Genomic DNA, 56,189 nt, shown 5'->3' with positions numbered 1-56,189 from the left:
CCGCGAGCGTGCCGCGAAGTACCTGCCGCTCGGTCCCGGATCGGTGTTCGCATTCGGCGTCGCCGCCGACGATGCGCGCACGGCGGGGGAGACGCTCATCGAGAACCTGCAGCTCGCCTCGCACCTGGCGAACATCGGCGACGCGCGCACCCTCGTCATCCACCCCGCATCCACCACTCACCGGCAGCTGAGCCAGGACCAGCTCGTCGACGCAGGAGTGCCGGACGACCTGATCCGCATCTCGGTCGGCCTGGAGGATGCTGAGGACATCATCTGGGACCTCGACCAGGCTCTCACCGCAGCGACAGGAGCCACCCGATGAGCACGCACGCCGGTGATCTTACTTCGCCCTCGCCCGAGGCCGCCGCGGCGTGCGTGCTGCCGGGTGCTGCACCCGACGTGCATCCCGAGCGCACCTGGTCGGGCCCCGGCCAGCAGGAGCGGTACGGGCTGCTCCGCCGTTCGCGCTCCGTCGCGATCGTCGGCGCCTCCAGCAACCCGGCCCGCGCGTCCTACTTCGTGGGGACCTATCTGCAGTCGAGCTCGCCCTACGACCTGTACTTCGTCAATCCGATGGCGGACGAGATCCTCGGCCGGCCCGCGTACGCCTCGCTCGCCGACCTTCCCGTGGCCCCCGACATCGTGGACGTGTTCCGCAGGCACGACGACCTCCCCGGTGTGGCGCAGGAGGCCGTGGACGTCGGAGCCGCGGCGCTCTGGCTCCAGCTCGGGTCGTGGAACGAGCAGGCCGCAGCGATCGCCGAGGAAGCCGGGCTGTCGGTCGTCATGGACCGCTGCATCAAGATCGAACATGCGCGCTTCCACGGCGGACTGCATCTGGCCGGCTTCGACACCGGCGTGATCAGCTCCCGCCGTCAGCAGCTCTCGCGCTGATCGACCTCACGGGGCGGGCGGACGCGTGCCAGGATGGACCCATGCCCCTCATCGCTCTGACCGGCGGCATCGCCTCCGGGAAGTCCACGATCGCGCGCAGACTCCAGGAGCACGGTGCGATCATCGTCGACGCGGATCGGATCGTGCGCGATGTCCAGGCACCGGGATCTCGCGTGCTCGCCGAGATCGCCGCGGCGTTCGGTGACGATGTGATCGATGAGCAGGGTGCCCTGGACCGTCCGCGGCTCGGCGCGCTGGTCTTCGGCGACGAGGCGAGGCTCGCGGCGTTGAACGCGATCGTGCATCCGGCGGTGCGCGAGGAATCCGCGCGGCGGTTCGCCGCGGCGTTCGCTGATGACGCGGATGCGGTCGTCGTGTACGACGTGCCGCTGCTGGTCGAGGCGCGCGCCGACGACCCCTGGGATCTCATCGTGGTCGCCGATGCGCCCGCCGAGGTTCGTGCGGCGCGCCTGGTCGAGCTGAGGGGGATGAGCCGTGAGGAGGCGGCGGCACGGCTCGCCTCGCAGGTGTCGGATGCCGAGCGGCGGGCGATCGCGGATGTCGTGATCGACACCTCCGCGTCGCTCGAGCGCACCAGAGCGCAGACGGACGCGCTGTGGCAGCGCGTCCGCGGCCGGTGAGCTTCACAGGACACGCGCCGGGCAGCGCGGAGTACCGGCGGCTCATCGCCGGTCTCTTCTTCGCCGGGGTGGCGACCTTCGCGCAGCTGTACTCGCCGCAGGCCGTGCTGCCGCAGATAGCGGCCGGTCTGCAGGTCGAGCCGGCGACGGCCGCGCTCACGGTCTCCGCAGCGACTCTGGGGATCGCCGCGGCCGTCATCCCCTGGTCGCTCGCGGCGGATCGCATCGGGCGCGTTCCGGTGATGACGATCGGCGTCTTCGCCGCGACGGCGCTGGGCGTCGCGGCGCCCCTGAGCGAGGGCATCGCGGCGATGCTCGTCGTGCGTCTTCTCGAGGGCGCGGCGCTCGGGGCGGTGCCCGCGGTCGCGCTCGCGTATCTCAGCGAGGAGGTGGATGCCCGGTTCACCGCGACCGCCGCCGGCAGCTACATCGCCGGAACGACCGTGGGCGGACTGTCGGGCCGCATCGTCTCCGGCCTCGTCGGCGAGGCGACGGACTGGCGCTGGGGCGTCTGGGCCGTGGCCGCGATGTGCGCCGCATCGGCCGCACTGTTCGTCTCGCTGATCCCGCGAGCGCGAGGATTCACCACGATGCGTGTCGGGGGTGATCAGGCGTCGCGGATCGCCGAGCGGCTGCGGGAGCCGCTCCGATCCGCGCGCCTGTGGGCGCTGTACGCGCAGGGGTTCCTGCTGATGGGCGCCTTCGTCGCCGCGTACAACTACCTGGGCTTCCACCTGGCGGCCGAGCCGTTCTCCCTGCCGGGCTGGCTCGTCACGCTGCTGTTCCTGGCGTATCTGGCGGGCACGGTCTCCTCGCCCTGGGCGGGCATCCTGGCCTCCCGCATCGGGAGGTTTCCCGTGCTGCTCGCCTCCATCGGGACGATGATGCTCGGCGCCGTGCTGATGATCGCTCCGGGCCCGGTGGTCGTCCTGGCCGGACTGCTGCTGTTCACGGCGGGCTTCTTCGGGGCGCACGCCATCGCATCCGGTTGGACCCCGGTCGCCGCGGGATCGCTCGGACGCGCACAGGCGTCATCGCTGTACTACCTGGCGTACTACGCCGGATCCAGTCTGTTCGGCTGGGCGCTCGGTCTCGTCTTCGGCGACGCCGGCTGGCCGGCGTTCGTCGTCATGATCCTCGTGATGTGCGTGCTGGCGGCTGGCGCGGCTGTGCTGGCGCTGCGTCCGCGTGGTCCGCACGCGGGGACGGAGGACTGAGCTCAGCCGGCGGAGCGCCGGCGGGATCGACGCCGGCGCAGCAGGACCGCGCCCCCGACCACCAGGCCCACCAGGAGCAGGAGCGCGAGGACCGGGACGACGATCGCTGCCACCGCCAGCAGGAGGGAGGCGCCGTCCTCGGCGGTGCTCAGCAGCGGGGCGGCGAGCCCTCCCGTCATCGTGTTCGCGGCCACGCGGCCGAGCGCTTTGACGATGTGCACCCCGAGCGCGATGGCGATGCCGCTCACGATGGGAACCCAGGTGTTCTCGCTGAAGAAGGCGGACGGGTCATCGACGGCCACCGTCTGCGCTCCCGCGCCCGCTCCGAACACGATTCCGCCGGATGCCGGGCGCAGCACGCTCTGCACGATGTCGTTGAGGGAGTCGAGGGCGGGGACCTTGTCGGCGATGATCTCGAGCACGAGCAGCGCGCCGAAGATCCACAGCGACGGGTCGCTGGAGAGCCATGCCCAGCCGGAGGGAAGCTCCACGGCGGGGACGAAGCGGTCGGCGAGGCCCAGCAGGAAGAGCGGCATCCAGGCGTTGAGACCGGCGGATGCCGCGAGGCTGGACCCGATGAGGAACTCGATCACGGCTCCACCTTAGGGGCGATCGCGCGCAGGGACCCGCCGGCCCGGTCGTGCGCGGTCGGCGCCGATGTCGGTGGCCCCTCGTAGGCTGGAGAGCATGCAACCCACGCGCAGCGTCCGCCCCTTCGAGGTCGTCAGCGAATACATGCCGGCGGGCGATCAGCCCCAGGCGATCGCCGAGCTGGCCGCGCGCATCAACGCGGGCGAGACCGACGTCGTCCTGCTGGGAGCCACGGGCACCGGCAAGTCGGCGACGACGGCCTGGCTCGTCGAGCAGGTGCAGCGTCCCACGCTGGTGCTCGCGCACAACAAGACGCTGGCCGCGCAGCTGGCGAACGAGTTCCGAGAGCTCATGCCGCACAACGCGGTCGAGTACTTCGTCTCGTACTACGACTACTACCAGCCCGAGGCCTACGTGCCGCAGACCGACACCTTCATCGAGAAGGACTCCTCGATCAACGCCGAAGTCGAGCGGCTGAGGCATTCCACGACGAACTCGCTGCTCAGCCGGCGAGACGTGGTCGTGGTCTCGACGGTGTCGTGCATCTACGGACTCGGCGCGCCCGAGGAGTACCTGCGCGCGATGGTCGCCCTGCAGGTGGGGGAGCGGTACGACCGAGACGCGCTGATCCGTCAGTTCATCGCCATGCAGTACAACCGCAACGATGTCGACTTCTCCCGGGGCAACTTCCGGGTGCGCGGCGACACCATCGAGATCATCCCCGTGTACGAGGAGCACGCGATCCGCATCGAGCTCTTCGGAGACGAGATCGAGGCGCTGTACTCCCTGCATCCGCTCACCGGGGAGGTCATCGAGAAGCTCGACGCGGTGCCGATCTTCCCCGCTTCGCACTACGTGGCGGGCACGGATGTCATCCAGCGCTCGATCAAGACCATCGAGGCGGAGCTCGAGGAGCGGCTCGCGGAGTTCGAGCGGCAGGGCAAGCTGCTCGAAGCGCAGCGGCTGCGCATGCGCACGACCTTCGACATCGAGATGCTGCAGCAGCTCGGGTTCTGCTCGGGCATCGAGAACTACTCGCGGCACATGGACGGGCGCCAGGCCGGAGAGCCTCCGCACACGCTGCTCGACTTCTTTCCCGACGACTTCCTGCTGGTGATCGACGAGTCCCACGTCACCGTCCCGCAGATCGGGGCGATGTACGAGGGCGATGCGTCGCGCAAGCGCACGCTCGTCGAACACGGCTTCCGACTGCCGAGTGCGATGGACAACAGGCCGTTGCGGTGGGACGAGTTCAAGAACCGGATCGGGCAGACCGTGTACCTCTCCGCGACGCCGGGGAAGTACGAGATGGGCATCGCGGACGGTGTCGTGGAGCAGATCATCCGCCCCACCGGCCTCATCGACCCCGAGATCATCGTCAAGCCCTCGAAGGGGCAGATCGACGACCTGCTCGAGGAGATCCGGCTGCGGGTGGAGCGCGACGAGCGCGTGCTCGTGACGACGCTGACGAAGAAGATGGCCGAGGAGCTCACCGACTTCCTCGGCGAGCACGGCGTGCGGGTGCGCTACCTGCACTCCGACGTGGACACGCTCCGCCGCGTCGAGCTGCTCACCGAGCTGCGTGCGGGCGTCTACGACGTGCTGGTGGGCATCAACCTGCTGCGCGAGGGCCTGGACCTCCCCGAGGTGTCGCTCGTGGCCATCCTCGACGCCGACAAGGAGGGCTTCCTGCGATCGGGCACGTCTCTCATCCAGACGATCGGTCGCGCGGCGCGGAACGTGTCGGGCGAGGTGCACATGTACGCCGACAACATGACCGATTCGATGACCAAAGCCATCGAGGAGACCGAGCGCAGACGCGAGAAGCAGATCGCCTACAACACGGCCAACGGGATCGATCCTCAGCCGTTGCGCAAGCGGATCGCCGACATCACCGAGGTCCTGGCGCGCGAGGCCGCGGACACCGCCGACATGCGGACCAGCAGGAACAAGTCCGGCAAGGGCAAGTCCCCGACGCCGAACCTGCGTCGCACCGGCATCGCCGCCGAGGGTGCGAACCAGCTGGAGGAGACGATCGCCGATCTCTCCGACCAGATGCTCGCAGCCGCGGCGGAGCTGAAGTTCGAGCTGGCTGCGCGCCTGCGTGACGAGGTGCAGGATCTGAAGAAGGAGCTGCGCGCCATGGAGCGCGCAGGTCACGCCTGAGACCCGCACGGAGGATCATCGTGGACACCGCCGGAATCGAACTCGCCGATCGGCTGCGCGCGCTGCTGAGCTCGCAGCCCACCCTCGAGGAGAAGCGGATGTTCGGTTCGCGGGTCTTCATGGTCGGCGGGCGCATCCTCGTGGGGGCGAGGGGAGACGGCACGCTCCTCGTGAGGCTGAGCGACGAGCACGGTGCTGCGCTGCAGGGGCGTCCGGGCGCTCGCATCGCCGTGATGGGGGCGCGCACGATGGGGCCGAGCTGGCTGGACGTCGACGGAGCCGTGCTCGACGACGATGCCCTGGCGTTCTGGATCGACGCCGCGCTCGAGGACAACCTCGCTTCCTGATCGAGCGGCGGCCTACGGGCAGTGCATGAGCGGTTTCGGCCCGGCGCGGTCGATCGTGTGCAGGTTCATGGGCTCTCCGCAGAGCGGGCACGCACGCTGGGCGCGCTCCTCGGCGCTCGGAGGGAGCGTGCTCTCGTACGGGCCCACGGACGCGGGTCCGGCGAGACGGATGAGTCGCGAGTTGAACCAGGCGTAGAGTCCGCCGGCTTCGCGGATGCGGGTGCGCAGCGGGACGCGTTCCGAACGGTTCGACATGTTCCTTAGTGTACTAACTATTCGCACGGTTATACTCCGATCATGGCGACGGACGACGATCTCCTGCTGCTCGAGAACCAGCTCTGTTTCGCGATGGTCACCGCCGCGCGGAACGTCGTGTCGGTCTATCGACCGATCCTGGCGCCGCTCGGGCTCACGCATCCGCAGTACCTCGTGATGCTGGCGCTGTGGGAGCGGACGCCGCGCGCGCTGAACGACCTGGCGCACGAGCTCGCCCTCGAGCCCGCCAGTGCGTCACCTCTCGTGAAGCGGCTCGAGAGCGACGGGCTCGTCGAGCGCACGCGCAGCGTCCAGGATGAACGCCGCCTCGAGATCGGGCTCACCGAGAAGGGGCGCGCCCTGCGGGCGCGGGCGGTCGACGTGCCCCGCGCTGTGATGGCGAGCGTCGGCCTCGACATCGGAGACGTCACCGCGCTGCGCGAGGCGCTGAAGCCGTTCGCGGGGAGTGCATCCGTGAGGGGCTGAGCGCCGCTCGGCCGTTTCGCGGTCGGCGCGTGCGGATGCCCGAGGCTGAACCCGCTCCCAGAGCCAGTGTCGGTGGCCCCTCCTAGACTTGTCTGGTGCCCATTGTTCCTGTCGCCTCCTCCGGAAAACTCAGTGTCCGCGGTGCCCGCGTGCACAATCTCAAGAACGTCGACCTCGACATCCCCCGTGACTCCCTCGTCGTCTTCACCGGGCTGTCCGGGTCGGGGAAGTCCAGTCTCGCGTTCGACACGATCTTCGCCGAGGGACAGCGTCGCTACGTCGAGTCGCTGAGCGCGTACGCGCGTCAGTTCCTCGGGCAGGTGGATCGTCCCGACGTCGATTTCATCGAGGGCCTGAGCCCCGCGGTGTCGATCGATCAGAAGTCGACCAACCGCAACCCCCGTTCCACGGTCGGCACGATCACCGAGATCCACGACTACATGCGCCTGCTGTGGGCGCGCATCGGCGTTCCGCACTGCCCCGAGTGCGGTGAGCGCATCCAGCGGCAGACGGTGCAGCAGATCGCCGATCAGCTCATGGAGCTGCCCGACCGCACGCGCTACCAGATCGTGGCACCGGTCGTCTCGCAGAAGAAGGGCGAGTTCGTCGACCTCTTCAAGGAGCTGGGCGCGAAAGGGTACTCGCGCGCGATCGTGGACGGCGAGCTCATCCAGCTCGCCGAGCCGCCCACACTGAAGAAGAGCTACAAGCACGACATCGCCGTCGTCGTGGACCGGCTCGTCGCCTCCGCCGATATCCTCGGCCGGGTCACCGACTCGGTCGAGACCGCACTGGGTCTGGCAGGCGGCATCATGCAGGTGAACTTCGTCGACGAGACCGGAGACGATGCCTGGCAGTCCTTCTCCGAGAAGCTCGCCTGTCCCAACGGTCATCCGATCACGCTCACCGAGATCGAGCCGCGGACCTTCTCCTTCAACGCACCGTTCGGGGCGTGCCCGGCGTGCTCGGGTCTGGGCACGCGGATGTCCGTCGACGTCGATCTGCTGCTGGGCGATGAGGACCTCTCGATCCGGGAGGGGGCGATCCTGCCGTGGACGACGCAGGGCAAGGGACTGTTCCAGTACTACGAGCGACTGCTGGAGGGCCTTGCGCGAGACCTCGACTTCTCCCTGGACACGCCGTGGAACCGGCTGCACTCCGACGTGCGCGAAGCCGTGCTGCGGGGCGACAACTACAAGGTCAGCGTCAAATGGAAGAACCGCTACGGACGTGAGATGCGCTACACGTCCGGCTTCGAGGGCGTGGTCCCCTACATCGAGCGCCAGTACATGCAGGCCGAGTCCGACACGCAGCGCGGCCGCTGGGGCGAGTACCTGCGCGAGGTGCCGTGCCCGGTGTGCGATGGTGCGCGCCTCAAGCCGGAGGTGCTGGCCGTCAAGGTGCACGGACACTCGATCGCCGAGGTGTCGAGTCTCAGCCTCGCGGACGCGAGCACGTTCATGCACACCCTCGAGCTGACCGATCGCGAGGCGAAGATCGCGGCGCAGGTCCTGCGCGAGATCCGTCTGCGCCTGGAGTTCCTGCTGCAGGTGGGACTGTCGTATCTGAATCTCGGCCGCTCGGCCGGGTCGCTCTCCGGTGGCGAGGCGCAGCGCATCCGCCTGGCCACGCAGATCGGCTCGGGACTGACCGGCGTGCTGTACGTGCTCGACGAGCCCTCCATCGGGCTGCACCAGCGCGACAACCGCCGCCTCATCGAGACCCTGGTGCGCCTGCGCGATCTGGGCAACACGCTCATCGTCGTCGAGCACGACGAGGAGACCATCGAAGCCGCCGACTGGGTCGTCGACATCGGACCGGGTGCGGGTGTCAACGGAGGGCGCGTCGTGCACTCCGGGCCGTACTCCGCGCTGCTGGGCGAGACGGACTCGATGACCGGCGACTACCTCGCGGGACGTCGGGAGATCGCCACACCGCGCAAGCGTCGCAAGATCGATCGCAAGCGGATGCTGAGCGTCGTCGGCGCCCGCGCGAACAATCTGAAGAACGTCACCGCCGACTTCCCGCTGGGCGTTCTCACCTCGGTCACGGGCGTGAGCGGATCCGGCAAGTCGTCGCTCGTCAACGACATCCTCTACCAGGTGCTCGCGGCGCGCCTCAACGGCGCCCGCACCGTGCCGGGCAAGCACACGCGCGTCACCGGGCTCGACAACCTCGACAAGGTGGTGCACGTCGACCAGGCGCCGATCGGCCGCACTCCGCGCTCGAATCCGGCGACGTACACGGGTGTGTTCGATCGGATCCGCACGCTCTTCAGCGAGACGCCGGAGGCGAAGGTGCGCGGCTACCAGCCGGGCCGGTTCAGCTTCAACGTCAAGGGCGGGCGCTGCGACGCGTGCTCGGGCGACGGCACGATCAAGATCGAGATGAACTTCCTGCCCGACGTGTACGTGGACTGCGAGGTCTGCCACGGCAAGCGGTACAACCGCGACACCCTGGCCGTGCACTACAAGGGCAAGAACATCGCCGAGGTGCTTGAGATGCCGATCGCCGAGGCCGCGGAGTTCTTCGAGCCGATCCAGGCGATCCACCGCTACATGAAGACGCTCGTCGACGTGGGTCTGGGATACGTGCGTCTCGGACAGGCGGCGACCACGCTGTCGGGCGGCGAGGCGCAGCGCGTCAAGCTCGCCACCGAGCTGCAGCGCCGAAGCAACGGCCGCAGCATCTACGTGCTCGACGAGCCGACGACCGGATTGCACTTCGAAGATGTCCGCAAGCTGCTCGAGGTGCTCAACGGCCTGGTCGACAAGGGCAACACGGTGATCGTCATCGAGCACAACCTCGACGTGATCAAATCGTCCGACTGGGTCATCGATCTCGGTCCCGAGGGCGGATCGGGCGGCGGTGAGATCCTCGCCACCGGCACGCCCGAGCAGATCGCGCGAGTGGAGGAGAGTCACACCGGCCGCTTCCTCGCTGAGATCCTGGGCGACGAACGCGCCGAGCGCAAGGCGGGCTGATGGCGGACGTCCTGCCGTACAAGCCGCGGGCGGGTGAGATCCCCACCGACCCCGGCGTGTACCGCTTCCGCGACGCCGAGGGACGCGTGCTCTACGTCGGCAAGGCGAAGAACCTGCGTCAGCGGCTGTCGAACTACTTTGCACCGCTGCGCACGCTGCACGAGCGCACCCGGCGGATGGTCACGACCGCCGCCTCGGTGGAATGGACCGTCGTGGCGACCGACGTCGATTCACTCCAGCTCGAGTACATGTGGATCAAGGAGTTCGATCCGCCGTTCAACGTGCGCTACAAGGACGACAAGTCCTATCCGTTCATGGCCATCACGCTTGCCGACGAGGCTCCGAGGGTGCTCGTCACGCGCAACCGGAACATCCGAGGGGCACGGTACTTCGGGCCGTATCCGAAGGTGTGGGCGGTGCACGAGACCATCGACCTGATGGTCAAGGCGTTCCCGATCCGCACCTGCAGCGACGCGAGCTACAAGCGCGCCATGCAGACCGGACGCCCGTGCTTCCCGGGGCAGATCGGCAAGTGCGGGGGGCCGTGCTCGATGACCTGCACGATCGAGGAGCACCGGGCCATGGTCGACGACTTCGTCGCGTTCATGGCCGGCGGCGACGAGAGATTCACCCGCGATCTTCGCAAGCGCATGCTCGCAGCATCCGCCGCGATGGACTACGAAGCCGCGGCGAGGCACCGCGACAAGCTCTCCGCCATCGAGGCCGTGCTCGGCAAGAGCGCGCTGGTGCTGCCGGCCGACGAGGATGCGGACCTGTTCGGTGTCGCGGAGGACGAGCTCTCCGCAGCCGTGCACCACTTCGTGATCCGCGGGGGGCGCGTGCGCGGCGTGCGATCGCTGACCCTCGACAAGGAATTGGACATCTCTCGCGGCGAGCTCGTGGACCAAGTGCTGCAGCGCGCATACGGTGAGGCGGCGGACATTCCGCGGCGTGTGCTGGTGCCGGTGCTTCCCGACGATGCGAGTGAGCTGGAGCAGTGGCTGCGCGACAGGCGCGGGCGCCGCGTCGAGATCTCCGTCGCCCAGCGCGGTCAGCGCGCCGAGCTGATGCGCACGGCCACCCTGAACGCCCAGCAGGCGCTGCTGCGGCACAAGACCCGCCGTACCAGTGACTACGTGGCACGCACGCAGGCGCTCACCGACCTGCAGGAGGCGCTGGGGATGGATGAGGCTCCGCTGAGGATCGAATGCTTCGACATCTCGCATCTGGGCGGCACCAATGTCGTCGCCTCGATGGTCGTGTTCGAGGACGGGCTGCCCCGCAAGGACCAGTACCGCTCGTTCAACATCGCAGAGACCACCGACGACACGGACTCGATGTATCAGGTGCTCATGCGGCGCCTCGCACGCGTGGACGCCCCGCCGCAGGAAGAGCTCTCGGACGAGGAGGTGCAGGCGGGCGTGAAGCGCAGGCCGCGCTTCGCGTACAAGCCGCAGCTGCTCATCGTCGACGGCGGGCAGCCGCAGGTGCAGGCAGCCGCTCGTGCGCTGCGCGACAGCGGACGCGATGACATCGCGCTGTGCGGGATCGCGAAGCGTCTGGAGGAGATCTGGGTACCCGATGACGACTTCCCGGTGATCCTGCCGCGAACCAGCGAGGCGCTGTACCTCGTGCAGCGACTCCGCGACGAGGCGCACCGCTTCGCCATCACCCACCAGCGGCGCCGGCGGCGCCGCGACATCAGCACCGTGCTCAGTGAGATCCCCGGCCTGGGCGAATCGCGGATCAAGGCGCTGCTGAAGCACTTCGGATCCGTGACCGCGCTGCGGGCGGCCGCGCCCGAGCAGATCGCGGAGGTCACCGGCATCGGTCCGACGCTGGCGGCCGGCATCCATGCGCATCTCGCCGGCGTCGAGGCGAGCCCGACTGGATAGGCTGGAACGGAGGGAAGGGAGAGTCGACGATGGCGGCGTCTGAAGAGGGCGAGTTCCTGATCGTCACGGGCATGTCGGGCGCCGGGCGGTCGACGGCGGCGAACGCACTCGAGGATCTCGGCTGGTACGTGGTCGACAACCTGCCGCCGCAGATCCTGCGTCCGCTTCTCGACCTCACCGACATGGGTGCCGGCAACCTGCCCAAGATCGCGGCGGTCGTCGATGTGCGCGGGCGCAACCTGTTCGACGACTTCTCCGGCGTGGCCAGCACGCTGCGCTCCCGCGGCGACGTGAAGGTGCTGTTCCTGGACGCCTCCGACGACGTGCTGGTGCGTCGATTCGAGTCGGTGCGCCGCCCCCATCCGCTGCAGGGCGACGGCACCCTGCTCGACGGCATCCGCACCGAGCGCTCGCGACTGAACCCGATCCGCGAGGGCGCGGATCTGCTCATCGACACCTCGAACCTGAACATCCACCAGCTCGCCATGCAGGTCTCGGAGATGTTCTCCGAGGAGGGAGCGGCACGGCATCGGCTGACCCTGCTCAGCTTCGGCTTCAAGTACGGCGTTCCCACCGACGTCGATCACGTCGCCGACATGCGTTTCCTGCCCAACCCGTTCTGGAACGAGGCGCTGCGCGACCACTCGGGACAGGATGCGGACGTGCGCGACTACGTGTTGTCGAGGCCAGGAGCCTCGGAGTTCCTCGACGCCTACACGCAGACGCTGCGCCCCGTGCTGGAGGGCTATCAGCGCGAGAACAAGAGCCATTCGACGGTGGCGATCGGCTGCACCGGCGGCAAGCACCGCTCGGTCGCAGTGGTGGAGGAGCTGGCCCGTCGACTCGCCGAAGCGCCGGGCGTCGCCGTCAACGTGCGTCACCGCGACCTCGGACGCGAGTGATCTCTCCGGACGCGGGCGGTGAGAACCTCCGCGGCCTTGTAGGCTAGTCCCTTGCGTCGCGACCCGACGCGTGGATCGTGAGGGAGTCCCGTGGCACTAACCACCGACGTCAAGGCTGAGCTCGTCAGCATCCGCAACGCACCCCCGACGGTGCGTGTCGCCGAGGTGACGACCATTCTCCGCTTCGCCGGTGGGCTGCACTCGATCGCCGGCCGCGTGGCCGTCGAGGCCGAGGTGGATGCCGAGACGCTCGCTCGCCGCGTCAGCCGCGACCTCGCCGAGATCTTCGGCGTGCGCCCGGAGATCGCCCAGGTGAAGTCCAGCACGGCGCAGGGCAGCGGGGTCAACGACGGCGCGCGCTGGGCCGTGCGGGTGATCGGCGCGGGGGAGACCCTCGCTCGGCAGACCGGCCTGCTCGACGCCAGGCGCCGCGCCGTGCGCGGTCTTCCGAACCGGCTCACCACGGGGTCGCCGGAGGAGCTGGCGGGCATCTGGCGCGGCGCGTTCCTCGCGGCAGGCTCGCTGAGCGAGCCCGGGCGCTCCGCCATGCTCGAGGTGTCCTGCCCGTCGGGCGAGGCCGCGATGGCGCTCGTCGGCGCCGCGCACCGGCTCGGCGTCACGGCGAAGGCCCGCGAGGTGCGGGGCCTGCCGCGTGTCGTCGTGCGCGAGGGCGAGGCCATCCGGGCGATCCTCACCGCGATGGGCGCACGGCGCACCGCCGTGACCTGGGAGGAGATGCGTCAGCGCCGTGAGGTGCGCGCGGGCGTGAACCGCCTGGTGAACTTCGACGACGCGAACCTGCGCCGCTCCGCGCAGGCGGCCGTCGCGGCCTGCGCCCGCGTCGAGCGCGCGCTCGAGATCCTCGGCGACGACGTGCCCGATCACCTGCGCACCGCCGGCAGTCTGCGCCTCGCTCACCGCGACGCCAGCCTCGACGAGCTGGGGCACCACGCCGACCCGCCCCTCACGAAGGACGCCGTGGCCGGTCGCATCCGCCGTCTGCTGGCGATGGCCGACAAGCGCGCGCAGCAGGAGGGCATCCCGGGAACCGAAGCCGCCGTGCCCGCCGGACTCGACGACTGATCCGGCGTCCGGCGCACGACACGCGCGGGCGTGACGGAAGTCGTCATCCGGGGAAGGTTCCCTCCGCAGCTCCTGTTGCCGTCAGTAGGATGTGAAACGTCTGCTCCGCGGCGCACACGGTGCCGCGGGGATCGGCAAGCGCCGCGGCGCGGCGCGGATTGGATGAATTCGACATGGCGACCTACACGCTCCCCGACCTTCCCTACGACTTCGCGGCGCTGGAGCCCCACATCAGCGGCAAGATCATGGAACTGCACCATGACAAGCATCACGCGGCCTACGTCACCGGTGCGAACGCCGCCCTCGACGGACTCGCCGAGGCCCGCGAGACCGGCAACCTCGCCAACGTGAACAAGCTCGAGAAGGACCTGGCCTTCAACCTCGGCGGCCACGTGAACCACTCGATCTTCTGGACGAACCTCTCCCCGAACGGGGGCGGACAGCCCGAGGGCGAGCTGAAGGCGGCGATCGACGAGTACTTCGGCTCCTTCGAGAAGTTCCAGGCCCACTTCACGGCGGCGGCCACGGGCATCCAGGGCTCGGGATGGGCGGTGCTCAGCTGGGACCCGATCGGCGGCCGCCTCATCATCCAGCAGCTGTTCGACCAGCAGGCCAACACCGCGCAGGGCACGGTGCCGCTGTTCCAGCTGGACATGTGGGAGCACGCGTTCTACCTGGACTACCTCAACGTCAAGGCCGACTACGTCAAGGCCGCGTGGAACATCGCGAACTGGGAGAACGTGGCGCAGCGGTTTGAAATCGCGCGTGAGAAGACCTCTGGTCTGCTGGTACTGTCGTAAAACATGGGCGTCCTGATGGGCGATTCGCCCATCAGGACGCCGTTGTCCGCGTACCCCGCAGGAAACCCTCTTAAGAACCAGGAGACTTTCGTGTCTGTCAAGATCGGTATCAACGGCTTCGGTCGTATCGGACGTAACTTCCTCCGCGCGGCACTCGCGCAGGACGCTGACCTCGAGATCGTCGCGGTCAACGACCTCACCGACAACGCGGCTCTTGCACACCTCCTGAAGTACGACTCGGTCGGCGGGCCGCTCGGCGTCGACGTCTCGCACGAGGGCGACGTGATCACGGTCGGCGGCAAGGCGATCAAGGTGTTCGAGGAGCGCGACCCCGCGGCCCTTCCGTGGGGCGAGCTGGGCGTCGACATCGTCATCGAGTCGACCGGGCGCTTCACGAAGGCCGCCGATGCCGGCAAGCACATCGCCGGCGGCGCGAAGAAGGTCATCATCTCGGCTCCGGGAACGGATGTGGACGGCACCTTCGTCGTCGGTGTGAACGAGGACACCTACGACCCCGCCAACCACAGCATCATCTCCAACGCGTCGTGCACCACGAACTGCCTCGCACCGCTCGCGAAGGTGTTCAACGACACCTTCGGCATCCAGCGCGGCTTCATGATGACCGCGCACGCCTACACGGCCGACCAGAACCTCCAGGACGGCCCGCACAGCGACCTGCGCCGCGCTCGCGCGGCCGCGATCAACATCGTCCCCGCCTCGACCGGCGCCGCCAAGGCCATCGGCCTGGTGCTCCCCGAGCTCAACGGCAAGCTGAGCGGCTCCTCGTACCGCGTCCCCGTTCCCACCGGCTCGATCGTCGACCTGACGATCATCGCCGACCGCGATGACCTGACGGTCGAGGAGATCAACGCGGCGTACCGGGCCGCCGCCGCGGACGGACGCCTGCAGGGCATCCTGCAGTACACCGAGGACCCGATCGTCTCAAGCGACATCCAGCTCAACCCGCACTCCTCGATCTTCGACGCCGAGCTGACCAACGTCAGCGGCAACCTCGTCAAGGTCTCCAGCTGGTACGACAACGAGTGGGGCTACTCCAACCGCCTCGTCGACCTGACCGAGTACGTGGCTGAGCGTCTCTGATCCATGACGCTGCGCACTCTCGACTCCCTGGGCTCACTCGCGGGCAAGCGCGTCATCGTCCGGTGCGACCTGAACGTCCCCCTGCGGGACGGCGTGATCACCGACGACGGCCGCGTGCGTGCATCGCTGCCGACTCTGGACGCTCTGATCAACGCGGGCGCCCGCGTGATCGTGTGCTCGCACCTCGGGCGTCCCGACGGCGCGCCTGACCCGCAGTACAGTCTCGAACCGGTGGCGCAGCGACTTTCCGAGCTGCTCGGCAAGCCGGTGGCCTTCGCTCGCGACACCGTCGGCGAATCGGCGCACGAAGCCGTGGCGTCGACCGAGGACGGCGGAGTCGTGGTGCTGGAGAACCTGCGCTTCAACGCCGGGGAGACCGCCAAGGACGACGCGACGCGCCAGGCGTTCGCGGCGGAGCTGGCGGCCCTCGGCGATGCGCTGGTCTCGGACGGCTTCGGTGTCGTCCACCGCAAGCAGGCGAGCGTCTACGACCTCGCCCAGATCCTGCCCTCGGCGGCGGGACTGCTGATCGCGACCGAGCTGGACGTGCTCGACCGCCTGACCGAGAACCCTGAGCGCCCGTACACGGTGGTCCTCGGCGGTTCGAAGGTCAGCGACAAGCTCGGTGTGATCTCGCACCTGCTTCCCCGTGTGGACCGAGTGCTGGTCGGCGGTGGGATGCTGTTCACGTTCCTCGCCGCCCAGGGCCACGCGGTGGCATCCAGCCTGCTCGAGAAGGACCAGCTCGACACCGTCCGCGGGTACATCGCCGAGGCGAAGGACCGCGGTGTCGAGCTGCTGCTCCCGACGGACGTCGTCGTCGCCTCGTCCTTCGCGGCGGATGCCGAGCACGAGACCGTCGCGGCGGATGCCATCGAGCAGAGCTCGTTCGGAGCATCCGGCATCGGCCTCGACATCGGACCGGACACGGCGGCTCTTTTCGCCGAGGCCATTCGCGGATCCCGCACCGTGTTCTGGAACGGCCCGATGGGCGTCTTCGAGTTCGCGGCGTTCGCCGCGGGCACCAAGGCCGTCGCCGAGGCGCTGACCGAGGTCGACGGTCTCGGGGTCGTCGGCGGAGGCGACTCCGCCGCGGCGGTGCGCCAGCTGGGATTCTCGGACGACCGGTTCGGGCACATCTCGACGGGCGGAGGCGCGAGCCTGGAGTTCCTCGAAGGCAAGAAGCTACCCGGACTGGAGGTCCTCGGATGGCAGTGACGACTCGTACCCCGCTGATCGCGGGGAACTGGAAGATGAACCTCGACCACCTGCAGGCGGTGGCGACGGTGCAGAAGCTGCACTGGACGCTGAAGGATGCGGGCCACGAGGGGGATTCGGTCGAGGTGGCGGTCTTCCCGCCGTTCACGGACATCCGCTCCGTGCAGACGCTGGTCGATGCGGACAAGATTCCGTTCGCCCTGGGTGCACAGGACCTCTCGGCTCACGACTCCGGCGCGTACACCGGGGAAGTCTCCGGGGCCTTCCTGTCGAAGCTCGGTCTGCGCTACGTGATCATCGGGCACTCCGAGCGCCGCGAGTACCACCGGGAGAGCGACGAGCTCGTGAACGCGAAGGTCAAGGCCGCGCTCAAGCACGGTCTCGTCCCGGTGATCTGCGTGGGCGAGACGGCCGAGGACCTGGAGAAGCACGGTGCCAGCGCCGTTCCCGCAGGCCAGCTCGAGAAGGCGCTGGAGGGTGTGGCGGCGTCCGCCGACATCGTCGTCGCCTACGAGCCCGTCTGGGCGATCGGGTCCGGCCAGGCCGCGACGCCGGCGCAGGCGCAGGACGTCTGCGCGGCGCTTCGGAAGGTTCTCGCCGGCGTCCTGGACGACGCGGCGGCCGCGCGCACGCGCATCCTCTACGGAGGATCGGTGAAGTCCGGCAACATCGCCAGCTTCATGCGGGAGCCCGATGTGGACGGCGCTCTCGTGGGCGGCGCGAGCCTCGTGGTGGACGAGTTCGCCGCGATCGTGCGCTTCGAGAAGCACGTCGGCGTGTGAGTCGGACGGGGCGCCGCTGCGCCTCGTCGTATAATCGACAGCTAGGCGGGCCGTTTCCGGCCCTGGCGAAAGGCTTTCATCCCGTGGTGGTTCTCGAGTTCGTCCTGCAGGTGCTGCTGGGTATCAGCAGCGTTCTGCTGACGCTCCTCATTCTTCTTCACAAGGGCCGCGGCGGCGGCCTGTCGGACATGTTCGGCGGCGGCATGTCCGCGGCCGTCGGTTCGTCGGGCCTCGCCGAGCGCAACCTCAACCGGTTCACGGTCGTGCTCGCGCTCGTGTGGTTCGTCTCGATCGTGGCCCTCGGGCTCATCACGAAGTTCCAGGTGATCTGATGGCCACGGGTGGAAACGCGATCCGCGGCACGCGCGTCGGCTCCGGGCCGATGGGCGAGCAGGACCATGGATATCACGCCGACCGCATCGCCGTGTCTTACTGGGACGGGCTCGGCAACGAGACCGTCCGGTACTTCGCCGCCGGTCTGCCCGACGAGGAGATCCCCGAGACGATCGACCATCCTCACAGCGGGCTTCCGGCGGGGCGCGATCGGCAGAACCCGCCGGCCCTCGCCAAGGCCGAACCGTACAAGACGCACCTCGCCTACGTGAAGGAGCGCCGCAGCGACGAAGAGGCCGAGCAGCTCCTCGAAGATGCGCTTACGCAGTTGCGCGAGCGACGCGGTCAGAGCTGATCCCACTGCAGATGTACAGGACCCCCGGGGCTTCGGCCTCGGGGGTCCTGTCGCTCTGCGGGCGCCTCAGCGTCGGCGGCGTCGCAGCATCAGGAGTGCCGCGCCGAGGACCACGAGAGCGCCAGCTGCGGCAAGCAGCGGCAACGGCGGTTCGGATCCGGTGCGCGGCAGCGATCCGTCCCGGATCTCCTGGGTCAGCCGCACGGTGACGACGAGATCGGAAGACCCGCGCCGGGTTGTGTCGTCCGCGGATGCGGGGAGGGCGAGAGCCACGTCCACCGTGCCGACCGCACCCGGGCCCAGGCGAGCGGGCGCCACGGCATCCGCCGTGAGGGCGCGGGTCAGCGCCGTGTCACGGTGATCGGCGGAGTCGGTCGGCTCCCAGTGCGCGGTCACCGCCAGGTCGCCCCCGTCCGGCGCCGTGTTGCGCACCCAGAGGCGCGTGCGCACCGTGTCACCGGGCACGATCCTCGAGCTGCCTTCGACCAGGGTGATGGTGGAACCGTCCGACCAGGTCGTGCCGTCGGAGCTGAGCTGCAGAAGATCCTGTTCCGCGGCGTGCGCCGCGGGCGGCGGTGCCAGCAGCGGAAGGCACGTCGCGACGATCATGGTGGCGACGGCCGCCGCTGCGCGACGACGACGGGACGCGTCGCGCAGCAGCGCGATGACACCCCAGGTGATGGCGCCGAGACCGAGGACGACGATCAGCGCCGACTTGGTCGCGGGCGACGCCCACAGGCTCAGATGACCGAGCCAAGGCACGGCGTACACCAGCACACCGCGGATCTGCACAGCTCGGACCGGATCCCGATCGGCCGTGTCGTTGGCATCGCCACGCGTCGTGAAGACCCGCTCGCCGCTTCCGTCCACGCCGACGGCGACGACGCGGTGGGTCGCCACCTCGGGTTCACCGGAGCGCAGCTGGAAGGTGATGACGTCGCCGATGCGGATGTCGGCGGCATCCACCGCGCGCACGGCGATGAGCGTGCCCGGCTCAAGACCTGGTCGCATGCTTCCGGTGAGCACCGTGTAGGTCTGCGCGCCGAGCAGCAAGGGGAAGACCACCCCAAGAAGGGCGACCGCGCTGACGAGCACGAGCACGGTGGCGCTGAGGACTCGCGCAACGCGGCCAGGGATCGAAGTGCGTGGCGCTACTGGCATCGGAACCCACCGAGAACGCCGGGGAGCAGTCCGGTGCGAACGATCGGCTCTCCGTCGCTCGGTGCAGACCGCCAGCCAGACGAGTGCACGGTGATCACCTCCGCGTAGATCGGCTTTCCGCCGAGCAGCAGGTCGGTGAGACCGCCCAGCAGGTCGGACAGCGAGGCGTAGATGTTCTCGGTCCGTGCAGTGGGGTTGGTACGGGACACCTGTACACGGGTGGCCCTGTCCGCGCTGCGCAGCCAGACTTCATAGGTGACGCTGCCAGGCGCCGTACCCAGCTGCGCAGGGTCCCAGGAAAGCGCAGCGTATGAACTGACCACAGGGGACATCGATGTGCACTTCAGGTCAGGGATCACCGGCACCGCTGCGGTGTTCAGAGGGCGCGTGAGCGGGTCGCTCGATGCGCTCCAGTACGCGAACGACGACGAGGAAGGTGCCAGGATCATCATCATGATCAGCATCACGGCGGCCGCGCCCGCACTCACGCCGAGGCGAGGTCTGGAAAGTGTGGTCATGAGGTCGCCTGCTCAGCGATCATTGTGATGCTCGCCGCGAAATCACGGTTCTGCAACGAGGCGGGGGCGGTCGGCGACAACGAGAATCGGACGCAGACATCGATGATCTCGTTGGGCGCGAGATCGCCGATGCCCGCGTCGGGGATCGGCGTACCGGTTCCGCATTGACCCTCCCAAGCGGCGAACGTCAGGTGATTCTGTAACTCGGAGGTGGCCGAGTGCTGCACCCTGAGTTTCCAGCGCAGCGTCGTTCCGGAGCTGAACGATGTCACCCTGATAGTCGCATCCTGCGTCGAAGCCCCCGGAAGGAGCCGTGACCACGTCGGCGGTCCGTCTCGCCAGGATGCGTCCAGGTCCAGGTCCCCCGACGACGTCGACGAGAGGTCCAGCCGCTGCTGTGCCTGCCAGTAAGCGGACACGCCCGTCGCCGCCGCGAGGGTCAGGACGACCCCCGCTGCGGCGCCGATGACGAGCCTGCGCATGCGCTCCGCGTCAGGCGCTGAGCTGCGACAGCGTCAGGGTGACGTCGCCGAGGTCGAACGCCGTGTTCACCAGGTCGCGGTTCGCGGTGGCTCCGTCGAAGGTGATCGTCACGGTCACGGTGACGGTCTTGCCGTCATCCGCCGCGGTGATCGCGGTGGGGGTGACGCCGGTCGACGCCACCGACGCGGTGAGCCCGGTCGGGATCGTTCCCTGAGCGATCGCCAGCTCGGCCGTGAGCGTGTCGCCCTGAACGGTCAGGGTGACGTCCTGCGTCATCGTGAGGACGTCGCCGGGGACGATCTCGACGGCAGTCGGGTCGGCGACGGTGGCCGGCGCGTCGTCCGCGACGCCCTGCAGCGTCCACGCCGGCGTGCCCGAGGTGACCATGTTCAGGTCGCCGCTGTTGATCGTGCCGACGTCGAGCACCTGACTGGTGCTCCAGTAGGCGAGCGTCGTGCCGCCGCCCAGCAGCAGTGCGGCTCCTGCGGCGATGGCGATGATCGCCTTCGTGCGGGTGCGCGGGTTCGGCGGCGTCGCCGCGGGCGTGGATGCAGAGGTGTCCATGAGTTTCCCTTCTCAACCAGGACGGCGCGGTGGCTGGCACGCCTCGCGCCAGCGTACCGGCATATCGCGACGCCCGGACGGGCTTGTCTGAATGATGCACAACGGTGATCATCAGGGTGCGCACCAGATGAGAGAAGGCCCTCACCTGGCAGGTGAGGGCCTTCGTCGATCGGAGGGGATGACGGGAATCGAACCCGCGTCATTAGTTTGGAAGACTAAGGCTTTACCATTAAGCTACATCCCCGCGAAACGCCCCCTTGCGGAAGCGCCTCGTCAAGCATAGCGGACGTCGGGAGCGCTGCCGTCCGTTAGACTCGACGAGGCCGTTCCTGCGCGCGCGGGTTCAAGCCGGGGCGTAGCTCAGCTTGGTAGAGCGCCCGCTTTGGGAGCGGGAGGTCGCAGGTTCAAATCCTGTCGCCCCGACCACGGCCTCCCGACTTCACGACCGCGTCGTCCACGCGGAAACCACAAGGAGAACACACCAGCATGGCCAACAGCACCGTCGAGAAGCTGTCCCCGACCCGGGTCAAGCTCAGCATCACGGTCACCCCCGAAGACCTCAAGCCCAGCATCGCGCACGCCTACGAGCACATCGCGCAGGACGTGCAGATCCCCGGTTTCCGCAAGGGCAAGGTCCCCGCGCCGATCATCGATCAGCGCATCGGCCGCGGTGCGGTCATCGAGCACGCCGTCAACGAGGGGCTCGACCAGTTCTTCCGCGAGGCCGCTGCCGAGCACAACGTGCGCATCGTCGGCCGCCCGTCGGCGGACATCACGCAGTGGCCGAACGAGAAGGACTTCTCCGGTGATCTGCTCGTCGACGTCGAGGTCGACGTGCGCCCGGAGATCGAGCTGCCCTCCTTCGATGACATCACCCTGACCGTCGACGCCGTCGAGACCGACGACGCCGCCATCGACGCCGAGCTCGACGGTCTGCGCGCCCGCTTCGGCACGCTGATCCCCGTCGACCGCCCGGCCGCCAAGGGCGACTTCGTCGAGCTCGACCTCGTCGCCACCATCGACGGCACCGAGATCGACCGCGCCGACGGCGTGTCGTACGAGATCGGCTCCGGCGAGCTCCTCGAGGGCATCGACGAGGCCATCGACTCGCTCACCGCCGGTGAGCAGACGACGTTCCGCTCCACCCTCATCGGCGGAGACCACGCCGGTGAGGAGGCCGAGGTCTCCGTCAGCGTCAAGGCGGTCAAGGAGCGCGAGCTCCCCGAGGCCGACGATGACTTCGCGCAGATGGCATCCGAGTTCGACACGGTCGCGGAACTGCGCGCCAGCCTCGCCGAGCGTGTGAGCCAGCAGGGCGTCTTCACCCAGGGAGCCGCCGCTCGCGACCAGCTCATCGAGGCGCTGCTCGAGAAGGTCGAGATCCCCGTTCCGCCGCAGCTCATCGAGGACGAGGTGCACAACCACCTCGAGAACGAGAACCGTCTCGAGGACGACGAGCACCGCGCCGAGGTCGCCGAGGCCAGCGAGAAGCAGTTCCGCACCCAGGTGCTGCTCGACACCGTGGCCGAGGGCGCGAACGTGCAGGTCTCGCAGGAGGAGCTCAGCCAGTACATCGTCCAGTCCGCCGCGCAGTACGGCATGGCTCCGCAGGAGTTCGTCGAGGCGCTGCAGGGTGCGGGTCAGCTGCCCGCACTCGTCGGCGAGATCGCGCGCAACAAGGCGCTCGCCTCGGTGCTCGGCAAGGTGAAGGTCGTCGACAGCAACGGCAAGGCCGTCGATCTCTCCGAGTTCATCGGCGACGTCGACGAGGCCGAGGCCGAGGAGGCACCCGCCGAGGAGAAGCCCGCTGCGAAGAAGGCTCCGGCCAAGAAGCCTGCCGCGAAGAAGGCTCCGGCGAAGAAGGACGACGCCGACGACGCGGAGAAGAAGCCCGCTGCGAAGAAGGCTCCGGCCAAGAAGACCGCCGCGAAGAAGGACGACGCCGACAAGGCCGAGTGATCGCGGATCCATCAGGAGAGAAGGCGGATGCTGTCGTGGCATCCGCCTTCTTCCGTCTTCGGGCGTCCCGCCGCGCCACGCTGATATGCCGACGGCGAACACGGGGGATCGGGCATCCGGCCGCCGGTAGATTCGAATCACCGAAACACGGAAACAGGAGCTGACATGGCTGAACCCCTGATGGCGACGAGCGTCTTCGACAGGCTGCTGAAGGATCGCATCATCTGGCTGGGCTCTGAGGTGCGCGATGAGAACGCGAATGAGATCTGCGCGAAGATCCTCCTTCTCGCCGCCGAGGATCCCGACAAGGACATCTACCTCTACATCAACTCGCCCGGCGGCTCGATCACCGCGGGCATGGCCATCTACGACACCATGCAGTTCGTCCCGAACGACATCGTCACGGTGGGCATCGGCATGGCGGCGTCGATGGGCCAGCTGCTGCTGACCAGCGGCACCAAGGGCAAGCGCTACATCACGCCCAACGCCCGCGTGCTGCTGCACCAGCCGCACGGCGGCTTCGGCGGGACGTCCAGCGACATCCAGACGCAGGCCCAGCTCATCCTGTCGATGAAGAAGCGCCTCGCCGAGATCACCGCGTCGCAGACGGGCAAGAGCGTCGAGCAGATCAACGCCGACGGTGACCGCGACCGCTGGTTCACCGCCGACGAGGCACTCGAGTACGGATTCGTCGACCACATCCGCGAGCACGCCAGTGACGTGCACGGCGGCGGCGGCACCGGCGCGGACAAGTAAGGCAGGAACACATGTACACACCCACCTTCCGCGCCGCCGGCAGCCTGCCCTCGAGCCGCTACATCCTCCCGCAGTTCGAGGAGCGCACCGCCTACGGCTTCAAGCGCCAGGACCCGTACAACAAGCTCTTCGAGGACCGCGTGATCTTCCTCGGAGTGCAGGTCGACGACGCCTCGGCCGACGACGTGATGGCGCAGCTGCTCGTGCTCGAGAGCCAGGACTCCGAGCGCGACATCACGATGTACATCAACTCGCCCGGCGGCTCGTTCACGGCCATGACGGCGATCTACGACACTATGCAGTACGTGGCGCCGCAGATCCAGACGGTCGTCCTCGGGCAGGCGGCTTCTGCGGCATCCGTGCTCCTCGCCGCCGGTGCCCCGGGCAAGCGACTCGCCCTGCCCAACGCCCGCGTGCTGATGCACCAGCCGGCGATGGGCGAGGCCGGCCACGGCCAGGCCTCCGACATCGAGATCCAGGCCGCCGAGATCCTGCGTATGCGCACCTGGCTCGAGGAGACCATGGCCCGCCACACCGGCAAGCCGGTGGAGCAAGTCAATCGCGACATCGACCGCGACAAGATCCTCTCGGCAGCCGAGGCTCTCGAGTACGGCATCGTCGATCAGGTGCTCACCTCGCGCAAGCGCGGCTGACACGCACCATCACGAAGAGCGGTCCGGGACACCTCGGGCCGCTCTTCTCGCGTGTGCGCTTCGCGCGGACTTGTGCGCGTCGCGCGGACGTTCTCGTCGGATTCGTCCGCGGCAAGCGCACATCTCCGCGCGGGGCGTACGGTGCAGGCGGCGCGGAACGGGAGGATGCCGGCCCGCGGATGCGCATGAGGGGCGGCCCGTGCTGCTCATCTGAGCAGACGCGTGCGCGTGCGTCGGCGGAATCGTAGGCTGGACGCGAAGGAGGATGCCGTGGACGACGAACTGCTGATGGTCCGTGTGGCCGAGCTCTCGTACGACGAGAACAAGACGCAGGACGAGATCGGCGCACTCCTCGGAATCTCGCGATGGAAGGCCGGGCGTCTGCTCGTGCAGGCGCGGGAGCGCGGCATCGTGCGCATCGAGATCGTGCATCCGCGGGCCCGCCGACTCGGCCTCGAACGCGCGCTGGTCGAGCGCTTCGGTCTCAAGGACGCGGTCGTCGTGCCTGCACCGGACGAGCAGCACGCCGTCCTCGACCGGGTGGCCCGCGCCGCCGCCGACATGCTCGCAGCGCTGCGACCCGTCCCGCGCACCCTCGCCGTGAGCCGGGGGGCGCACCCTCACGGCGATCGCCGACGCACTGCCGGACGGCTGGGCACGCGGCGTCACGGTCGTGCAGGCCAACGGGGGAGTGAGCCTGAACAGGCGATCGGGCGGGGCGGCTTCCGTCGCGATGACCATCGCCCAGCGCGGCTCGGGACAGGCGGTGCTTCTGCCCAGTCCCGCGATCCTCGAGCGCGTCGAGACCAAGCAGGCGATCGAGTCCGACCGCACGGTCGCATCCACCCTCGACCAGGCGGCACAGGCCAGCACCTTCCTCTTCACGGCCGGGCCGTGCGATCCGGCGTCCGCGCATGTCGAGAACGGATACCTCACCGCACACGACATGACCGAGCTGGCCCGCCGCGGCGCCGTGGGAGATCTGCTCGGGCGCTACATCGATGCGGAAGGGAACATCGTCGATCCCCGGCTCGACGCCCGCACCGTCGGCGTCGGACTCGACCAGGTGCGCGCAGCGCCTCGCTCCATCTTCGTCACCGCCGGCGCCGCCAAGCACGACATCGCGCGTACAGTCGTCAGCAACGGACTGTGCAACGTCCTGGTGACCGACGAATCCACCGCCCTCGAACTCCTGGAGGAGATGTGACCACCACAGAACTCACACGGCGAAACGCCGTCGACGTCCTGGGCGGTGAGCCCGACGACGCGACCCTGCGCCGGTTCCTGCACGGCCTGCCCGGCGTCGACGCGGTGGGCCTCGAGCAGCGCGCCGCCGGACTCGGCACGCGCTCGATCAAGACCACCTCGAAGGCCTGGGCCCTCGACAGGATCATCTCGCTGATCGATCTCACCACGCTCGAAGGCGCCGACACCGCGGGCAAGGTCCGCTCGCTGGTCGCGAAGGCGAAGACCCCCGACGCATCCGACCCGACCACCCCGCTGGTGGCCGCGGTGTGCGTGTACGGCGACATGGTCGGGCACGCCGTGGAGGCCCTCGGAGCGCTGCACGGCGACCCGGATGACGGGCGCATCTCGGTCGCGGCGGTCGCGACGGCATTCCCGTCGGGGCGCGCGTCACTCGAGGTGAAGCTGGCCGACACGGCGGATGCCGTGGCCGCGGGCGCCGACGAGATCGACATGGTCATCGACCGCGGGGCATTCCTCGAGGGGCGCTACGGGCTGGTCTTCGACCAGATCGCACGCGTCAAAGAGGCGTGCCGTCGTGAGGACGGCAGCTACGCGTCGCTCAAGGTCATCATGGAGACCGGCGAGCTGAACACCTACGACAACATCAAGCGCGCCTCCTGGCTGTCGATCCTCGCCGGCGGCGACTTCATCAAGACCTCCACGGGGAAGGTGCAGCCGGCCGCCACGCTGCCCACAACCCTGCTCATGCTCGAGACCGTCCGCGATTGGCACCGCGCCACCGGCGAGAGGATCGGCGTGAAGCCGGCCGGTGGCATCCGCTCGTCGAAGGACGCGATCAAGTACCTCGTCACGGTCGCCGAGACCGCGGGGGAGGAGTGGCTGCAGCCGCACCTGTTCCGCTTCGGCGCGTCGAGCCTGCTCAACGACGTGCTGCTGCAGCGCCAGAAGATCACGACCGGCCATTACTCCGGCCCCGACTACGTCACCATCGACTGACAGGGAGATCAGATATGTCATTCCTGGAATACGCTCCCGCGCCCGAATCGAAGGCGATCCTGAAGCTCAAGGACAGCTACGGGCTGTTCATCGACGGCGAGTTCGTCGACGGCAGCGGTTCGAGCTTCCACACGATCTCGCCCGCGGATGAGAGCCGCATCGGGGAGATCGCTTCGGCATCCGACGAGGACATCGATCGCGCCGTGGCCGCTGCGCGGCGCGCGCACGACAAGGTGTGGTCCAAGATGAGCGGCCGCGACCGGGGCAAGTACCTGTTCCGCATCGCGCGCCTGGTGCAGGAGCGCGCACGAGAGCTGGCCGTCGCGGAAAGTCTCGACAACGGCAAGCCCATCAAGGAGAGCCGTGACGTGGATGTGCCGCTCGTCGCGGCGTGGTTCTTCTACTACGCGGGGTGGGCGGACAAGCTCGACTACGCCGGACTCGGCGCGAACCCGAGGGCACTGGGCGTGGCGGGTCAGGTGATCCCCTGGAACTTCCCGCTGCTCATGCTCGCCTGGAAGATCGCTCCGGCTCTGGCGGCGGGGAACACCGTTGTGCTGAAGCCGGCGGAGACCACGCCGCTCACGGCGCTGATCTTCGCCGAGATCCTGCAGCAGGCGGATCTTCCCGCGGGCGTGGTCAACATCGTCACGGGGGCCGGCCCCACGGGGGCGACGCTCGTGCGCCACCCGGACGTCGACAAGGTCGCCTTCACCGGTTCCACCGGCGTCGGCCGCGACATCGCCCGGGCGATCGCAGGAACCGACAAGCGCGTCACACTCGAGCTCGGCGGCAAGGCCGCGAACATCGTGTTCGACGACGCCCCCATCGACCAGGCGGTCGAGGGCATCGTGAACGGCATCTTCTTCAACCAGGGCCACGTCTGCTGCGCGGGCAGCCGCCTGCTGGTGCAGGAGTCGATCCACGACGAGGTCGTCGACCGGCTCAAGCACCGCCTGTCGACCCTGCGCCTGGGAGATCCGCTCGACAAGAACACCGACATCGGTGCGATCAACTCCGCCGCACAGCTGGCCCGCATCCGCGAGCTCAGCGACATCGGCGAGGCCGAGGGCGCCGAGCGCTGGACGGCGGACTGCGCCATCCCGGAGAAGGGCTTCTGGTTCGCACCCACGATCTTCACCGGTGTCGAGGCGTCGAGCCGCATCGCCCGTGACGAGATCTTCGGCCCCGTGCTGTCCGTGCTCACCTTCCGCACCCCGGCTGAGGCTGTCGCCAAGGCGAACAACACGCCGTACGGTCTGTCCGCCGGGATCTGGAGCGACAAGGGATCCCGCATCCTCGCCGTCGCCGATCGGCTGCGTGCCGGCGTCGTGTGGGCGAACACCTTCAACCGCTTCGACCCGTCGAGTCCGTTCGGCGGCTACAAGGAATCCGGCTACGGCCGTGAGGGCGGCCGTCACGGCCTGACCGCGTACCTCAAGGGAGCATCGGCATGAGCAAGCGACCCACCGACACCAACCGGCTCAGCGTTCCGAAGACGTACAAGCTCGCGATCGGAGGAGCCTTCCCGCGCAGCGAGTCGGGCCGCACCTACGAGGTGCTCTCCGCCCAGGGCGCCTTTCTCGCCAACGCCGCGCAGGCATCCCGGAAGGATGCCAGGGACGCGGTGGTCGCGGCGCGCAGCGCCGTGAAGGGCTGGTCGGGCGCGACCGCCTACAACCGCGGACAGGTGCTGTACCGTGTCGCGGAGATGCTGGAGGGGCGCCGCGCGCAGTTCATCGACGAGATCGTCGATCAGGAGGGCGTCTCGGCCGCCGCGGCAGGCGCTCAGGTGGACGCCGCGATCGACCTGTGGGTCTGGTACGCCGGCTGGTGCGACAAGTACGCGCAGGTGGGCGGCAACGCCAACCCGGTGGCGGGTCCCTACTTCAACATCTCGGTTCCCGAGCCCACCGGCGTGGTCGCGATCGTCGCGCCGCAGGACTCGTCGCTGCTCGGCCTGGTGTCCGTCATCGCGCCGGCGCTGGTCACCGGCAACACGGTGGTCGTGATCGCCAGCGAGCGCTTCCCGCTCTCGGCGATCAGCCTGGCCGAGGTGCTCGCGACCAGCGACGTTCCTGGGGGTGTCGCGAACGTGCTCACCGGCTCGCCCGCCGAGATCACGCCGTGGCTCGCCTCGCACGCCGACGTGAACGCGATCGACCTGGCCGGTGCCGGGGACCTGGACTGGGTCGACTTCGAGATCGCGGCCGCCGACACGCTCAAGCGCGTGCTGCGACCGGGCGTGGTCGACCAGAGCCTGGACCGGATCACCGCGTTCACCGAGACGAAGACCGTCTGGCACACCAAGAGCATGGTGTGACGCGCCGATCCGCATCCGGCAGTCAGGGCCCGGTTCCGCTGACGGCGGACCGGGCCCTGCCGCGTGCGCGCCAATGCGGCCCGGTGTCGGTCCATCCGGTTAGGCTCGATTGACGGCACCAGGACCCCGCCTGGCCGCTCGCTTCGAGGAGGACGCGCATGGCACGCATCGGTGAGAGCGCTGACCTGTTCAAATGCTCTTTCTGCGGCAAGAGCCAGAAGCAGGTGCAGCAGCTGATCGCCGGCCCCGGCGTATACATCTGCGACGAGTGCGTCGAGTTGTGCAACGAGATCATCGAGGAGCGGATGGCCGAGGCCGGCAGCGGTCCCGTCGCCGACTTCGAGCTGCCCAAACCGCGCGAGATCTTCTCCTTCCTCGAGGAGTACGTCGTCGGGCAGGACGCGGCCAAGCGCTCGCTCGCGGTCGCCGTCTACAACCACTACAAGCGCGTGCGGGCTCGCGGCACGATCCAGTCCGCCGAACAGAAGGCGGAAGAGGTCGAGGTCGCCAAGAGCAACATCCTCATGCTCGGTCCGACCGGATGCGGCAAGACCTACCTCGCGCAGACCCTGGCCAAGCGCCTCAATGTGCCCTTCGCCGTCGCCGACGCGACCGCGCTCACCGAGGCCGGTTACGTCGGAGAAGACGTCGAGAACATCCTGCTCAAGCTCCTGCAGGCGGCCGACTACGACACCAAGCGCGCCGAGACGGGCATCATCTACATCGACGAGATCGACAAGATCGCTCGCAAGGCCGAGAACCCCTCCATCACCCGCGACGTGTCGGGCGAGGGCGTGCAGCAGGCGCTGCTGAAGATCCTCGAGGGGACCGTGGCCTCCGTGCCTCCGCAGGGCGGCCGCAAGCATCCGCACCAGGAGTTCCTGCAGATCGACACCACGAATGTGCTGTTCATCGTCGCCGGCGCGTTCGCGGGCCTGGAAGACATCATCTCGGCACGGGTGGGCAAGCACGGCGTCGGCTTCGGCGCGCCTCTGCACGACAAGGGCAAGGACCTCGACCTGTTCGGCGAGGTCCTCCCCGAGGATCTGCACAAGTTCGGTCTGATCCCCGAGTTCATCGGCCGTCTTCCCGTCGTCACCTCCGTGTCGCCGCTGGACCAGGATGCGCTGATCGACATCCTCACCGGCCCGCGCAATGCGCTGGTCAAGCAGTACCAGCGCATGTTCGAGATCGACGGCGTCCAGTTGGAGTTCGAGGACGACGCGCTGCGCGCGATCGCCGACCTGGCGGTGCTCCGCAAGACCGGAGCACGTGGTCTGCGCGCCATCCTGGAGGACGTGCTGGGACCGATCATGTTCGAGATCCCGTCGGCGGAGGACGTCACGAAGGTGGTCGTCACGAAGTCGGCGGTCGAAGAGGGGGCTGCGCCCACCGTCGTGATGTCGCGCAAGCGCAAGAGCGCCTGACCGGCGGATCCGGAAGATGGGCGCCCGGCCGACACCGTGGCACGTTCGCAACAGCCGCACGATCGTCTCGGACCGCTGGATCCGCCTTCGCGCGGACGACTGCGAAGACGCCCTGGGCCGCAGGATCGCACCGTACTACGTGCTCGAACCCGACGACTGGATCTCGGTGCTGGCACTGAGCGCCTCCGGTGAGGCCCTCGTCGTCGAGGAGTATCGGCACGGGGCCGGCATCGTGGCGCTCGGAACCATCGGTGGCGCGGTCGAGGCGGGAGAGCAGCCGGCTGATGCCGCACGACGCGAGCTGCTCGAGGAGACCGGTTTCACGGCATCCGAGATGATCGAGCTCGGCGCGACCTGGGCCAACTTCGGCAACCACGCCAATCGCGTGCACCACTTCCTCGCGAAGGGGTGCGTCCGCGTCGCCGAGCAGTCGCTCGACGACAGCGAGACGATCACCGTGCACGCGGTGCCGGTCGCAGACCTCGGTCAGCAGCTGCTGCAGAGCTTCCACCAGCTCACCTGGTACAAGGCCCTCGCCCATCTCTGAGCGGGGTCAGTCCTCGAGACCACGCCTCCTCAGCAACGGGGCGATGTCGGCATCCCGGCCACGGAAGTCGCGGTAGGCCTCAAGCGGGTCCTTTGACCCGCCGACGCCCAGCAGCCGGTCGCGGAACCGCTCGCCGTTCTCGCGAGTGAGCCCGCCGTTTTCGCGGAACCACTCGACGGTGTCCGCGTCGAGCACCTCGCTCCAGATGTACGAGTAATAGCCCGCGCTGTACCCGCCCGAGAAGACGTGGGCGAAGTACGTCGACGAGTACCGTGTCGGGACCAGCGGGTTCGCGAGGCCGATGTCGGCGAGGGCGGATGCCTCGAAGCCGACGACGTCCTCGACATCCGCTCCGTCGGCGACGCGGTGCCACGCCTGGTCCAGCCACGCGGCAGCCAGGTACTCGGCGGTCGCGCGGCCCTGGTCGAAGGTCTCGGTCGCGCGAAGCCGCTCGACGATCACCGGGTCCAGTGCCTCGCCGGTCTCGTGGTGGCGGGCGTAGTTGCCGAGCACCTCGCTCCACAGGATCCACATCTCGTTCACCTGACTGGGGAACTCCACGAAGTCCCGGAACACGTTCGTGCCGGCGAAGTGCGGATACGTCACGCGCGCGAACAGCCCGTGCAGGGCGTGTCCGAACTCGTGGAAGAGGGTGGTGACCTGGTCGAGGGTGAGCAGGGTCGGCTGCCCGTCGCCGGGTCGCGTCACGTTGAGGTTGTTGACCACCACCGGCAGGGTTCCGCGCAACGCGGACTGGCTGACGATGGGGTTCATCCACGCTCCACCTCGCTTGGAGTCGCGCGTGTAGAGGTCGAGCACGTAGAGTCCCACCGCCGAGCCGTCGGAATCGTGCACCTCGAAGATCCGGGCATCCGGATGATAGGCCAGCAGGTCGTCGCGCTCGGTGAAGGTCACGCCGTAGAGCAGGGTCGCGGCGAAGAACACGCCGTCGCGCAGCACCCTCTCGGCCTCGAACCAGGGACGAAGCGCCGCTGTGTCGATGTCGTACCGAGCCTGCCGGACCTTCTCCGTGTAGAACGCCCAGTCATGCGCTTCGAGTGCGAACGGCGCCGATTCGGTGGAGTCGATGATCTCCTGCAGAGCGACCCTCTCGCGATCGACGTTGCGCGCTGCGGGAGCCGCGAGCTCCCGCAGCATGCGTTCGACGGCCTCCGGCGTGCCCGCCGTCTGGTCGGACGTCACATATGCGGCGTGCGACGGATGCCCGAGCAGGGCGGCGCGCTCCGCGCGCAGTCGCACGATCTCGGTGAGCACTGCACGGTTGTCGTTCGCGTTCCCACGCGACGCGCGCGACCGCGACGCCTCCAGGAGGCGACGACGACTCTCACGGACCGTCAGCGCGGAGAGGTAGGGGTGGCCGCTGAACAGGGGGAGGCCGACGAGATGGAGACCCTCGTGCCCGCGGTCCGCAGCGGCCCGCGCCGTCGCGCTGAGCTCGCCCGCCGTCAGCCCGTCGAGTTCCGCTGCGTCATCGAACAGCACGGCGAGATCGTTCGTGTCGTTCAGGAGGTTCTTCTCGAACACGGCGCTCAGCGTCGACAGGCGCTTGTTCAGTTCGGTCAGGTGCGATTTCGCCTCGTCGCCGAGGGCGGCGCCGGCGTGCGTCATCTCACGGAAGTGCCGCTCGACGAGGTAGCGCTGCTCTGCATCCAGGTCGAGCTCGTCGAGCTGGTCGTGCACCTGGGAGACGCGCCGGTACAGCTCACCGTCGAGCCGGATCGCGTCGTCATGCGCCGCCATGAGCGGTGCGAGCTCCTCATCGATCGCCTGGATCTGCGGTGTCGCGTCGGCCGAGCTCACGGTGTAGAACGCGTGCGCCACCCGGTCGAGCAGCTCGCCGCTGCGCTCCAGCGCCTCGATCGTGTTCGCGAACGTCGGCACGGACCGCACCCGGGTGATCGCGCTCACTTCGGCGAGCTGCTCCTGAAACGCCCGTGCGAAGGCGGGCAGGTAGTGCTCGGGCCGGATCGCCGCGAAGTCGGGCAGGCCGTACGGCAGGGATGAGGGCTGCAGCAGCGGGTTGGAGAGCTCGGTCATCCCTCGAGCCTATGACCTGGGCCTCGGCGCACCGCTCACCTGCTGAGGCGCGCCATCACACCCTGCAGCGCCTCGGTCACGGAGCGGACCGATCGGCGGCGGAGGTTCTCGGGCCGTGCGAGCACATCGATCGAGCGGAGCGTGTTCACACCCTCCAGCGGCAGTCGGACGATGTCGCGATCGTCCACGCTCCGCGAGGTGTATCGGGGCAGCATGCCGATGGCGTCACCGGTCGCGACCACCGCGGCCACCGCGCCGTAATCGTTGATGCGGTGATGCACTTGCACCGGACGGTTGGCGACAGCCGCCACCGCCCTCAGCACGTCGTCCGGCGAGTAGCCGATGCGGCTCGTCACCCAGTTCTCACCTGCGACGTCGGCCGGGGACAGCGAATCGCGGGAGGCGAGCGGATGCGAACGCGCTACGGCGACATCCAGGGGCTCACGCACGAGGGTCAGACTGCGGATGCCGCTGACCGGCCAGGGGGCGGAATGCTGCATCCGGTGCGCCAGCACCAGATCGTAGCGCGCGGTGAGGGCGGGGAACTCGCTCTGAGCGACGTCCTCGTCCGTCAGATGCACGATCGGCGACGGATCGGATGCCGCGAGAGCGCGCAGGAGCGGTCCGAACAGCGCCTGACCCACGCTGTGGAATCCGCTCACCGACACCGGTCCTGTCGCGTCGTGCTCGAACTCGTCCAACGCGCTGCGCGCCGCCGCCATCGCATCGATCGCATCGGCGCCGGCCGTCGCCAGAACCTCACCGGCCGCCGTCAGAACCAGCGTGCGCCCCTGTTTGCGTGTCAGCGGAGTCCGCACTCCCCGCTGCAGCGCCGCCAGCTGCTGCGACACGGCGGAGGGCGTCACGCGCAGCGCCTCGGCGACGGCCGTCACGCTGCCGAGCGCTCCCAGCTCTCGAAGGATCTGAAGCTGATGGAGTTCCATGCCCGCCATCTTATGTTTTAGGGCTTCTGAATGGATTGTGCAGGAACTGGTGATTGATCTACATCGTCCGGTGCGGTCGTATCGAAGCATGAAGGCTCTTTTCAAGCCCGCCGCCGCCCCCGGGCTCGAGCTCGCAGACCGCCCGGACCCGACCGCAGGGGCGGAGGATGTGATCATCCGGGTGCTGCGAACCGGGATCTGCGGCACCGACCTGCACATCCGACGCTGGGACGACTGGGCCGACTCCGCGGTCGAGGCGCCGCTCATCCCCGGACACGAGTTCTCCGGCGAGGTGGTCGAGGTTGGATCTCTCGTGCGCGACATCGCCGTCGGCGATCGTGTCTCCGGCGAGGGCCACATCGTCTGCGGCACCTGCCGCAACTGCCGGGCGGGACGCCGGCACATGTGCATCCGCACGATCGGGCTCGGCGTCCAGCGCGACGGAGCGTTCGCCGAGTTCGTGTCGCTGCCGGCGACCAACGTGTGGGTGCATCACGACGATGTCACCCCCGAGCTCGGCGCGATCTTCGATCCGCTCGGCAACGCCGTCCACACGGCCCTGACCTTCCCCCTCGTCGGAGAGGACGTGCTGGTGACGGGATGCGGCCCGATCGGGCTGATGGCGATCGCCGTCGCCCGGCATGCCGGCGCACGTTTCATCACCGCGACCGATGTCAGTGCACCCCGGTTGGCCATGGCGGCGACGATGGGCGCCGATCAGGTCATCGACGTCTCGAAGCACGACATCCGTGAGGCGCAGGTCGCTCTCGGGATGCGTGAGGGGTTCGACGTCGGGTTCGAGATGAGCGGCGCGCCGAGCGCCCTGCCCGCGATGATCGACAACATGAACCACGGCGGGCGCATCGCCATGCTCGGGCTTCCCGGCGTCGGCTTCGACATCGACTGGGGCAAACTCGTCACCCACATGCTCACCATCAAGGGCATCTACGGCCGGGAGATGTTCGAGACGTGGAACGCCATGGGGGCGATGCTGCAGACCAGTGCTGCACTGCGCGACTCGATCGGCCGGGTCATCGCAGAGGTGATCCCCGCCCGGGACTGGGAAAGAGGGTTCGCCGCCGCCGAGGCCGCGGGCACGGGCAAGATCATCCTCGATTGGACGGAACTCTGATGTACAGCACCTTCAAGACGCACCTCGAGACCGAGCTCGCTGGAATCGAGGAGGCCGGGCTCACCAAGCACGAACGGGGCATCCGCGGACCGCAGAGCGCCGAGATCACCGCCGGCGGTGCGGAGATGCTGAACTTCTGCGCCAACAACTATCTCGGCCTCGCCGATGACGGCCGCATCCTCGATGCGGCCAGGGGTGCCCTGGACGAGTGGGGATACGGCATGGCGAGCGTGCGTTTCATCTGCGGCACGCAGGAGCAGCATCTGGAGCTCGAGCGTCGACTGTCGGCCTTCCTCGGAACCGAGGACGCCATCCTGTACTCGTCCTGCTTCGACGCGAACGGCGGCGTGTTCGAGACCCTCTTCTCGGCGGAGGACGCCATCATCTCCGACGAGCTCAACCACGCGTCCATCATCGACGGCATCCGGCTCTCCAAGGCGCGCCGCCTGCGCTACCGCAACCGTGACATGGCCGATCTGGAGCAGCAGCTGAAGGATGCTGCCGACGCGCGATTCCGGGTGATCGTCACCGACGGCGTCTTCTCGATGGACGGGTACATCGCGCCGCTGCGGGAGATCTGTGATCTCGCCGAGCGCTACGACGCGCTCGTGTTCGTCGACGACTCGCATGCGGTGGGCTTCATCGGCGAGAACGGTCGAGGGACGCCGGAACTGTGCGGCGTGTCGGACCGCGTGGACATCTACACGGGCACCTTCGGCAAGGCCCTCGGCGGCGCGTCGGGCGGATATGTCGCCTCGCATCGGGATGTCGTGGCGCTGCTGCGCCAGCGCTCACGGCCCTACCTGTTCTCGAACACGCTGGCACCGGCCATCGTCGCCGGAACGCTCACCGCTCTCGACCTCGTCGAGGGTTCGGCCGACCTGCGTGCGCGTCTGCGGGAGAATGCGTCGCTCTTCCGTGAACGGATGACGTCGGCGGGCTTCGAACTGCTGCCGGGAGAGCACCCGATAGTGCCCGTGATGTTCGGGGACGCCGGGATGACGGCGCGTATCGCGAATGAGATGCAGGCGCACGGCGTCTACGTCACGGCGTTCAGCTTTCCGGTCGTCCCCCGCGGGCGCGCGCGCATCCGCGTGCAGCTCTCCGCGGCCCACACCCGGGACCAGATCGAACGCTGCGTCGCCGCTTTCGTCGCGGCCCGCGCCGCCGCGAGCTGACGCGGAGGCTGTGCAAAGAACCTATTGCAAAGAAACACTTGCAAAGATGGGTTTGCAAGTGTATCTTTGCATCCATGACGGAGAACAGGCAGGTCCGCACCCTCGACGCCGGCGCGCTGAAGGCGCTCGCGCACCCACTGCGCGTGCGCATCTATGACCTGCTCAGCGAGCGCGGACCGCAGACGGCCAGCTCGCTCGCTGCGCTGATCGGCGAGACCTCCGGCTCGACGAGCTATCACCTGCGCGCGCTCGCGGCGCACGATCTGATCCGCGAGGTGCGTGACCGCGGAACCGCCCGGGAGCGCTGGTGGGAGAGGCCGCGAGGGCGGATCAATCTGCCCGGCCCCGACGACAGCATGTCGCCGTCCAACCGAGCTGCCGCGCAGATCGTCACCTCGGAGTTCTTCCGCCTGCGCCATCAGACGCTGATGGACTATCTCAACCGTCCGGACTCGGAGCAGCCCGAGGAGTGGCGGGATGCCGGGCTCGTGATGACGTCGACGCTGGAGCTCACCCCCGCGCAGATGGCCGAGGTGACCGCCGAGATGAGTTCGGTCGTGAACGCGATCGTCGAGCGGTACAAGGGCCAGGAGGGCGTTTCGGGCGCCCGGCGCGTCTCGCTGCGGGCCGAGATCTTCGATCAGGCCCCACCCCGGATGCACGACGCCAGGAACGAGGAGTGATCATGACCAGTGCGACGCTTCGCCTCGCGACCCCGACGGCGCTCGAGCGTGCCCTTCGCGCCTTCGCCGTCGCGATCTCCCGCTACGTCGACCACCGCATCGCCCAACGGGCCGAGCGGCGGGAGATCGCCTTCCACACGCTGCGCGAGCAGCAGGCGCGCAGGCGGGACCCCCGCGCGCTCGACATCGCCCTGCTCTCGCTCGGCTCGCGCCCGCGCTGAGGACGCTCGTCTCGCGACCGTCAGGATGCCGCAGCGCTCGGAGTGGCGGGCGCAGCCTCCGCCGGCTCGGTCCGCGACGGCAGTGCCATGCAGACGCCCACGGCGACCACGGTGAACCCGACGGCCCACCAGAAGGCCGTGTCGAAGCCGGCAGCGAGTGCCGTGAGGTCGGTCGCGCCGCTGGTCGTCGCCTCGAGTATCACGGCCAGGATCGCCGTCCCGAAAGCGCCGCCGATCTGCTGTGCGAGCCGGGTGATGATGCTCGCGTGCGGCACCTGATCGCGTTCCAGTCCGACGAACGCGACCGACATCATCGGGATCATCAGGGTGCCCATGCCGAACCCGCGCACGAGCAGCGCGATCATCAGCCAGGTCATGTCCGTGCCGGCGTCCGCCACGGCGAAGGGGATCGTGGCCAGGCCCATGACGACGAACCCCGCGATCGCCACGCTGCGTGCTCCGAGGGAGTCGGTCAGTCGCCCGGCCATCGTGCGGCTGAGCAGCGCGCCCACCCCCTGGGGAATCAGCAGGAGCGCCGCCGCGAGCACGTCGGCGCCGCGCACGATCTGGAAGTACAGCGGCAGCAGCAGCATCGATCCGTACAGGGCGGCTCCGGACAGGAACAGGATCGCGCCCGAGGCCGCCACCGTCGGCCGCCGCAGCAGTCCGACGTCGATCAGGGCTCCCGCGCGCCGTCGCACCTGGGTGAGCACGAAGGCGATGGCCAGCGCGATTCCGGCCAGGAGGGGGAGCCAGACGTCGGTGCGGGAGAATCCGCCGTCCTGGCCGACGTTCGAGAGGCCGTACAGGATGCCGACGAGTGCGGGGGAGATGAGCACCAGGCCGCGCCAGTCGAGTGCGGGCCGGCCCTGCGGAGGATCCGAGGGGAGGAGCCGCCAGGCCAATGCCAGACCGATGACGCAGAAGGGCACGTTGATCCAGAAGATCCAGTGCCAGTCGAGCCAGGTGAGGATGAGTCCGCCGAGCGTCGGGCCCAGGATGGGCCCGAGTGCGGCGGGAAGGCTGACCATCGCCATGAGACGTCCGAGGCTCGCTCCAGCAGGAACCTGCTGGACCGCGAGCGTCGCCATGAGCGGCATCATCAGTCCGCCGCCGATGCCCTGCACGACGCGGAAGGCGATCAGGCTGGGGGCGTCCCAGGCCAGGCTGCACGCGATCGAGGCGAGCAGGAAGATCGTGAGTGCGATCATCCAGAGACGCTTTCCTCCGAGTCTCACCTGCGCCCAGCCGACGACCGGGATCGCGACGCCGAGGGCGAGCAGGTAGGCCGTGGTCACCCATTGGATCGTGCTGACGGGCGCGTCGAGGTCGCTGGCGAGTGTCGCCAGCGCGACGCTCATGATGGTTCCGTCGAAGATGACGGCCAGGCCGCCGATGACCAGCACCAGTGCCGAGATGATGGCGCTGCGGGGGATGGCGGGCGCTGTTGTCGCTGACATGTGAGCTCCTTCAGATAAGATACAGGTGTGTATCTAGCGTTGGAGTGTACGCGGATCCGATAAGATACACAAATGGATCTTGAGAAGCCGGCGAAGCGTCGCCGAGGACAAGAGCTCGAGGACGCGATCCTGGCTGCGGGCTGGGACCAGCTCGTCGAGGGCGGATACAACGCCTTCACGATCGATGCCGTCGCCGAACGGGCCGGCACCAGCCGCTCGGTGATCTATCGCCGCTGGCCCGATCGTGACGACCTGCTGGAGGCGGCACTCACCCACGGTCTGAATCAGGGACGGGAGACGACGCCGCCCGACACCGGCAGCCTGCGAGAGGACATGATCGAGGCGCTGCGACGATCGAACCGGCTGCGCGGCTCGGTCGCGCCGCTGATGAGCGTCTTCATGGGTGCCTACTACGCCGACTCCGGTCGCACGTTCGCCGAGGTGCGCGAGCGAGCGCTCGGCCCGCGAGGAGGCGGTCCGCTCGATGTCATCCTGGAGCGCGCCGTCGCCCGAGGGGAGGCGGATGCGGCCAAGCTGACCCGGCGCGTGCGGTCGGTCGCGGTCGACCTGTTCCGGCACGAGATGCTGATCACCGCCGCCCCGTTGACCGATGAGATGATCATCGAGATCGTGGACGACGTCTTCCTGCCGCTGGTGCGGCCGGATGGTCGGTGACGGAAGCCGCGGTGACGGAAGCTAGTCCTCGATGGGGCGGGCGACGACCTCGCCGGACGCGGTGAGCAGGACCTCCCATCCGGCATCCAGCTCTGCCAGCGGGCGGCCTTCCAGCCAGGTGAGGGTCCAATGGCCGGTCAATCCGCGTCCCTCGACCTCGGCGATGGCGGGGTGCAGCTCGGCCGGCACGGATGCCGGCGGCCGCGCCCCCGCGGCCCAGCGGGTCCCCAGCTGCATCACGCCTCCACCGGGGCCAGCTCGATCGCTGTGACCGCCAGCTCATCAGCCTCGGCGAAGCTCAGCTCGGCGATCCGGCCCACCGCGCGCAGGTCGTCGGCCGCCGCGCGCAGTGCCTCGATCTTCGCGGAGGGCGCCGAGATCGTGGCCGTCGACACCGGGGTCTTCTGCGAGGCCTTCGCCTCGGTCTTGGCCCGGCGGATGCCGATCAGCGCCTCACTCGCGGTCGCGAGCACCGTCGCGTCGCCGTCGATGTCGAGCGGCTCCGGCCAGGTGGCGGTATGGACCGAACCGTCCTCGAACCAGGACCAGGCCTCTTCGGTCGCGAAGGAGACGATCGGCGCGAGAAGGCGGAGCAGGGTCGAAAGCGCCAGGCGCAGCGCCAGCGCCGCAGACGCCTGGCCGACATCGGTCTGGTCGTAGGCGCGCTCCTTGACGAGCTCCAGATAGTCGTCGCAGAACGCCCAGAAGAACGCCTCGGTGACCTCGAGAGCCTTCGCCTGGTCGTAGTTCTCGTACGCCGCCGTCGCCTCGCGGACCACCCGGTCGAGCGTGGCCAGCATCGAGGCGTCGAGCGCGTGGGTGATCTGTGCGCCCTCCGGTACGGGGAACGACAGCACGAACTTCGCCGCGTTGAGGATCTTGATCGCCAGGCGCCGGCCGATCTTCACCTGGGTCGGGTTCTGCGGATCGAAGGCGGCGTCCATTCCCAGGCGGCTGGAGGCCGACCAGTAGCGCACGGCATCCGAGCCGTGCTTGTCGAGGATGTCGGCCGGGGTGACCACGTTCCCCTTCGACTTGGACATCTTCTTGCGGTCGGGGTCGACGATGAAGCCGGAGATGGCCGCGTTGCGCCACGGCGCGCGCTGGTCCTCGAGCGTCGAGCGCAGCATGGTCGAGAACAGCCAGGTGCGGATGATGTCCTGGCCCTGCGGGCGCAGGTCGAACGGAGCCACCAGGTTCCACAGCTGCTCGTCGCGCTGCCAGCCGCCGGCCAGCTGCGGGGTGAGGGACGAGGTCGCCCAGGTGTCGAAGATGTCCTTCTCGGCGTCGAAGCCGCCCGGCTCGCCGCGCTGCTGCTCGGTGTACCCCTCCGGCACGTCGCTCGTCGGGTCGATCGGCAGCCGGTCGTGCGACGGAACCATCACGCGGTCGTAGTCGCGCTCGCCGTTCTCGTCCAGGCCGTACCAGACCGGGATCGGCACGCCGAAGAAGCGCTGACGGGAGACGAGCCAGTCGCCGGTGAGCCCGCCGACCCAGTTCTCGTAGCGCACCCGCATGAAGTCCGGATGCCATGCCATCCGGCGACCGTTCTCGAGCAGCTGGTCGCGCAGCTGCTCGTCGCGGGCGCCGTTGCGGATGTACCACTGGCGGGTGGAGACGATCTCGAGCGGACGGTCGCCCTTCTCGAAGAACTTCACGGCGTGGCTGAAGGGCTTGCCCACCTCGACCAGATCGCCGGACGCCTGCAGCTGCTCCACGATCTGCTTGCGGGCGCTGAAGACGGTCTTGCCGGCCAGCTCCGCGTACGCCGCCTTGCCCGCATCCGACACGATGGCCTCGGGGGCATCCGCGAGCACCCGGCCGTCCATGCCCAGGATCGTGCGGTTGGGCAGATCCAGTTCGCGCCACCACACGATGTCGGTCACGTCGCCGAAGGTGCAGATCATGGCGATGCCGGAGCCCTTGTCGGGCTGCGCGAGGTGGTGGGCCAGCACGGGCACCTCGACGTCGAAGATCGGGGTGCGCACCGTCGACCCGAAGTACGGCTGGTAGCGCTCGTCGTCGGGGTGCGCGACCAGGGCCACGCACGCGGCGAGCAGCTCGGGACGGGTCGTCTCGATGTGGATGTCGCCCGAGCCGTCGCTCTTGTGGAACGCCACCCGATGGAAGGCGGCCTGCTGCTCGCGATCCTCGAGCTCGGCCTGCGCGATCGCGGAGCGGAAGTCGATGTCCCACAGGGTCGGCGCCAGCGACTGGTACGCCTCGCCCCGCTCCAGCCCGCGCAGGAAGGCGAGCTGGCTCTGCCGGATGGTGTCGTCCGAGATCGTGCGGTAGGTCTGGGTCCAGTCCACGCTCAGGCCCAGCTGACGGAACAGCGCCTCGAAGTGCTTCTCGTCCTCGACGGTGAGCCGCTCGCACAGCTCGATGAAGTTGCGGCGGCTGATCGGCTGCTGATCCGCGGCGCGGGACGACTTGTTGTCGCCGCCCTCGAACGGCGGCGTGAAGCCGGGGTCGTAGGGGAGCGAGGGGTCGCAGCGCACGCCGTAATAGTTCTGCACGCGACGCTCGGTGGGCAGGCCGTTGTCGTCCCAGCCCATCGGGTAGAAGACCTTCTTGCCGCGCATCCGCTCGAAGCGGGCCTTGATGTCGGTGTGCGTGTACGAGAAGACGTGGCCGATGTGCAGGCTGCCCGACGCCGTGGGCGGGGGAGTGTCGATCGAGTAGACGCACTCACGGCCGGATGCCGCGGCACCGGCGCGGTCGAACAGGAAGGTCCCCTGCTCCGACCAGCGCTCACCCCACTTCGCCTCGAGACCTTCCAATGCGGGCTTGTCGGGAATGGCGGACGCAGCGTTCTCTGACATGGAGGTCTCCTCGGGCGATGTGTGCGGCACTGTGTGAGCGTGCCTGAGTGTGGGTTGTGGGGCGATTCTATCGACACATCGCCGAACAGGCCTAGATCGACCGCGTCCAAGAATCGCGGGTAGCATGGAATGTCAACCTTCCGCACTTCCCAGAGGTCCCGAATGCCCTTCTTCTCCGTGCGCCGATCCCTTCCCCTCGCCGCGCTCGCCGCCGCATCCGCCCTGGTGCTCAGCGCCTGCGCCGGCCCCGCCTCCGGCGGCTCCACCGCCACCGATCCGGACGCCGAGCTGGTGTGGGCGATCGAGGGCGCCAACCTCGCGAACGGCCACATGGACCCGCAGACCAGCCAGCTCGACGTGTCCGCCATGGTGCAGCGCCAGGTGCTGGACTCGCTGGTGTTCCAGGAGCCGGACGGATCGTTCTCGCCGTGGCTCGCCAAGAGCTGGAAGGTCTCCGAGGACGGCAGGAGCTACACGTTCGAACTGCGCGACGACGTGACCTTCACCGACGGCACGCCCTTCGACGCCGAGGCGGTGAAGGCGAACTTCGACCGCATCATCGATCCGAAGACCGAGTCCGCGCAGGCGTACAGCATGCTCGGGGCCGAGCTCTACGCGGGCACCGAGGTGCTCGGCGAACACAGCGTCGAGGTGGACTTCACCGCGCCCTACGCGCCGTTCCTGCAGGCGGCGAGCACGGCTCAGCTCGGCTTCTGGTCGCCGAAGGTCCTGGAGGCCTCGGCCGATCAGCTGAAGGCCGGCGGCCCCGACGTGAACATCGGCACGGGCCCGTTCATCCTCACGGAGTACACCGCCGATCAGGAGCTGGTGTATACGCGCAATGACGACTACGCGTGGGGGCCCGGCGGCGCGAAGGCTCCGAAGATCAAGACCCTGCGTGTGGAGATCCTGCCCGAGGCATCCGTGCGCGCCGGCGTCCTGACCTCCGGTGAGGCGCAGATCGCCGGTCAGCTGCCGCCGAACGCGGTCGCCGGGCTCGGCGACGACATCACGGTCGCATCCAACGAGTACCCGGGCCTGCCCTACTCGCTGTTCCTCAACGAGAAGCACGGGGTGCTCGCCGATCAGAAGGTGCGCAGGGCGCTCGAGCTGTCGATCGACGTCGACGCCGCGGTCGAGCAGATCTTCTTCGGCGAGTTCCCGCGCGCCTGGAGCATCCTCGGACCGACCACCCCCGGATACGATGCGGGCCTCGAGGGCACCTGGGCGTTCGACCCCGACGAGGCGGACCGGCTGCTCGACGAGGCCGGGTGGACCGAGCGGGGCGACGACGGCATCCGCGTGAAGGACGGCGAGCGCCTCTCCGCGCGCTGGATCGCCTGGACGCCGGTGTCGGACGATCGCACCGCGCTGGCCAACGCCATCCAGTCCGATCTGAAGAAGGTCGGCTTCGAGATCGTGCGCGAGACGCTGGAGCCGGCCGCGTACAACGAGCAGTACGGTCCGAAGACGTACGACATCACCGACTGGGAGTTCTCCGGGGTGGATGCCGACCTGCTGCGCAGTCATCTGGGCACGGACGGCTTCCAGAACGCCTCGCAGGTCAGCGATCCTGCCGTGGACGAGCTGCTCTCCGCAGGGCTGTCCACCTCCGACACCGCCGCTCGCGGCGAGATCTACGCGCAGCTGCAGCAGTGGAATGCCGAGCACGTGGCGATCGTGCCGCTGTACGTGGCGTCGGCCATCACAGCATCCGCGAAGGACGTCTCAGGACTCGACTACGACCTCTACGGGCGCCCGCTGTTCTACACGGTGAGTCTGGCCGGCTGACCCGCGACGACGACGTGTCACGCGCTCTGATCCGGCTCGCCGGGGTCGCAGGATCCGTCGTGGTGGTCCTCTGGGGTGCCGCGACGCTGGCGTTCCTGGCGTTCCGGATCATCCCGGGCGACGCCGTGTCGGTGATGCTCGGACCGCAGGCGCAGGTGAGCGAGGAGGTCAAGGCGGGCATCCGTGCCGACCTGGGGCTCGATCGTCCTCCGCTGGAGCAGTACCTGTCCTATCTCGCAGGTCTGCTCCACGGCGACCTCGGCCGCTCCTATCAGCTGCGGATGCCCGTGACCGAGGTCATCGGCCGCCAGCTCGGACCCACCGTGCAGCTGACCCTGGTGGCGCTGCTGCTCGCGGTGCTGCTCGCGGTCGCGGCGGCACTGTTCGCCCGGCGGGGCATCGCGCGGGGCGTGGCGGTGACGGCGGAGCTCGTCGTGCTCTCATCACCCGTGTTCTGGATCGGGCTCCTGCTTCTGGCCGTCTTCGCGTTCGGGCTCGGCTGGCTGCCGGTGGCAGGCTCGCGCAACCCGGCCACGATCGTGCTGCCGGCGGTCACTCTCGCGCTTCCCGTCGCGGCGCTGATCGGGCAGGTGCTCCGCGATGGCATCGATCACGCCGAACGGCAGCCCTTCGCCGAGACGGCGCGCGCACGCGGTGCGGGACCGGCTCGGCTGGTGCTGCGACATTCGCTGCGGCACGGCGCCGCGAACGCGCTCACCCTCACCGCGTACCTGGTCGGATCGCTCCTCGGCGGCGCGGTGCTCGTCGAGACGGTGTTCGCCCGCCCCGGACTCGGCCGAGTGACGCTCGCCGCGATCATCAACCGCGACCTGCCGGTGGTGGCCGGCATCATCATGCTCAGCGCCCTCGTCTTCGTCATCGTCAATGTGCTGGTCGAGTTGCTGCATCCGGTGCTCGATCCCCGCCTGCGGGACAGGACGGGAGCGTTCGAGGCGCCCGCGATCGGAGAGCGGAGGTGATCGCGCGCGCTGCCGGACTCTGGCTCGCCGGCGCCTTCCTCGCACTCGTGGCGCTGGCAGCGCTCGCCCCCGACCTGCTGACCGCGCACGACCCTCTGCAGACCGACGTGCGCGAGGCGCTGCAGGCGCCGGGGACCGCCCACCCGTTCGGCACGGACCAGTCCGGCCGCGATGTGCTCGCCCGCGTGGTTCACGGTGCTGCGCGCTCGGTGGGGATCGGCGTGCTCGCCACCGCCCTCGCACTCCTGCTGGGGCTCGCGGTCGGTGCGCTGTCGGGCATCGCCCCGCGGCCGGTCGATGTCGCCACCATGCGACTCACCGACATCCTGCTGGCGTTCCCCGAGTTCCTCGTCGCGCTCATCGTGGTGGCCGTGCTCGGCCCGGGTGGAGCGAACGTCGCGATCGCCGTCACGATCGCCGCCGTGCCGGTGTACGTGAGGCTGGCACGCACGCAGACCAGGACCCTGCGCGTGGCCGAGCACGTCGAGGCGGCGCGGATCGTCGGCGTCGGCCCGATCAGGGCGTTCCTACGGCACGTGGTGCCCGGGGTGCTCGGCGCGCTCAGCGTGCTGGCGACCATCGGCATCGGCTCGGCGATCCTCGCCGCTGCGGGCCTGAGCTTCCTCGGGCTCGGACCGGCCGAGCCGGAGCCGGAATGGGGGCTGATGCTCGCCGGCGGCCGCAACGTGCTCGGCCAGGCGTGGTGGATCTCGGTGTTCCCGGGCCTGGCGATCACGCTCACGGTGATCAGTGCCACGGTGCTGGGCCGCGCGCTGCGCGCGCGCATGGACGGACGTGCGGCATGAGCGCGGTCGACGTGCAGGGCCTGCGGATCGAGATCGCCGGTCGCACCCTCGTCGATGACGTGTCCTTCCAGGTCGCCGCGGGCGAATGCCTGGCGATCGTGGGCGAGTCCGGGGCGGGCAAGTCCCTCACCGCCCGCGCCCTGCTCGGTCTGCTCCCGGAGCGGGCCCGGATGACGGCGACGAGGCTGCGGCTCGAAGGTCACGACGTCACGACGAGGAGCGAGCGGGGATGGCGAGCGCTGCGCGGGCGGACGGTTGCTCTGGTCTCACAGGACGCGCTCTCCGCGCTCGACCCGCTGCGACGGATCGGCCGGGAGGTCGCCGAACCCCTGGAGATCCACGGGCTGCGTGCGGACGGTGCGCGGGTGATCGAACTGCTCGAGTCGGTCTCGATGCCCGACCCGGAGCACCGGATGCGCAACCGTCCTCACGAGCTCTCCGGCGGGCTGCGGCAGCGCGCGCTGATCGCCTCAGCCATCGCGGCTGATCCTGCCGTGATCGTCGCCGACGAGGCCACGACGGCGCTGGATGCCACGGTTCAGGCACGCATCCTGGAGCTGCTGCGCGGCATCGCCGACAGCGGCCGTGCCGTGGTGTTCATCAGCCATGACTTCGCCGCCGTGCGCAGGGTGGCCGATCGCGTGATCGTCATGCGGGCAGGCCGCATCGTGGAGCTGGGCTCGGCGGACGAGGTGATGCGGTCGCCGCGCAGTGACCACGCACGTGAGCTCCTGGCGGCCAGCACGCTCGCGCCGCGGCCGCCAGAGCTCTCCTCGGGAGCACCGCTGCTGCGTGCCGTCGACGTCTCCAAGTCGTTCGATCGCCCCGCCGTCGTCGGCGCCGCCTTCACCCTGCGGTCGGGGAGCACCCTGGGTGTCGTGGGCGAGTCCGGCTCAGGCAAGACCACGCTCGCGCGCATGATCGTCGGTGTGCAGCATCCGGATTCCGGTTCGCTGCAGTGGGTCTCGCCCCAGCGGGTGCAGCTGGTGCACCAGAACCCGCTCGGCGCTTTCGATCCGCGGTGGACGATCGGCCGTTCCCTGCGCGAGGCGCTGCAGGCCGCCGGGGTGCCGCGTGCCTCCCGCGAAGCGCGAGCGGTCGAGCTGCTGGACGAGGTCGGCGTGGACCGGGCGCTCTCGCGTCGGCGCCCGCACGAGCTCTCCGGCGGCCAGCGCCAGCGCGCCGCGATCGCCCGCGCGCTCGCCGCAGACCCGCAAGTGCTCGTCCTCGACGAGCCGGTCTCGGCCCTCGACCCGACAGTGCGTCAGCGGGTGCTCGATCTGCTGGGCCGACTGCAGCGGGAGCGCGCCCTCACGATGGTGTTCGTATCGCACGACCTCGCGGTCATCGCCGCGGTCAGCGACGACGTGCTGGTCATGCAGGACGGCGTGATCGTCGAGCAGGGTGCAGTGGCCGACGTGTTCGCCGACCCTCGGCATCCGTTCACGCGGGAGCTGCTCGCCGCAGGACGCTGAACCGGCACGGGGCGATCGTGCACCTGGTGCGGGGATGTGCACGTCGTGCGGATCAGCTCGAGCGGATGCTCCGCAGGAAGCGCTCATCTCCGCGCGAGTCGTACACGGGGCGCACCGGATCAGTCCCGCATGGAGATGCCCAGGAAACGCCGACAGCTTGCCGTTCCGTCGGGATCATGGTTAGGTTGCTAGCATGCAGTCACGCGATGCGAAGGTGCAGTTCAACGTCTATCTGCCGCCCGACGTGGTCCGTGCGGTCAAGCATCGGGCGATCGATGAGGAGTCCAGCCTCTCGGCGCTGGTCGAACGCGCACTGCGCGCATACGTGGAGGAGAGCTCGTGATCATCGTCCAGCAGGTCGTCTACACCGTGCATGCCGAGCGCTGGCATGCGCTCGCCGAGTCCCTTGGCCTGACGGCGTTCTATCCCCCCTCGCCGGACTGGGGTGAGTTCGGCGGCGACGGGGTGCTCGCCGTGCACCGCGCCGATGACCACCGTCCCGTGGGTGCGGTGGATCTGAACCTGCTCGTCGACGATCTGGACGCTGCCGAGCGGGCGCTCGCCGCATACTCGGTCACCCGCGGCCGGATGCAGATGGTCGGCGATCACCTCACCGTGCGTACCCGATCGGGTGCGGAGATCTCGGTCTTCCCCGGTGCCGTCGCCGTCACCGGCGAGGTCACCGTGCAGCCCATCTGGTTCCACGAAGACATCGCCGAGGTGCGCGGCATCCTCGAAGCGCTCGGGATGCGGGCGGCAGTCGTGGCCGATCGCGGAGGGTGGGTTGAGATGCGAGCGGATGCGGGTGCCGTCGGCGTTCACTCGGTCACCGGACGTGCAGAGGGCCATGGGCCCGGCGTCGGGCTGTCGTTCCAGACCACCGGAGACCTGCATGCGCTCGCCGCACGGTTGATGGATGCCGGATTCGCGGCGTCCATTCTCGATGAGGCCTATGGCCGCAGCATCCGCATTCCCGACCCTGACGGCGGCGCCGACGTCTGCGTCAACGACGCCCCGACCGACCTGTACGGCTACCATCGCGAAGACTGACCGGAACACCTGAACGCCTTGCGCGGATAAGTGCGCTTCCTGCGGACGAAGCTTCAGAAATCGCCCTCAGCTGGTGCACATGTCCGCGTGAAGCGCGCGGGCTGACAGCCGGACGCGATCAGCGGGTTTCGTGCGGTGGCTCGATTCCTCCTGCACAGTTCGGCTTCGGCGACGATCTGTCCCCATGCGCGGGACTCCGGAACCCGGGTCGTGTCATGGTCGAGCACCATGTCGACATGGCATCCCGGATCTCAGACCTCGTGGGCTTCGTCTCCGATTGCGGAGGGATTGTGCGCGCGGCGCGGGTTGCCGAGCGCGGCTTCAGCCGCCGCACGGTGGATGCGGCGGTCGCCGGCGGGTTGCTCAGCCGGCCTCGGCGGGGCTGGCTTGCTGCGAAGAGCGCTCCGCGGATGCTGTATGACGCGGCGAGGTTCGGCGTCGTTCTGACCTGCCGCACGGCTGCGCGGCACTACGACCTCTGGCTGCATGACCCGCAGGGCGATCCGCATGTCGCGGTCCCGGTGTCGCGCGGTGGTCGGGTGCCCGTGCGGGCGAAGGTGCACTGGGGTGCCTCGCTGATTCCTCGCGACCCTGACGCGCTCATCGATCCCGTCGAGAACGTCCTTGCATTCATCGCCGAGTGCGAGCCCTTCGAGCAGGCCGTCGCCACCTGGGACTCGGCATTCAACAAAGGCCTCGTCGAGATGGCCGCGATGACGCGGCTGCCTTTGCGTCCCGCGGCGCGCAGGGTGCTGGCTGAGGCGACGCCGTTCGCGGATGCCGGACTCGAGACGTATCTGCGCTTTCCCTCCTCGGGTACCACGTCCGCGTGTCCTACGCGCAGATGATGTTCGACTGGCCGGCGGTGCAGGACCTGATCATGCGCGCAGTCGCGCAGGGACTCCATCTCGCGGCGTGATCGTGTGCGCTTCGCGCGGAGATGTACGCTTCGCGCGGACGAACTCCCACTATCTGTCCGCCGCTGGCGCCCATGACCGCGCCAAGTGCTCGACGTGACCGGACGCGACGACAGCACTTCGGTGCGGGGAACGCGTACAATGGCCGGACATGCTGTGATCCGGCCATCACCGGGGAGCTCTCGGAAGAACGGCCCTCGGGCTCAGTAGAACCGAGCGGGGCAGGCCCGTCATCGCCGCAGTGAGAGTGGCGACGCCGTCCGGCGCCGCACGCAGGGTGGTACCGCGGTCCGCGCGCGAGCACGGGTCGTCCTTGCAGCAGCATCCGACCGCCACCAGCACAGATCACTGCGAGAGACGATGACCTACCCGCGCACCTCCGGCACAGCATTCGGCCCCGCCGCCGTCACCCCGAGCCCGCGCTTTCCCGAGATCGAGACGGACGTGCTCGACTTCTGGAAGGCGGACGACACCTTCCGGGCATCCATCGCGCAGCGCGAAGGCGCCGAGGAGTGGGTGTTCTACGACGGCCCTCCCTTCGCGAACGGCCTGCCGCACTACGGCCACCTTCTCACCGGGTACGCGAAGGACGTGTTCCCGCGCTTCCAGACCATGATCGGCAAGAAGGTCGACCGCGTCTTCGGATGGGACACCCACGGGCTGCCGGCGGAGCTGGAGGCCATGAAGCAGCTCGGTCTCACCGAGAAGAGCGAGATCGAGGAGATGGGGATCGGCGTCTTCAACGGGAAGGCGCGCGATTCGGTCCTCACCTACACCAGGGAGTGGCAGGACTACGTCACCCGCCAGGCGCGCTGGGTCGACTTCGAGCGCGGCTACAAGACGCTCGATCTCGGCTACATGGAAAGCGTGCTGTGGGCCTTCAAGCAGCTGTACGACAAGGGCCTGGCCTACGAGGGGTACCGCGTGCTGCCGTACTGCTGGCGCGACGAGACCCCGCTGTCGAACCATGAGCTGCGCATGGACGACGACGTCTACCAGGATCGGCAGGATCCCTCGGTGACGGTCACCTTCCCGCTCACCGGGGTCAAGGCCGAATCGCTCGGGCTGACCGCCGTGCGCGCCCTCGCCTGGACGACCACCCCGTGGACGCTCCCCACCAACCTCGCCCTCGTCGTCGGTCCCGACATCGAATACGTGGTGCTGCCGCCCGGCCCGAACGGCGCCGCCGACATCATCCCCGGCGACGACCCCGCCGAGAGCGACGCGCACCGCTACCTGCTCGCCCGGGACCTGCTCGGGGGCTACGCCAAGGACCTCGGCTACGAGTCGGTCGACGACGCGCTCGCCGCGGTGCAGGCCACCCATCTCGGATCGGCGCTCGAGGACGTCACCTACGACCGCCTGTTCGACTACTACGCCGATGCTGAGACCTGGGGCACCGGCCGGGCCTGGCGCATCCTCGTCGACGACTACGTCACGACCACCGACGGCACCGGCATCGTGCACCAGGCGCCGGCCTACGGTGAGGACGACCAGCGCGTCACGACCGCCGCTGGCATCCCCACGATCATCTCCCTCGACGACGGGGGGCGCTTCCTGCCGCACGTCACGGATGTGGCGGGAGAGCTGTGGATGGATGCGAACACGCCGCTGATCCGCATCCTGCGCGCGGGCGGCCGGATGCTGCGCGAGCAGAGCTACGTGCACTCCTACCCGCACTGCTGGCGCTGCCGGAATCCGCTGATCTACAAGGCCGTGTCGAGCTGGTTCATCCGGGTCACCGACATCAAGGACGATCTGCTCAAGAACAACGAGCAGATCACCTGGGTGCCCGAGAACGTCAAGCACGGCCAGTTCGGCAAGTGGCTCGAGGGCGCTCGCGACTGGTCGATCAGCCGCAACCGCTACTGGGGTTCACCGATCCCGATCTGGAAGAGCGACGATCCCGAGTACCCGCGGGTGGACGCGTACGGGTCGCTTGCGGAGCTGGAGCGCGACTTCGGCGCGCTTCCACGCAATACCGAGGGCGAGGTCGACCTGCACCGTCCCTACATCGACGATCTGACGCGTCCGAACCCGGACGACCCGACCGGACGCAGCACGATGCGGCGGATCGAGGACGTCTTCGACGTGTGGTTCGATTCGGGCTCAATGCCGTACGCGCAGGTGCACTACCCGTTCGAGAATCAGGAGTGGTTCGACTCGCACGCTCCGGCCGACTTCATCGTCGAGTACATCGGACAGACCCGCGGCTGGTTCTACGTCATGCATGTGCTCTCGACCGCGCTGTTCGACCGTCCGGCGTTCACCGGGGTCAGCTGCCACGGCATCGTGCTCGGCTCCGACGGCTACAAGATGTCGAAGTCGCTGCGCAACTACCCGGACGTCAGCGAGGTGCTCGACCGCGACGGTTCCGATGCCATGCGCTGGTTCCTGATGTCCAGCTCGGTGCTGCGCGGCGGCAACCTGGCCGTCACCGAGGAGGGCATCCGCGCCGGCGTTCGCGAGTTCCTGCTGCCGCTGTGGAACTCCTGGTACTTCTTCGCCACCTACGCCAACGCGGCGAAGGCCGGCGGCTACGAGGCATCCTGGCGCACGGATTCGACCGATGTGCTCGACCGCTACATCCTCGCCCGCCTGGGGGACCTGGTCCGGGATGTCCGCGCGGACCTCGAGGGCCTCGACTCCACCACGGCGTCCGCGCGCCTGCGCGACTTCGCCGAGGTGCTGACCAACTGGTACATCCGGCGTTCGCGCGATCGCTTCTGGGAAGGAACCGCGACCGAGGCCTTCGACACGCTCTACACCGTGCTCGAGACGCTCACCCGGGTCGCGGCGCCCCTGGTGCCGCTGATCAGCGAGCGCATCTGGCAGGGGCTGACCGGCGGACGCAGCGTCCACCTGACGGACTGGCCGGATGCCGCGGACTTCCCCTCCGCCGATGATGTGCGCGACGCGATGGACGCCGTGCGAGAGCTCTCCAGCGCCGGCAACGCGCTGCGCAAGAAGGAGAAGCTGCGCGTGCGCCTGCCGCTGGCGCGTCTGACCGTGGTGTCGCCGCTCGCCGCCGACCTCGCCCAGTTCGAAGGCATCCTGCGCGAGGAGCTGAACGTCAAGTCCGTCGAGCTGGTGGGGCTCGGCGAGCACACGGCATCCGAGTACGGCATCAGCCACCGGCTGAGCGTGAACGCGCGCGCCGCGGGGCCGCGCCTGGGCAAGGACGTGCAGAAGGTCATCCGTGCCGCGAAGGAGGGCCGCTGGACGGAACAGGGCGGCGTGGTCACCGCCGACGGGATCGCACTGGAGGCGGGGGAGTACGAGCTGGTGCTCGAGACCTCGGGCCGGCCCGAGGGCGAGGCGCTCGCGCTCGTTCCCGGCGGCGGATTTCTGCTGCTCGACACCCGGACTACCCCCGGCCTCGAAGCCGAGGGGGTCGCACGCGATGCGATCCGCGTGGTGCAGGAGGCGCGCAAGAACGCGGGTCTCGATGTGAGCGATCGCATCGTGCTCGCCCTGAACGCGTCGCCCGAGGATGCCGAGGCGCTGCAGGCGCATGCCGGGCTCATCGCGGCGGAGACGCTGGCCGTCGGGTTCTCCGTGCAGCCGACCGAGCGCATGGCCGAGCTCGCGGCGTCGGTCACCAGCCCCGGTGACGGGGTGTTCCGCACCGCGGCGGAGGCGCTGGGCGCGCGGAAGGCGCCGGTGATCGTCACGATCGACGCGACCGCCGTCGAGGAGGCGGAGCGATGAGCGACGCGCAGCGGGCCGACGCCCTCTACGAGAAGCTGCTCGATCGTGCCGGCGAGCGCTGGGTGCAACCGCGCAAGGAGCGCACCGCGCGCATCCTGGAGCTGCTGGACGATCCGCAGAAGACGTACCGCGTGGTGCACATCACGGGGACCAACGGCAAGACGTCGACGGCCCGCATGATCGAGAGCCTACTGCGCGCGCATGGACTGCGCACCGGGCTGTTCACGAGTCCGCACCTCAAGCGTTTCACCGAGCGCATCATGATCGACGGCGAGCCGATCGCCGATGCGGCGGTCGCGGACGCATGGGACGAGATCGAGCCGTTCATCGCCATCGTGGACGCCGAGCTGGAGGCTTCGGGTGACGCGCCCCTGACGTTCTTCGAGCTGCTCACCGTGCTCGCCTTCGTCGCGGCGGCGGATGCCCCCGTCGACGTGCTCGTCCTCGAGGTCGGCATGGGCGGGTCGTGGGATTCGACCAACACCGCGGATGGCGACGTGGCCGTCTTCGCGCCGATCGACATGGACCACGCCGACCGGCTCGGGGACACGATCGAGGCCATCGCCGAGGTGAAGTCCGGGATCATCAAGGACGGCGCATCGGTGGTCTCCGCCGAGCAGGATCCCGCGGTCGCCGCCGTGCTGCGCCGCGTGGCGGCTGAGAAGGGGGCGACCATCGCCTTCGAGGGAGAGGGGTTCGGCCTGTCGGCGCAGACGCTCGCCGTCGGCGGACAGCTCATCAGCATCCACGGCCTGGCGGCGGAGTACGCGGACGAGTACCTCCCGCTCTACGGTGCGCACCAGGGGCACAACGCCGCCCTCGCCGTGGCCGCCGTCGAGTCGCTGATCGGCGGGGCGAGCCAACCCATCGCGGGCGACATCGTCGCCGACGGCCTGCAGGGCGCGACCTCACCCGGCCGTCTGCAGCTGGTCGGCATCGCGCCCACCGTGGTGGTGGATGCCGCCCACAACCCGCATGGGGCCGCCGCGCTCGCGCGCTCCCTTGACGACAGCTTCGACTTCGACGAATGGGGGCTGGTGCTCGGGAGCTTCGCCGACAAGGACATCGCGGGAATCGTCGATCAGCTGCTGCCCGCGGTCGCGGAGGTGTTCGCCACAGCGCCCGATTCCGATCGCGCGGAGGACGCGGATGCCATCGCAGATCTCGTCGAGGCGCGCGGACGCCGCGCAAGCGTGCATCCCACGCTCGCCGAGGCCGCGGACGCCGCCCGGGAATGGGCAGCGGCATCGGAGCGTCGTGCCGTCGTCATCGCCGGATCGATCGTGCTCGCCGGCGAGGCCGTGCTGCTCTCGGAGGACGAGGACTGGAAGAGCGGGTGGCGGGCATGAGTGCGCCGCGCGCTCCTCGCACCCTCGCGCAGAAGCTCGGATCGATCGTGCTCGGCTTCGAGGCGATCATCGTGTTCCTCGCCGGCCTCACCGTCTACGGGCTGAAGGCGATGCCGGAGAGCATTCCGCCGTGGTGGGGGATCATCGGTGGCCTCGTGCTCGCCATCGCGATGATCGCCCTCGCGGGGGCGATCTCCCGCCCGGGAGCCATCGCGACCGGCTGGGTGCTGCAGGGGCTCGTGCTCGCTTCCGCCGTCCTCGTTCCCGCCATCGCCCTGGTCGCTCTGATTTTCGGCGGCATGTGGGCGTATGCGACGATCGGGGGTGCCCGGATCGATCGCAGGACTCCGACGCAGAGCGCCGACGACATCCACACACCGGCTGACCCTCACACAGAGAGCGAATGACATGGCCACTGAAGAAACCCTCGTCCTCGTCAAGCCCGACGGCGTCGCCCGCGGCCTCACGGGGACGATCCTCGCCCGCATCGAGGCGAAGGGCTACGCGCTCGTCGACATCCGCCTGGTCGAGCCCGACCGCGACCTGCTCGCCGCGCACTACGCCGAGCACGAGGGCAAGCCCTTCTACGAGCCGCTGCTCGAGTTCATGATGTCCGGTCCCTCGGTGGCCATCCGCCTCGCCGGGAACCGGGTGATCGAGGGCTTCCGCTCGCTGGCGGGCACGACCGACCCGACGACTGCCGCACCGGGGACCATCCGCGGGGACTTCGGCCGCGACTGGGGCCTGAAGGTGCAGCAGAACCTCGTGCACGGCTCGGACAGCCCGGAGTCCGCACAGCGCGAGCTCGGCATCTGGTTCTGATCTGCCGGACGGAGGAAGGGGCGCCCCGCGGGGCGCCCCTTCCTCCGTCTACGGCCCGGCGGGTCAGAAGACGAGGTCGAACGCCTCGCCGAGCAGATCCAGACCGGCCAGTTGAACGATGGCGACGACGATCGCGTAGGCGATGATCGTCATGAGCGGAACCCACGCCATCAGGCGTCCCGCGCGCGCCTGGACGCGCGGCGATCGGTTCAGGGTGCCGTTGCGCAGCAGATGCACGAGCGTCGCGAGGAACGTCGGAATGGTCACCGCCCAGGTCGCCATGCACCAGGGGCAGAGCACCGCGAGTGCGTAGACGCTCTGACCGATGAGCCAGACGATGAAGGCGAAGGCGCCGAGGATCCCGAGGCCGAACAGCGCCCAGAACCACCGGGGGAAGCGCACGCCGGCGACGACGGCGACGCCCACGACGAGGACGGCCATCCAGCCGGTCAATCCGATCAGGGGGTTGGGGAATCCGAAGACCTCGCCCTGCCAGGAGCCGAGGTTCTTGTCGCACTGCAGCATCACGCTCACGTAGCAGCTGGACTGCGCGCTCGGATTCTCCAGCAGGAAGAACTTCTCGATGGTCAGCTGGAAGGCGGCCCACCAGCCCAGCACACTCGCGGCGATGAGCCAGATGCCGTAGCCGGTGTGCCGTGTTCGCTGCGCGCTCATACCGGGATTATTCCAGCGTCGGCTATGGGCTGGACGTGAGCGCGACTCGCGCGTCGCGGCGGCGGATGCGGCGGCACTGCGCGAGAGGTGCGATAATGGCTCCGGATGCCGTCGCGAGCAGTCGCGGTCGCATCGAAAAGACTTCGGGGCGGCACGCCCCACGCGGTCTGGCCATTGAGCAGATCGCATGCCGATTGAGTTCGCGGCTGCTGTTTCGCCGCACGAGTTTCCGCGGCGCACGCAGTGCCCGCGCAGGGAGTAAGCCAGAGATGGCCGATGAGAACGATGACAAGACCACCCCTCTCCACGACACCGCACCGGCGCAGCCGGCGGTAGTCGACGAGAGCACGCCCGCCTCCGTCGAGCCGGCCCCGGCTCTCGTCGCGGACGTCCCGACGGAGACGGCGTCGGGAGGCACAGCGGATGCCGACGAGCCGACGGCGCAGCCCGAGCCCGAGCAGCCGGCCGAGCCCGAGAAGTCGGCAGAGTCCGAGCAGTCGGTCGAGCCCGCGACGTCGGCAGAATCCGAGCAGGCGGCCGAGCCTGAGAAGTCGGCGGAGCCGGTGACGGCGGTGAGCCTCGGGCTGCTTCCCGAGGTGTTCGTCTCGAAGGTCTCGACGCAGCTGCACTTCTACGCGCCGGAGATCGTCCCGCTGCCCGCGGCGTCCCGTCGTGACGACGAGGACGACGACGAGCGCGGATCGGCGTTCTCGCGTCGTGGCGGGCCGGGGCGCGCCGGCGGCGGGCGCGCCGCAACCCCCCCCCGCCCCCGCGCCGGGGGGTGGAAAACC

54 protein-coding genes, 2 tRNA genes and 1 pseudogene (1 of these 57 running past the window's edge) are annotated in these 56,189 nt (G+C 68.9%); 44 read left to right on the top strand and 13 right to left on the bottom strand.

What is annotated here, in order from left to right; all coding sequences use genetic code 11:
• The 4 genes in view from ACFWHT_RS09295 to ACFWHT_RS09280 are tightly spaced (at most 41 nt apart) and all read left to right on the top strand, a layout consistent with a single transcriptional unit that may run on beyond the window.
• Positions 1–322: the 3' portion of an O-acetylhomoserine aminocarboxypropyltransferase/cysteine synthase family protein gene (locus ACFWHT_RS09295; protein WP_378827596.1), read on the top strand. It extends 983 nt beyond the left edge of the window; 322 of the gene's 1,305 nt are visible here — the last part of the coding sequence; its start codon lies off the left edge, out of view; its stop codon occupies positions 320–322.
• Positions 319–894 (top strand): CoA-binding protein, encoded by a 576-nt coding sequence (locus tag ACFWHT_RS09290; protein ID WP_378827594.1) that lies wholly within the window; start codon positions 319–321, stop codon positions 892–894. Before ACFWHT_RS09295 ends, ACFWHT_RS09290 begins: the two co-directional genes overlap by 4 nt.
• Positions 895–935: 41 nt before the next feature.
• Positions 936–1,535: a dephospho-CoA kinase gene (gene coaE, locus ACFWHT_RS09285; protein WP_378827591.1), complete on the top strand. Its 600-nt coding sequence runs from the start codon at positions 936–938 to the stop codon at positions 1,533–1,535.
• Positions 1,532–2,752 carry an MFS transporter gene (locus ACFWHT_RS09280; protein WP_378827589.1) on the top strand — a complete coding sequence of 407 codons (1,221 nt, stop codon included), beginning with the start codon at positions 1,532–1,534 and terminating at the stop codon, positions 2,750–2,752. The genes coaE and ACFWHT_RS09280 overlap by 4 nt, the downstream gene beginning before the upstream one ends.
• Before the next feature lie 2 nt (positions 2,753–2,754).
• Here ACFWHT_RS09280 and ACFWHT_RS09275 read toward each other — a convergent pair whose 3' ends face one another.
• Positions 2,755–3,345, bottom strand: coding sequence for a DUF4126 domain-containing protein (locus ACFWHT_RS09275; protein WP_378827587.1), 591 nt, complete (start codon positions 3,343–3,345; stop codon positions 2,755–2,757).
• A 94-nt stretch (positions 3,346–3,439) separates the two neighbouring features.
• On the opposite strand from ACFWHT_RS09275, the gene uvrB reads away from it, so the two are divergent.
• Positions 3,440–5,509, top strand: a complete 2,070-nt coding sequence (gene uvrB, locus ACFWHT_RS09270; protein ID WP_378827585.1) for an excinuclease ABC subunit UvrB — start codon at positions 3,440–3,442, stop codon at positions 5,507–5,509.
• 20 nt (positions 5,510–5,529) lie between these two features.
• Positions 5,530–5,856: a TfoX/Sxy family protein gene (locus tag ACFWHT_RS09265; protein WP_378827583.1), complete on the top strand. Its 327-nt coding sequence runs from the start codon at positions 5,530–5,532 to the stop codon at positions 5,854–5,856.
• A gap of 12 nt (positions 5,857–5,868) precedes the next feature.
• Here ACFWHT_RS09265 and ACFWHT_RS09260 read toward each other — a convergent pair whose 3' ends face one another.
• A complete protein-coding gene (locus ACFWHT_RS09260; protein WP_378827582.1) occupies positions 5,869–6,111 on the bottom strand; it encodes a hypothetical protein in 243 nt (80 codons plus the stop codon).
• Between the two features lie 42 nt (positions 6,112–6,153).
• Here ACFWHT_RS09260 and ACFWHT_RS09255 point away from each other — a divergent pair, with 42 nt between their 5' ends.
• The 11 genes from ACFWHT_RS09255 (at position 6,154) to ACFWHT_RS09205 (ending at position 18,050) form a co-directional block, all read left to right on the top strand.
• On the top strand, positions 6,154–6,597 hold the full coding sequence (locus ACFWHT_RS09255; RefSeq protein ID WP_378827580.1) for a MarR family winged helix-turn-helix transcriptional regulator: 444 nt from the start codon (positions 6,154–6,156) through the stop codon (positions 6,595–6,597).
• Positions 6,598–6,692: 95 nt separating this feature from the next.
• Entirely contained in the window at positions 6,693–9,581 is a 2,889-nt protein-coding gene (uvrA, locus tag ACFWHT_RS09250; RefSeq protein WP_378827578.1) for an excinuclease ABC subunit UvrA, read from the top strand.
• Positions 9,581–11,476, top strand: coding sequence for an excinuclease ABC subunit UvrC (uvrC, locus tag ACFWHT_RS09245; RefSeq protein WP_378827577.1), 1,896 nt, complete (start codon positions 9,581–9,583; stop codon positions 11,474–11,476). The genes uvrA and uvrC overlap by 1 nt, the downstream gene beginning before the upstream one ends.
• A gap of 29 nt (positions 11,477–11,505) precedes the next feature.
• Complete coding sequence (rapZ, locus tag ACFWHT_RS09240) at positions 11,506–12,378, top strand: RNase adapter RapZ (protein ID WP_378827575.1); 873 nt, start codon at positions 11,506–11,508, stop codon at positions 12,376–12,378.
• 90 nt (positions 12,379–12,468) lie between these two features.
• Positions 12,469–13,461, top strand: a complete 993-nt coding sequence (gene whiA / locus ACFWHT_RS09235; RefSeq protein WP_378827573.1) for a DNA-binding protein WhiA — start codon at positions 12,469–12,471, stop codon at positions 13,459–13,461.
• Between the two features lie 173 nt (positions 13,462–13,634).
• A complete protein-coding gene (locus ACFWHT_RS09230; protein ID WP_378827571.1) occupies positions 13,635–14,261 on the top strand; it encodes a superoxide dismutase in 627 nt (208 codons plus the stop codon).
• Positions 14,262–14,351: 90 nt separating this feature from the next.
• Complete coding sequence (gene gap, locus ACFWHT_RS09225; protein ID WP_378827570.1) at positions 14,352–15,362, top strand: type I glyceraldehyde-3-phosphate dehydrogenase; 1,011 nt, start codon at positions 14,352–14,354, stop codon at positions 15,360–15,362.
• Positions 15,363–15,365: 3 nt separating this feature from the next.
• Positions 15,366–16,580 carry a phosphoglycerate kinase gene (locus ACFWHT_RS09220; RefSeq protein WP_378827569.1) on the top strand — a complete coding sequence of 405 codons (1,215 nt, stop codon included), beginning with the start codon at positions 15,366–15,368 and terminating at the stop codon, positions 16,578–16,580.
• Complete coding sequence (tpiA, locus tag ACFWHT_RS09215) at positions 16,571–17,362, top strand: triose-phosphate isomerase (protein ID WP_378827566.1); 792 nt, start codon at positions 16,571–16,573, stop codon at positions 17,360–17,362. Before ACFWHT_RS09220 ends, tpiA begins: the two co-directional genes overlap by 10 nt.
• An 83-nt stretch (positions 17,363–17,445) precedes the next feature.
• On the top strand, positions 17,446–17,694 hold the full coding sequence (gene secG / locus ACFWHT_RS09210) for a preprotein translocase subunit SecG (protein WP_378827564.1): 249 nt from the start codon (positions 17,446–17,448) through the stop codon (positions 17,692–17,694).
• Positions 17,694–18,050 carry an RNA polymerase-binding protein RbpA gene (locus ACFWHT_RS09205; protein WP_378827562.1) on the top strand — a complete coding sequence of 119 codons (357 nt, stop codon included), beginning with the start codon at positions 17,694–17,696 and terminating at the stop codon, positions 18,048–18,050. Before secG ends, ACFWHT_RS09205 begins: the two co-directional genes overlap by 1 nt.
• 66 nt (positions 18,051–18,116) lie before the next feature.
• On the opposite strand, the gene ACFWHT_RS09200 is transcribed toward ACFWHT_RS09205, so the two are convergent.
• From ACFWHT_RS09200 to ACFWHT_RS09180, 5 genes are all read right to left on the bottom strand, one after another.
• Positions 18,117–19,211 (bottom strand): signal peptidase I, encoded by a 1,095-nt coding sequence (locus ACFWHT_RS09200; protein WP_378827560.1) that lies wholly within the window; start codon positions 19,209–19,211, stop codon positions 18,117–18,119.
• Positions 19,202–19,729 (bottom strand): hypothetical protein, encoded by a 528-nt coding sequence (locus tag ACFWHT_RS09195; protein ID WP_378827559.1) that lies wholly within the window; start codon positions 19,727–19,729, stop codon positions 19,202–19,204. The genes ACFWHT_RS09200 and ACFWHT_RS09195 overlap by 10 nt, the downstream gene beginning before the upstream one ends.
• Positions 19,726–20,001 carry a hypothetical protein gene (locus ACFWHT_RS09190; RefSeq protein ID WP_378827557.1) on the bottom strand — a complete coding sequence of 92 codons (276 nt, stop codon included), beginning with the start codon at positions 19,999–20,001 and terminating at the stop codon, positions 19,726–19,728. The genes ACFWHT_RS09195 and ACFWHT_RS09190 overlap by 4 nt, the downstream gene beginning before the upstream one ends.
• Positions 20,002–20,221: 220 nt before the next feature.
• On the bottom strand, positions 20,222–20,776 hold the full coding sequence (locus tag ACFWHT_RS09185; protein WP_378827555.1) for an alternate-type signal peptide domain-containing protein: 555 nt from the start codon (positions 20,774–20,776) through the stop codon (positions 20,222–20,224).
• Between the two features lie 173 nt (positions 20,777–20,949).
• Positions 20,950–21,020 (bottom strand) — tRNA-Gly (locus ACFWHT_RS09180).
• Between the two features lie 105 nt (positions 21,021–21,125).
• Here ACFWHT_RS09180 and ACFWHT_RS09175 point away from each other — a divergent pair.
• The 10 genes from ACFWHT_RS09175 to ACFWHT_RS09130 all read left to right on the top strand — a co-directional run bounded on the left by ACFWHT_RS09175 (position 21,126) and on the right by ACFWHT_RS09130 (position 30,646).
• Positions 21,126–21,202, top strand: a tRNA-Pro gene (locus tag ACFWHT_RS09175).
• Between the two features lie 60 nt (positions 21,203–21,262).
• Positions 21,263–22,735 (top strand): trigger factor, encoded by a 1,473-nt coding sequence (gene tig / locus ACFWHT_RS09170; protein ID WP_378827553.1) that lies wholly within the window; start codon positions 21,263–21,265, stop codon positions 22,733–22,735.
• 165 nt (positions 22,736–22,900) lie between these two features.
• Positions 22,901–23,491, top strand: coding sequence for an ATP-dependent Clp protease proteolytic subunit (locus ACFWHT_RS09165; protein ID WP_378827552.1), 591 nt, complete (start codon positions 22,901–22,903; stop codon positions 23,489–23,491).
• Positions 23,492–23,502: 11 nt separating this feature from the next.
• Entirely contained in the window at positions 23,503–24,144 is a 642-nt protein-coding gene (locus ACFWHT_RS09160; RefSeq protein ID WP_378827551.1) for an ATP-dependent Clp protease proteolytic subunit, read from the top strand.
• Positions 24,145–24,772: 628 nt separating this feature from the next.
• Positions 24,773–25,351, top strand: a complete 579-nt coding sequence (locus tag ACFWHT_RS09155; protein ID WP_378827967.1) for a sugar-binding transcriptional regulator — start codon at positions 24,773–24,775, stop codon at positions 25,349–25,351.
• The gene (gene deoC / locus ACFWHT_RS09150) at positions 25,348–26,349 is read left to right on the top strand and encodes a deoxyribose-phosphate aldolase (RefSeq protein ID WP_378827549.1); all 1,002 of its coding nucleotides are present in this window, start codon (positions 25,348–25,350) and stop codon (positions 26,347–26,349) included. Before ACFWHT_RS09155 ends, deoC begins: the two co-directional genes overlap by 4 nt.
• Before the next feature lie 14 nt (positions 26,350–26,363).
• Positions 26,364–27,806: an aldehyde dehydrogenase family protein gene (locus tag ACFWHT_RS09145; protein WP_378827547.1), complete on the top strand. Its 1,443-nt coding sequence runs from the start codon at positions 26,364–26,366 to the stop codon at positions 27,804–27,806.
• Positions 27,803–28,672 carry an aldehyde dehydrogenase family protein gene (locus ACFWHT_RS09140; protein ID WP_378827546.1) on the top strand — a complete coding sequence of 290 codons (870 nt, stop codon included), beginning with the start codon at positions 27,803–27,805 and terminating at the stop codon, positions 28,670–28,672. Before ACFWHT_RS09145 ends, ACFWHT_RS09140 begins: the two co-directional genes overlap by 4 nt.
• Before the next feature lie 158 nt (positions 28,673–28,830).
• Complete coding sequence (gene clpX / locus ACFWHT_RS09135) at positions 28,831–30,099, top strand: ATP-dependent Clp protease ATP-binding subunit ClpX (RefSeq protein WP_378827545.1); 1,269 nt, start codon at positions 28,831–28,833, stop codon at positions 30,097–30,099.
• Positions 30,100–30,115: 16 nt separating this feature from the next.
• Entirely contained in the window at positions 30,116–30,646 is a 531-nt protein-coding gene (locus ACFWHT_RS09130; RefSeq protein WP_378827543.1) for an NUDIX hydrolase, read from the top strand.
• Positions 30,647–30,652: 6 nt separating this feature from the next.
• On the opposite strand, the gene ACFWHT_RS09125 is transcribed toward ACFWHT_RS09130, so the two are convergent.
• Both ACFWHT_RS09125 and ACFWHT_RS09120 read right to left on the bottom strand, forming a co-directional pair.
• Entirely contained in the window at positions 30,653–32,704 is a 2,052-nt protein-coding gene (locus tag ACFWHT_RS09125; protein WP_378827542.1) for a M3 family metallopeptidase, read from the bottom strand.
• Between the two features lie 35 nt (positions 32,705–32,739).
• Entirely contained in the window at positions 32,740–33,648 is a 909-nt protein-coding gene (locus ACFWHT_RS09120) for a LysR family transcriptional regulator (protein ID WP_378827540.1), read from the bottom strand.
• An 88-nt stretch (positions 33,649–33,736) separates the two neighbouring features.
• Here ACFWHT_RS09120 and tdh point away from each other — a divergent pair, with 88 nt between their 5' ends.
• From tdh to ACFWHT_RS09100, 4 genes are all read left to right on the top strand, one after another.
• Positions 33,737–34,780 (top strand): L-threonine 3-dehydrogenase, encoded by a 1,044-nt coding sequence (tdh, locus tag ACFWHT_RS09115; RefSeq protein WP_378827538.1) that lies wholly within the window; start codon positions 33,737–33,739, stop codon positions 34,778–34,780.
• Positions 34,780–35,958 (top strand): glycine C-acetyltransferase, encoded by a 1,179-nt coding sequence (locus tag ACFWHT_RS09110; protein WP_378827965.1) that lies wholly within the window; start codon positions 34,780–34,782, stop codon positions 35,956–35,958. The genes tdh and ACFWHT_RS09110 overlap by 1 nt, the downstream gene beginning before the upstream one ends.
• 74 nt (positions 35,959–36,032) lie before the next feature.
• Entirely contained in the window at positions 36,033–36,641 is a 609-nt protein-coding gene (locus tag ACFWHT_RS09105) for an ArsR/SmtB family transcription factor (protein WP_378827536.1), read from the top strand.
• 2 nt (positions 36,642–36,643) lie between these two features.
• Entirely contained in the window at positions 36,644–36,862 is a 219-nt protein-coding gene (locus ACFWHT_RS09100) for a hypothetical protein (RefSeq protein WP_378827533.1), read from the top strand.
• A 20-nt stretch (positions 36,863–36,882) separates the two neighbouring features.
• Here the strand turns inward: ACFWHT_RS09100 and ACFWHT_RS09095 are convergent, their stop codons facing one another.
• Positions 36,883–38,322: an MDR family MFS transporter gene (locus tag ACFWHT_RS09095; RefSeq protein ID WP_378827531.1), complete on the bottom strand. Its 1,440-nt coding sequence runs from the start codon at positions 38,320–38,322 to the stop codon at positions 36,883–36,885.
• A gap of 72 nt (positions 38,323–38,394) precedes the next feature.
• Here ACFWHT_RS09095 and ACFWHT_RS09090 point away from each other — a divergent pair, with 72 nt between their 5' ends.
• Positions 38,395–38,997, top strand: coding sequence for a TetR/AcrR family transcriptional regulator (locus tag ACFWHT_RS09090; RefSeq protein ID WP_378827529.1), 603 nt, complete (start codon positions 38,395–38,397; stop codon positions 38,995–38,997).
• Between the two features lie 21 nt (positions 38,998–39,018).
• Here ACFWHT_RS09090 and ACFWHT_RS09085 read toward each other — a convergent pair whose 3' ends face one another.
• Both ACFWHT_RS09085 and valS read right to left on the bottom strand, forming a co-directional pair.
• Complete coding sequence (locus tag ACFWHT_RS09085; protein WP_378827527.1) at positions 39,019–39,234, bottom strand: hypothetical protein; 216 nt, start codon at positions 39,232–39,234, stop codon at positions 39,019–39,021.
• Positions 39,234–41,822, bottom strand: a complete 2,589-nt coding sequence (gene valS, locus ACFWHT_RS09080) for a valine--tRNA ligase (RefSeq protein ID WP_378827525.1) — start codon at positions 41,820–41,822, stop codon at positions 39,234–39,236. Before valS ends, ACFWHT_RS09085 begins: the two co-directional genes overlap by 1 nt.
• A 162-nt stretch (positions 41,823–41,984) precedes the next feature.
• On the opposite strand from valS, the gene ACFWHT_RS09075 reads away from it, so the two are divergent.
• The 11 genes from ACFWHT_RS09075 to ndk all read left to right on the top strand — a co-directional run bounded on the left by ACFWHT_RS09075 (position 41,985) and on the right by ndk (position 54,723).
• The gene (locus ACFWHT_RS09075) at positions 41,985–43,613 is read left to right on the top strand and encodes an ABC transporter substrate-binding protein (protein WP_378827523.1); all 1,629 of its coding nucleotides are present in this window, start codon (positions 41,985–41,987) and stop codon (positions 43,611–43,613) included.
• Between the two features lie 14 nt (positions 43,614–43,627).
• A complete protein-coding gene (locus ACFWHT_RS09070) occupies positions 43,628–44,593 on the top strand; it encodes an ABC transporter permease (RefSeq protein WP_378827521.1) in 966 nt (321 codons plus the stop codon).
• On the top strand, positions 44,590–45,399 hold the full coding sequence (locus ACFWHT_RS09065; protein WP_378827519.1) for an ABC transporter permease: 810 nt from the start codon (positions 44,590–44,592) through the stop codon (positions 45,397–45,399). Before ACFWHT_RS09070 ends, ACFWHT_RS09065 begins: the two co-directional genes overlap by 4 nt.
• Positions 45,396–46,874 carry an ATP-binding cassette domain-containing protein gene (locus ACFWHT_RS09060; RefSeq protein WP_378827516.1) on the top strand — a complete coding sequence of 493 codons (1,479 nt, stop codon included), beginning with the start codon at positions 45,396–45,398 and terminating at the stop codon, positions 46,872–46,874. The genes ACFWHT_RS09065 and ACFWHT_RS09060 overlap by 4 nt, the downstream gene beginning before the upstream one ends.
• Before the next feature lie 193 nt (positions 46,875–47,067).
• Entirely contained in the window at positions 47,068–47,217 is a 150-nt protein-coding gene (locus ACFWHT_RS09055) for a CopG family transcriptional regulator (protein WP_378827514.1), read from the top strand.
• Positions 47,214–47,924: a hypothetical protein gene (locus ACFWHT_RS09050; protein ID WP_378827512.1), complete on the top strand. Its 711-nt coding sequence runs from the start codon at positions 47,214–47,216 to the stop codon at positions 47,922–47,924. The genes ACFWHT_RS09055 and ACFWHT_RS09050 overlap by 4 nt, the downstream gene beginning before the upstream one ends.
• A gap of 236 nt (positions 47,925–48,160) precedes the next feature.
• Complete coding sequence (locus ACFWHT_RS09045) at positions 48,161–48,772, top strand: hypothetical protein (protein ID WP_378827510.1); 612 nt, start codon at positions 48,161–48,163, stop codon at positions 48,770–48,772.
• A 429-nt stretch (positions 48,773–49,201) separates the two neighbouring features.
• The gene (gene ileS, locus ACFWHT_RS09040) at positions 49,202–52,552 is read left to right on the top strand and encodes an isoleucine--tRNA ligase (protein WP_378827507.1); all 3,351 of its coding nucleotides are present in this window, start codon (positions 49,202–49,204) and stop codon (positions 52,550–52,552) included.
• The gene (locus ACFWHT_RS09035) at positions 52,549–53,901 is read left to right on the top strand and encodes a bifunctional folylpolyglutamate synthase/dihydrofolate synthase (RefSeq protein ID WP_378827505.1); all 1,353 of its coding nucleotides are present in this window, start codon (positions 52,549–52,551) and stop codon (positions 53,899–53,901) included. The genes ileS and ACFWHT_RS09035 overlap by 4 nt, the downstream gene beginning before the upstream one ends.
• Complete coding sequence (locus tag ACFWHT_RS09030; RefSeq protein WP_378827503.1) at positions 53,898–54,308, top strand: DUF4233 domain-containing protein; 411 nt, start codon at positions 53,898–53,900, stop codon at positions 54,306–54,308. Before ACFWHT_RS09035 ends, ACFWHT_RS09030 begins: the two co-directional genes overlap by 4 nt.
• A gap of 1 nt (position 54,309) precedes the next feature.
• The gene (ndk, locus tag ACFWHT_RS09025) at positions 54,310–54,723 is read left to right on the top strand and encodes a nucleoside-diphosphate kinase (protein ID WP_378827501.1); all 414 of its coding nucleotides are present in this window, start codon (positions 54,310–54,312) and stop codon (positions 54,721–54,723) included.
• Positions 54,724–54,786: 63 nt separating this feature from the next.
• Here the strand turns inward: ndk and ACFWHT_RS09020 are convergent, their stop codons facing one another.
• On the bottom strand, positions 54,787–55,398 hold the full coding sequence (locus ACFWHT_RS09020; RefSeq protein WP_378827499.1) for a vitamin K epoxide reductase family protein: 612 nt from the start codon (positions 55,396–55,398) through the stop codon (positions 54,787–54,789).
• Positions 55,399–55,667: 269 nt separating this feature from the next.
• Between ACFWHT_RS09020 and ACFWHT_RS09015 the strand changes: the two are divergent.
• A pseudogene (locus tag ACFWHT_RS09015) lies at positions 55,668–56,189 on the top strand (ribonuclease E/G); the annotation flags it as partial.

Source organism: Microbacterium sp. NPDC058342 (assembly GCF_042723935.1).
Lineage (GTDB): Bacteria > Actinomycetota > Actinomycetes > Actinomycetales > Microbacteriaceae > Microbacterium.
The sequence above is the reverse complement of the archived record's forward strand: the minus strand, read 5'-3'. Positions and strand labels throughout refer to the sequence as shown.

Coding starts and splice junctions, on each gene's coding strand:
- ACFWHT_RS09290 (WP_378827594.1), top strand. CDS start 319: ATGAGCACGCACGCCGGTGATCTTACTTCGCCCTCGCCCGAGGCCGCC.
- coaE (WP_378827591.1), top strand. CDS start 936: ATGCCCCTCATCGCTCTGACCGGCGGCATCGCCTCCGGGAAGTCCACG.
- uvrB (WP_378827585.1), top strand. CDS start 3,440: ATGCAACCCACGCGCAGCGTCCGCCCCTTCGAGGTCGTCAGCGAATAC.
- ACFWHT_RS09260 (WP_378827582.1), bottom strand. CDS start 6,111: ATGTCGAACCGTTCGGAACGCGTCCCGCTGCGCACCCGCATCCGCGAA.
- ACFWHT_RS09255 (WP_378827580.1), top strand. CDS start 6,154: ATGGCGACGGACGACGATCTCCTGCTGCTCGAGAACCAGCTCTGTTTC.
- uvrC (WP_378827577.1), top strand. CDS start 9,581: ATGGCGGACGTCCTGCCGTACAAGCCGCGGGCGGGTGAGATCCCCACC.
- rapZ (WP_378827575.1), top strand. CDS start 11,506: ATGGCGGCGTCTGAAGAGGGCGAGTTCCTGATCGTCACGGGCATGTCG.
- ACFWHT_RS09230 (WP_378827571.1), top strand. CDS start 13,635: ATGGCGACCTACACGCTCCCCGACCTTCCCTACGACTTCGCGGCGCTG.
- ACFWHT_RS09220 (WP_378827569.1), top strand. CDS start 15,366: ATGACGCTGCGCACTCTCGACTCCCTGGGCTCACTCGCGGGCAAGCGC.
- tpiA (WP_378827566.1), top strand. CDS start 16,571: ATGGCAGTGACGACTCGTACCCCGCTGATCGCGGGGAACTGGAAGATG.
- ACFWHT_RS09205 (WP_378827562.1), top strand. CDS start 17,694: ATGGCCACGGGTGGAAACGCGATCCGCGGCACGCGCGTCGGCTCCGGG.
- ACFWHT_RS09200 (WP_378827560.1), bottom strand. CDS start 19,211: ATGCCAGTAGCGCCACGCACTTCGATCCCTGGCCGCGTTGCGCGAGTC.
- ACFWHT_RS09195 (WP_378827559.1), bottom strand. CDS start 19,729: ATGACCACACTTTCCAGACCTCGCCTCGGCGTGAGTGCGGGCGCGGCC.
- ACFWHT_RS09185 (WP_378827555.1), bottom strand. CDS start 20,776: ATGGACACCTCTGCATCCACGCCCGCGGCGACGCCGCCGAACCCGCGC.
- tig (WP_378827553.1), top strand. CDS start 21,263: ATGGCCAACAGCACCGTCGAGAAGCTGTCCCCGACCCGGGTCAAGCTC.
- ACFWHT_RS09165 (WP_378827552.1), top strand. CDS start 22,901: ATGGCTGAACCCCTGATGGCGACGAGCGTCTTCGACAGGCTGCTGAAG.
- ACFWHT_RS09160 (WP_378827551.1), top strand. CDS start 23,503: ATGTACACACCCACCTTCCGCGCCGCCGGCAGCCTGCCCTCGAGCCGC.
- ACFWHT_RS09145 (WP_378827547.1), top strand. CDS start 26,364: ATGTCATTCCTGGAATACGCTCCCGCGCCCGAATCGAAGGCGATCCTG.
- ACFWHT_RS09140 (WP_378827546.1), top strand. CDS start 27,803: ATGAGCAAGCGACCCACCGACACCAACCGGCTCAGCGTTCCGAAGACG.
- clpX (WP_378827545.1), top strand. CDS start 28,831: ATGGCACGCATCGGTGAGAGCGCTGACCTGTTCAAATGCTCTTTCTGC.
- ACFWHT_RS09130 (WP_378827543.1), top strand. CDS start 30,116: ATGGGCGCCCGGCCGACACCGTGGCACGTTCGCAACAGCCGCACGATC.
- ACFWHT_RS09125 (WP_378827542.1), bottom strand. CDS start 32,704: ATGACCGAGCTCTCCAACCCGCTGCTGCAGCCCTCATCCCTGCCGTAC.
- ACFWHT_RS09120 (WP_378827540.1), bottom strand. CDS start 33,648: ATGGAACTCCATCAGCTTCAGATCCTTCGAGAGCTGGGAGCGCTCGGC.
- tdh (WP_378827538.1), top strand. CDS start 33,737: ATGAAGGCTCTTTTCAAGCCCGCCGCCGCCCCCGGGCTCGAGCTCGCA.
- ACFWHT_RS09110 (WP_378827965.1), top strand. CDS start 34,780: ATGTACAGCACCTTCAAGACGCACCTCGAGACCGAGCTCGCTGGAATC.
- ACFWHT_RS09105 (WP_378827536.1), top strand. CDS start 36,033: ATGACGGAGAACAGGCAGGTCCGCACCCTCGACGCCGGCGCGCTGAAG.
- ACFWHT_RS09100 (WP_378827533.1), top strand. CDS start 36,644: ATGACCAGTGCGACGCTTCGCCTCGCGACCCCGACGGCGCTCGAGCGT.
- ACFWHT_RS09095 (WP_378827531.1), bottom strand. CDS start 38,322: ATGTCAGCGACAACAGCGCCCGCCATCCCCCGCAGCGCCATCATCTCG.
- ACFWHT_RS09090 (WP_378827529.1), top strand. CDS start 38,395: ATGGATCTTGAGAAGCCGGCGAAGCGTCGCCGAGGACAAGAGCTCGAG.
- ACFWHT_RS09085 (WP_378827527.1), bottom strand. CDS start 39,234: ATGCAGCTGGGGACCCGCTGGGCCGCGGGGGCGCGGCCGCCGGCATCC.
- valS (WP_378827525.1), bottom strand. CDS start 41,822: ATGTCAGAGAACGCTGCGTCCGCCATTCCCGACAAGCCCGCATTGGAA.
- ACFWHT_RS09075 (WP_378827523.1), top strand. CDS start 41,985: ATGCCCTTCTTCTCCGTGCGCCGATCCCTTCCCCTCGCCGCGCTCGCC.
- ACFWHT_RS09060 (WP_378827516.1), top strand. CDS start 45,396: ATGAGCGCGGTCGACGTGCAGGGCCTGCGGATCGAGATCGCCGGTCGC.
- ACFWHT_RS09055 (WP_378827514.1), top strand. CDS start 47,068: ATGCAGTCACGCGATGCGAAGGTGCAGTTCAACGTCTATCTGCCGCCC.
- ACFWHT_RS09045 (WP_378827510.1), top strand. CDS start 48,161: ATGGCATCCCGGATCTCAGACCTCGTGGGCTTCGTCTCCGATTGCGGA.
- ileS (WP_378827507.1), top strand. CDS start 49,202: ATGACCTACCCGCGCACCTCCGGCACAGCATTCGGCCCCGCCGCCGTC.
- ACFWHT_RS09035 (WP_378827505.1), top strand. CDS start 52,549: ATGAGCGACGCGCAGCGGGCCGACGCCCTCTACGAGAAGCTGCTCGAT.
- ACFWHT_RS09030 (WP_378827503.1), top strand. CDS start 53,898: ATGAGTGCGCCGCGCGCTCCTCGCACCCTCGCGCAGAAGCTCGGATCG.
- ndk (WP_378827501.1), top strand. CDS start 54,310: ATGGCCACTGAAGAAACCCTCGTCCTCGTCAAGCCCGACGGCGTCGCC.
- ACFWHT_RS09020 (WP_378827499.1), bottom strand. CDS start 55,398: ATGAGCGCGCAGCGAACACGGCACACCGGCTACGGCATCTGGCTCATC.